General features: G+C 71.2%; 49 protein-coding genes and 1 pseudogene (1 of these 50 running past the window's edge). 14 read left to right on the top strand and 36 right to left on the bottom strand.

Annotation, left to right across the window (positions count from 1 at the left end):
* The 3 genes in view from ACWDUZ_RS17070 to ACWDUZ_RS17060 are tightly spaced (at most 7 nt apart) and all read right to left on the bottom strand, a layout consistent with a single transcriptional unit that may run on beyond the window.
* On the bottom strand, positions 1 to 546 hold the 5' portion of the coding sequence (locus ACWDUZ_RS17070) for a 3-oxoacyl-ACP reductase (RefSeq protein WP_451632612.1). 255 nt of this gene lie to the left of the window's left edge; only the first 546 of its 801 coding nucleotides appear in the window; the start codon lies at positions 544 to 546; its stop codon lies off the left edge, out of view.
* The gene (locus ACWDUZ_RS17065) at positions 543 to 1916 is read right to left on the bottom strand and encodes an aldehyde dehydrogenase family protein (RefSeq protein ID WP_451632611.1); all 1374 of its coding nucleotides are present in this window, start codon (positions 1914 to 1916) and stop codon (positions 543 to 545) included. The genes ACWDUZ_RS17070 and ACWDUZ_RS17065 overlap by 4 nt, the downstream gene beginning before the upstream one ends.
* A 7-nt stretch (positions 1917 to 1923) precedes the next feature.
* Positions 1924 to 3288 carry a glutamine synthetase family protein gene (locus ACWDUZ_RS17060; protein WP_451632610.1) on the bottom strand — a complete coding sequence of 455 codons (1365 nt, stop codon included), beginning with the start codon at positions 3286 to 3288 and terminating at the stop codon, positions 1924 to 1926.
* Between the two features lie 88 nt (positions 3289 to 3376).
* Between ACWDUZ_RS17060 and ACWDUZ_RS17055 the strand changes: the two genes are divergently transcribed.
* Positions 3377 to 4114, top strand: coding sequence for a FadR/GntR family transcriptional regulator (locus ACWDUZ_RS17055; RefSeq protein ID WP_451632609.1), 738 nt, complete (start codon positions 3377 to 3379; stop codon positions 4112 to 4114).
* A gap of 69 nt (positions 4115 to 4183) precedes the next feature.
* On the top strand, positions 4184 to 4879 hold the full coding sequence (locus ACWDUZ_RS17050) for a gamma-glutamyl-gamma-aminobutyrate hydrolase family protein (RefSeq protein ID WP_451632608.1): 696 nt from the start codon (positions 4184 to 4186) through the stop codon (positions 4877 to 4879).
* A 68-nt stretch (positions 4880 to 4947) separates the two neighbouring features.
* Here ACWDUZ_RS17050 and ACWDUZ_RS17045 read toward each other — a convergent pair whose 3' ends face one another.
* The 5 genes from ACWDUZ_RS17045 to ACWDUZ_RS17025 all read right to left on the bottom strand — a co-directional run bounded on the left by ACWDUZ_RS17045 (position 4948) and on the right by ACWDUZ_RS17025 (position 11470).
* A complete protein-coding gene (locus tag ACWDUZ_RS17045; protein ID WP_451632607.1) occupies positions 4948 to 5901 on the bottom strand; it encodes a LysR family transcriptional regulator in 954 nt (317 codons plus the stop codon).
* Positions 5902 to 6005: 104 nt separating this feature from the next.
* A complete protein-coding gene (locus ACWDUZ_RS17040; RefSeq protein ID WP_451632606.1) occupies positions 6006 to 6737 on the bottom strand; it encodes a helical backbone metal receptor in 732 nt (243 codons plus the stop codon).
* Between the two features lie 13 nt (positions 6738 to 6750).
* Positions 6751 to 7326, bottom strand: a complete 576-nt coding sequence (locus ACWDUZ_RS17035) for a helix-turn-helix domain-containing protein (RefSeq protein WP_451632605.1) — start codon at positions 7324 to 7326, stop codon at positions 6751 to 6753.
* Between the two features lie 441 nt (positions 7327 to 7767).
* Positions 7768 to 10386 carry an ABC transporter permease/substrate binding protein gene (locus tag ACWDUZ_RS17030; RefSeq protein WP_451632604.1) on the bottom strand — a complete coding sequence of 873 codons (2619 nt, stop codon included), beginning with the start codon at positions 10384 to 10386 and terminating at the stop codon, positions 7768 to 7770.
* Positions 10379 to 11470, bottom strand: coding sequence for a quaternary amine ABC transporter ATP-binding protein (locus ACWDUZ_RS17025; protein WP_451632603.1), 1092 nt, complete (start codon positions 11468 to 11470; stop codon positions 10379 to 10381). The genes ACWDUZ_RS17030 and ACWDUZ_RS17025 overlap by 8 nt, the downstream gene beginning before the upstream one ends.
* Before the next feature lie 165 nt (positions 11471 to 11635).
* Between ACWDUZ_RS17025 and ACWDUZ_RS17020 the strand changes: the two genes are divergently transcribed.
* The 3 genes from ACWDUZ_RS17020 (at position 11636) to ACWDUZ_RS17010 (ending at position 14550) form a co-directional block, all read left to right on the top strand.
* Complete coding sequence (locus ACWDUZ_RS17020) at positions 11636 to 12565, top strand: 5'-3' exonuclease (RefSeq protein WP_451632602.1); 930 nt, start codon at positions 11636 to 11638, stop codon at positions 12563 to 12565.
* Between the two features lie 106 nt (positions 12566 to 12671).
* Complete coding sequence (locus ACWDUZ_RS17015; RefSeq protein WP_451632601.1) at positions 12672 to 13517, top strand: siderophore-interacting protein; 846 nt, start codon at positions 12672 to 12674, stop codon at positions 13515 to 13517.
* Positions 13518 to 13569: 52 nt separating this feature from the next.
* Positions 13570 to 14550, top strand: coding sequence for an RluA family pseudouridine synthase (locus ACWDUZ_RS17010; protein WP_451632600.1), 981 nt, complete (start codon positions 13570 to 13572; stop codon positions 14548 to 14550).
* On the opposite strand, the gene ACWDUZ_RS17005 is transcribed toward ACWDUZ_RS17010, so the two are convergent.
* The 16 genes and pseudogenes from ACWDUZ_RS17005 to ACWDUZ_RS16930 form a co-directional block, all read right to left on the bottom strand.
* Positions 14544 to 16079, bottom strand: a complete 1536-nt coding sequence (locus ACWDUZ_RS17005; protein ID WP_451632599.1) for a cytochrome P450 — start codon at positions 16077 to 16079, stop codon at positions 14544 to 14546. The two genes, ACWDUZ_RS17010 and ACWDUZ_RS17005, sit on opposite strands and share 7 nt — an antisense overlap.
* A gap of 60 nt (positions 16080 to 16139) precedes the next feature.
* Positions 16140 to 16760 (bottom strand): GTP-binding protein, encoded by a 621-nt coding sequence (locus ACWDUZ_RS17000; protein WP_451632598.1) that lies wholly within the window; start codon positions 16758 to 16760, stop codon positions 16140 to 16142.
* On the bottom strand, positions 16741 to 17148 hold the full coding sequence (locus ACWDUZ_RS16995) for a DUF742 domain-containing protein (RefSeq protein WP_451632597.1): 408 nt from the start codon (positions 17146 to 17148) through the stop codon (positions 16741 to 16743). Before ACWDUZ_RS16995 ends, ACWDUZ_RS17000 begins: the two co-directional genes overlap by 20 nt.
* Positions 17145 to 17552, bottom strand: a complete 408-nt coding sequence (locus ACWDUZ_RS16990; RefSeq protein ID WP_030179561.1) for a roadblock/LC7 domain-containing protein — start codon at positions 17550 to 17552, stop codon at positions 17145 to 17147. The genes ACWDUZ_RS16995 and ACWDUZ_RS16990 overlap by 4 nt, the downstream gene beginning before the upstream one ends.
* Positions 17549 to 19162 carry a sensor histidine kinase gene (locus tag ACWDUZ_RS16985; RefSeq protein WP_451632596.1) on the bottom strand — a complete coding sequence of 538 codons (1614 nt, stop codon included), beginning with the start codon at positions 19160 to 19162 and terminating at the stop codon, positions 17549 to 17551. The genes ACWDUZ_RS16990 and ACWDUZ_RS16985 overlap by 4 nt, the downstream gene beginning before the upstream one ends.
* A 385-nt stretch (positions 19163 to 19547) precedes the next feature.
* Positions 19548 to 22400: a DEAD/DEAH box helicase gene (locus ACWDUZ_RS16980; protein ID WP_451632595.1), complete on the bottom strand. Its 2853-nt coding sequence runs from the start codon at positions 22398 to 22400 to the stop codon at positions 19548 to 19550.
* 79 nt (positions 22401 to 22479) lie between these two features.
* On the bottom strand, positions 22480 to 23430 hold the full coding sequence (gene tatC, locus ACWDUZ_RS16975) for a twin-arginine translocase subunit TatC (protein ID WP_451632594.1): 951 nt from the start codon (positions 23428 to 23430) through the stop codon (positions 22480 to 22482).
* A gap of 48 nt (positions 23431 to 23478) precedes the next feature.
* Complete coding sequence (gene tatA, locus ACWDUZ_RS16970; RefSeq protein WP_451632593.1) at positions 23479 to 23760, bottom strand: Sec-independent protein translocase subunit TatA; 282 nt, start codon at positions 23758 to 23760, stop codon at positions 23479 to 23481.
* 274 nt (positions 23761 to 24034) lie between these two features.
* Entirely contained in the window at positions 24035 to 24229 is a 195-nt protein-coding gene (locus ACWDUZ_RS16965; RefSeq protein ID WP_451632592.1) for a hypothetical protein, read from the bottom strand.
* A 10-nt stretch (positions 24230 to 24239) separates the two neighbouring features.
* The gene (locus ACWDUZ_RS16960; protein WP_451632591.1) at positions 24240 to 24533 is read right to left on the bottom strand and encodes a hypothetical protein; all 294 of its coding nucleotides are present in this window, start codon (positions 24531 to 24533) and stop codon (positions 24240 to 24242) included.
* 236 nt (positions 24534 to 24769) lie between these two features.
* Positions 24770 to 25780: pseudogene (locus ACWDUZ_RS16955) on the bottom strand (helix-turn-helix transcriptional regulator); the annotation flags it as partial.
* An 18-nt stretch (positions 25781 to 25798) separates the two neighbouring features.
* Positions 25799 to 26752 (bottom strand): helix-turn-helix transcriptional regulator, encoded by a 954-nt coding sequence (locus ACWDUZ_RS16950; RefSeq protein ID WP_451632590.1) that lies wholly within the window; start codon positions 26750 to 26752, stop codon positions 25799 to 25801.
* A 150-nt stretch (positions 26753 to 26902) separates the two neighbouring features.
* Positions 26903 to 27274, bottom strand: coding sequence for an FKBP-type peptidyl-prolyl cis-trans isomerase (locus tag ACWDUZ_RS16945; protein ID WP_451632589.1), 372 nt, complete (start codon positions 27272 to 27274; stop codon positions 26903 to 26905).
* A gap of 61 nt (positions 27275 to 27335) precedes the next feature.
* The gene (locus tag ACWDUZ_RS16940) at positions 27336 to 28343 is read right to left on the bottom strand and encodes an FKBP-type peptidyl-prolyl cis-trans isomerase (protein WP_451632588.1); all 1008 of its coding nucleotides are present in this window, start codon (positions 28341 to 28343) and stop codon (positions 27336 to 27338) included.
* Positions 28344 to 28486: 143 nt separating this feature from the next.
* Positions 28487 to 29848 (bottom strand): Pup--protein ligase, encoded by a 1362-nt coding sequence (gene pafA, locus ACWDUZ_RS16935; protein ID WP_451632587.1) that lies wholly within the window; start codon positions 29846 to 29848, stop codon positions 28487 to 28489.
* A gap of 9 nt (positions 29849 to 29857) precedes the next feature.
* Complete coding sequence (locus ACWDUZ_RS16930; protein ID WP_451632586.1) at positions 29858 to 31126, bottom strand: MFS transporter; 1269 nt, start codon at positions 31124 to 31126, stop codon at positions 29858 to 29860.
* 135 nt (positions 31127 to 31261) lie between these two features.
* Between ACWDUZ_RS16930 and ACWDUZ_RS16925 the strand changes: the two genes are divergently transcribed.
* Positions 31262 to 32278, top strand: a complete 1017-nt coding sequence (locus ACWDUZ_RS16925) for a LacI family DNA-binding transcriptional regulator (protein WP_451632585.1) — start codon at positions 31262 to 31264, stop codon at positions 32276 to 32278.
* A gap of 88 nt (positions 32279 to 32366) precedes the next feature.
* Here the strand turns inward: ACWDUZ_RS16925 and prcA are convergent, their stop codons facing one another.
* From prcA to arc, 6 genes are all read right to left on the bottom strand, one after another.
* Positions 32367 to 33128 (bottom strand): proteasome subunit alpha, encoded by a 762-nt coding sequence (prcA, locus tag ACWDUZ_RS16920; RefSeq protein ID WP_451632584.1) that lies wholly within the window; start codon positions 33126 to 33128, stop codon positions 32367 to 32369.
* Positions 33129 to 33188: 60 nt separating this feature from the next.
* Positions 33189 to 34034 (bottom strand): proteasome subunit beta, encoded by an 846-nt coding sequence (gene prcB / locus ACWDUZ_RS16915; RefSeq protein ID WP_451632583.1) that lies wholly within the window; start codon positions 34032 to 34034, stop codon positions 33189 to 33191.
* On the bottom strand, positions 33986 to 34162 hold the full coding sequence (locus ACWDUZ_RS16910; RefSeq protein WP_451632582.1) for an endonuclease domain-containing protein: 177 nt from the start codon (positions 34160 to 34162) through the stop codon (positions 33986 to 33988). The genes prcB and ACWDUZ_RS16910 overlap by 49 nt, the downstream gene beginning before the upstream one ends.
* A gap of 172 nt (positions 34163 to 34334) precedes the next feature.
* Positions 34335 to 34553 (bottom strand): ubiquitin-like protein Pup, encoded by a 219-nt coding sequence (locus tag ACWDUZ_RS16905; RefSeq protein WP_451632581.1) that lies wholly within the window; start codon positions 34551 to 34553, stop codon positions 34335 to 34337.
* Between the two features lie 181 nt (positions 34554 to 34734).
* On the bottom strand, positions 34735 to 36246 hold the full coding sequence (gene dop, locus ACWDUZ_RS16900; protein WP_372337759.1) for a depupylase/deamidase Dop: 1512 nt from the start codon (positions 36244 to 36246) through the stop codon (positions 34735 to 34737).
* A 235-nt stretch (positions 36247 to 36481) separates the two neighbouring features.
* Complete coding sequence (arc, locus tag ACWDUZ_RS16895; protein ID WP_451632580.1) at positions 36482 to 38248, bottom strand: proteasome ATPase; 1767 nt, start codon at positions 38246 to 38248, stop codon at positions 36482 to 36484.
* A 248-nt stretch (positions 38249 to 38496) separates the two neighbouring features.
* On the opposite strand from arc, the gene ACWDUZ_RS16890 reads away from it, so the two are divergent.
* Positions 38497 to 38796, top strand: coding sequence for a ferredoxin (locus tag ACWDUZ_RS16890; protein ID WP_451632579.1), 300 nt, complete (start codon positions 38497 to 38499; stop codon positions 38794 to 38796).
* 57 nt (positions 38797 to 38853) lie between these two features.
* On the opposite strand, the gene ACWDUZ_RS16885 is transcribed toward ACWDUZ_RS16890, so the two are convergent.
* The 3 genes from ACWDUZ_RS16885 to ACWDUZ_RS16875 all read right to left on the bottom strand — a co-directional run bounded on the left by ACWDUZ_RS16885 (position 38854) and on the right by ACWDUZ_RS16875 (position 42212).
* Entirely contained in the window at positions 38854 to 39435 is a 582-nt protein-coding gene (locus ACWDUZ_RS16885; protein WP_451632578.1) for a hypothetical protein, read from the bottom strand.
* A 231-nt stretch (positions 39436 to 39666) separates the two neighbouring features.
* On the bottom strand, positions 39667 to 40569 hold the full coding sequence (locus ACWDUZ_RS16880; protein WP_030179604.1) for a tRNA (adenine-N1)-methyltransferase: 903 nt from the start codon (positions 40567 to 40569) through the stop codon (positions 39667 to 39669).
* Between the two features lie 53 nt (positions 40570 to 40622).
* Complete coding sequence (locus ACWDUZ_RS16875) at positions 40623 to 42212, bottom strand: site-2 protease family protein (RefSeq protein ID WP_451632577.1); 1590 nt, start codon at positions 42210 to 42212, stop codon at positions 40623 to 40625.
* A gap of 516 nt (positions 42213 to 42728) precedes the next feature.
* On the opposite strand from ACWDUZ_RS16875, the gene ACWDUZ_RS16870 reads away from it, so the two are divergent.
* Together ACWDUZ_RS16870 and ACWDUZ_RS16865 are read left to right on the top strand one after the other, a co-directional pair.
* Positions 42729 to 43637, top strand: a complete 909-nt coding sequence (locus ACWDUZ_RS16870; RefSeq protein WP_451632693.1) for a RecB family exonuclease — start codon at positions 42729 to 42731, stop codon at positions 43635 to 43637.
* 22 nt (positions 43638 to 43659) lie between these two features.
* Positions 43660 to 44331, top strand: a complete 672-nt coding sequence (locus ACWDUZ_RS16865) for a response regulator (protein ID WP_451632576.1) — start codon at positions 43660 to 43662, stop codon at positions 44329 to 44331.
* Between the two features lie 155 nt (positions 44332 to 44486).
* Here ACWDUZ_RS16865 and ACWDUZ_RS16860 read toward each other — a convergent pair whose 3' ends face one another.
* From ACWDUZ_RS16860 to metH, 3 genes are all read right to left on the bottom strand, one after another.
* The gene (locus tag ACWDUZ_RS16860; protein ID WP_451632575.1) at positions 44487 to 46085 is read right to left on the bottom strand and encodes an ABC transporter substrate-binding protein; all 1599 of its coding nucleotides are present in this window, start codon (positions 46083 to 46085) and stop codon (positions 44487 to 44489) included.
* 331 nt (positions 46086 to 46416) lie between these two features.
* The gene (locus ACWDUZ_RS16855) at positions 46417 to 47166 is read right to left on the bottom strand and encodes an HAD family hydrolase (protein ID WP_451632574.1); all 750 of its coding nucleotides are present in this window, start codon (positions 47164 to 47166) and stop codon (positions 46417 to 46419) included.
* 142 nt (positions 47167 to 47308) lie between these two features.
* Positions 47309 to 50827 carry a methionine synthase gene (gene metH, locus ACWDUZ_RS16850; protein WP_451632573.1) on the bottom strand — a complete coding sequence of 1173 codons (3519 nt, stop codon included), beginning with the start codon at positions 50825 to 50827 and terminating at the stop codon, positions 47309 to 47311.
* Between the two features lie 307 nt (positions 50828 to 51134).
* Here metH and ACWDUZ_RS16845 point away from each other — a divergent pair, with 307 nt between their 5' ends.
* The 5 genes from ACWDUZ_RS16845 to ACWDUZ_RS16825 all read left to right on the top strand — a co-directional run bounded on the left by ACWDUZ_RS16845 (position 51135) and on the right by ACWDUZ_RS16825 (position 57589).
* Entirely contained in the window at positions 51135 to 51899 is a 765-nt protein-coding gene (locus ACWDUZ_RS16845) for an IclR family transcriptional regulator (protein ID WP_451632572.1), read from the top strand.
* A gap of 330 nt (positions 51900 to 52229) precedes the next feature.
* Positions 52230 to 53024: an MIP/aquaporin family protein gene (locus tag ACWDUZ_RS16840; protein WP_451632571.1), complete on the top strand. Its 795-nt coding sequence runs from the start codon at positions 52230 to 52232 to the stop codon at positions 53022 to 53024.
* Between the two features lie 139 nt (positions 53025 to 53163).
* Positions 53164 to 54702 (top strand): glycerol kinase GlpK, encoded by a 1539-nt coding sequence (glpK, locus tag ACWDUZ_RS16835; RefSeq protein ID WP_451632570.1) that lies wholly within the window; start codon positions 53164 to 53166, stop codon positions 54700 to 54702.
* Between the two features lie 9 nt (positions 54703 to 54711).
* On the top strand, positions 54712 to 56328 hold the full coding sequence (locus tag ACWDUZ_RS16830) for an FAD-dependent oxidoreductase (RefSeq protein ID WP_451632569.1): 1617 nt from the start codon (positions 54712 to 54714) through the stop codon (positions 56326 to 56328).
* Between the two features lie 238 nt (positions 56329 to 56566).
* Positions 56567 to 57589: a PAC2 family protein gene (locus ACWDUZ_RS16825; protein ID WP_451632568.1), complete on the top strand. Its 1023-nt coding sequence runs from the start codon at positions 56567 to 56569 to the stop codon at positions 57587 to 57589.
* Positions 57590 to 57671 lie beyond the last annotated feature (82 nt).

The following is a 57671-nucleotide window of genomic DNA, read 5'->3' as shown; positions in this document are numbered from 1 at the left end:
CTGGACGCCCAGTTCCCGGGACATGGCCAGCACGCCGCCCTTGGAGGCCGTGTAGGAGATCTGCGAGGTGGCCGCCCCCATCCGGGCCACGAACGAGGCGGTGTTGATGATGGACCCCCGGCGCTGGGCCCGCATGTAGGGCAGGGCCGCCTTGCAGCACAGGTACACGGAGGTGAGGTTGACCTCCTGCACCCGCTTCCAGGCGTCCAGTCCGGTCTCCAGGATCGAGTCGTCGTCGGGCGGCGAGATGCCGGCGTTGTTGAAGGCGACGTCGACGCTGCCGTAGGTGTCGTGCGCCGCCCGGAACAGCGCCTCGACCTGGTCGGGGTCGGTGACGTCGACCTTGACGAAGAGCCCTCCGGTCTCCTCGGCGGCGGCCTTGCCACGGGCCTCGTCGACGTCACCGCACACGACGTGCGCGCCCTCGGAGGCGAGCCGACGCGCGGAGGCGAGGCCGATGCCGCTGCCGGCTCCGGTGACCACGGCGGTGCGGCCGGCCAGGCGGCGGCAGACGACGGCCTCGGTGTCGGGGATGGTTGCGCTCACTGTGCGGGGCCCTCCGTGCTGATGAAGACGTTCTTGGTCTCGGTGAAGGCGGCCAGCGCGTCCGGGCCGAGTTCGCGGCCCACGCCGGACTGCTTGAAGCCGCCGAACGGGGTCCAGTAGCGGACGCTGGAGTGCGAGTTGACGGACAGGTTGCCGGCCCGCACCGCCCGGGAGACGCGCAGGGCGCGGCCGACGTCCCGGGTCCAGATGGAGCCGGAGAGGCCGTACGGGGTGTCGTCGGCCAGGCGGATCGCGTCCTGTTCGTCGGTGAAGGACAGCAGGACGGCGACCGGGCCGAAGATCTCCTCGCGGGCCGCGGCGGAGTCGGGCCGCTCCCCGGTGAGCACGGTCGGCGGGAACCAGAAGCCCGGCCCGTCGGGCGCGCCGCCACGCAGGGCGGGGGCGCTCTCGGGCACGTAGGACCGTACCCGGTCGAGCTGCTGACGGGAGATCAGCGGCCCCATCTGGGTCCGTTCGTCGGCCGGGTCCCCCACCACCACGGAGGCCAGCGCCTTCGCGAGCAGTTCCCGGACCTCGTCGTACGCCTCCTCCTGGACCAGGATGCGGGTGCGGGCGCAGCAGTCCTGGCCGGAGTTGTCGAGGAAGGAGAACGGGTCGACGGCGGCCTTCAGGTCGGCGTCGGCGAAAACGATGTTGGGGCTCTTGCCGCCGAGTTCGAGGGTCACCGGCTTGGTGTGCCGGGCGCAGCGCTCCATGACCTCCCGGCCGGTGCGGGTCGATCCGGTGAACACGATCTTGGCCACGTCGGGGTGGTCGACGAGGGCGCGTCCGGCGGTGTGACCGTGCCCGGGCAGGACCTGGAAGAGGTGCTCGGGCAGGCCCGCCTCCAGGGCGAGTTCGGCCAGCCGGAGCGCGGTGAGCGGAGTGGCCTCGGCGGGCTTGAGGACGACCGCGTTGCCGGCGGCGAGGGCCGGGAAGGAGCCCCAGCCGGCGATGGGCATCGGGAAGTTCCAGGGTGCGATGACGCCGACGACCCCGAGGGGTTCGAGGAAGGTGACGTCCCAGCCGCCGGGGACCGGGATCTGCCGGCCGAGGAGGCGTTCGGCGCCGCCGGCCGCGTACAGCAGCAGATCGCGAGCGTTGCCGGCCTCCCAGCGGGCGTTTCCGAGCAGGTGCCCGGCCTCGCGCACCTCCAGGCGGGCCAACTCCTCGACGTGGGCGTCGACGGTGTCGGCGAAGCGGCGCAACAGCCGGGCCCGGTCGGCGGGGGCGGTGGTCGACCAGGCGCGCTGGGCGGCCACGGCCCGTTCGACGACTCGGTGGACGTCGCCCGCGTCGGCGGCGGGGACGGTGGCGACCACCTCCTCGGTGGCCGGGTTCAGCACCTGGAGTTCGTGCGGGTCGGACACGAAGGCCTCACATGCGTTCGAAGGAGCGGCGCAGCTCCCAGTCGGTGACGGCGGCGTCGAAGGCGTCCAGTTCGACGCGGGCCATGTTGCGGTAGTGCGCGACCACCTCGTCGCCGAAGGCGGCCTTGGCGAGGGGGCTGTTCTCCCACAGTTCGGCGGCCTCGCGCAGGGTGGTGGGGACGTGCTCGTAGTCGGCGGCGTAGGCGTTGCCCGGGCACGGGTCGGGCAGGGGCAGCTTCTGCTCCAGGCCGTGCAGGCCCGCCGCCACCAGTGCGGCGACCGCCAGGTGCGGGTTGACGTCGCCGCCGGGCAGGCGGTTCTCGAAGCGCAGGGAGCGGCCGTGGCCGACGACGCGAAGGGCGCAGGTGCGGTTGTCGTGCCCCCAGGCGACGGCGGTCGGCGCGAACGAGCCGGGCTGGAACCGCTTGTAGGAGTTGATGTTCGGGGCGTAGAGGAGGGAGAAGTCGCGCAGCGCGGCGAGCTGTCCGGCGAGGAAGTGCCGCATGAGTTCGGACATGCCGTCCTCGCCCTTGCCCGCCATGGTGTTGGCGCCGTCGGCGTCGGCGAGGGAGAGGTGGATGTGGCAGGAGTTGCCCTCGCGCTCGTTGTACTTGGCCATGAAGGTGATCGAGACGCCCTCCTGGGCGGCGATCTCCTTGGCGCCGGTCTTGTAGACCGCGTGCTGGTCGCAGGTGACGAGGGCCTCGTCGTAGCGGAAGGCGATCTCGTGCTGGCCGGGGTTGCACTCGCCCTTGGCGGACTCGACGGTGAGGCCGGCGCCGGCCATGTCGTTGCGCAGGCGGCGCAGCAGCGGCTCGATCCGGCCGGTGCCGAGGATCGAGTAGTCGACGTTGTACCGGTTGGCCGGGGTGAGCCCGCGGTAGCCGGCGTCCCAGGCCTGTTCGTAGGTGTCCTGGAAGACGATGAACTCCAGCTCGGTGCCGACCTGGGCGGTCAGGCCGTGTTCGGCGAGGCGGTCCAGCTGGCGGCGCAGGATCTGGCGGGGCGCGGCGGCGACCGGTGAGCCGTCGTTCCAGGCGAGGTCGGCGACGACCAGGGCGGTGCCCGGGTGCCAGGGGACGCGGCGCAGCGTGGACAGGTCCGGGCGCATGGCGAAGTCGCCGTAGCCGCGGTCCCAGGAGGACATGGCGTAGCCGTCGACGGTGTTCATGTCGGTGTCGACGGCGAGGAGGTAGTTGCAGCCCTCGGTGCCGTGGTGGAGGACCTCGTCGAGGAAGAACCTGGCGGCGAACCGCTTGCCCTGGAGCCGCCCCTGCATGTCGGGGAAGGCCAAAACCACCGTGTCGATCTCTCCGCCTCCGACCAGGGCGTGCAGTTCCTCTACGGCGAGCGGGGGTGTGCGGTCTGCCACGGGCGAGCCTCCTCGGGGCTTCATCGACCGGCGCCGGGAGCCATAAGGTATTGCCGGGAACCATTGCCTGGGAAGGGGGCGCGACCGGATGGCGCGGGACACGGGCGTGGATGGGCCGGGCGACCGGCTCACGGCGGTGCTGCGGCCGGTGCGGGCGGGCAACGGTTTCGAGGAGGCCCTGGAGCAGGTGCTCCAGGTGGTGCGGCTCGGCCTGGTGCCGGCCGGCGGACGGCTGCCCGCGGAGCGGGAGCTGGCGGAGCGGCTGGGGATCAGCCGGGTGACGCTGCGCGAGGTGCTGAAGGTGCTCCAGGAGCAGGGGCTTGTCCAGGCGCGGCGCGGGCGCTACGGCGGCACGTTCGTGCTGCCCCGCGCGGACGCGGGCGGGGGCGACGAGCTGCGGCGCCGGGTCGCCGGTGTGGACATCGAGGACGTGCTGCGCTTCCGCGAGGTGCTGGAGGTCGGCGCGGCGGGGCTGTGCGCGGCGCAGGGGCCGGCCGGGGAGCGGGCACAGCGGCTGCGCGGGGCGCTGGAGCGCACGTACGACGCGCCCCTGGCGGAGTACCGGCGGCTGGACACACTGCTGCACCTGACGCTCGCCGACCTGTGCGGCTCGCCGAGCCTCGCCGCGCAGTACGCGGCGGTCCGGGCCACGGTGAACGACCTGCTGGACTGCATACCCCTGCTCGTGCGCAACCTGGAGCACTCCCAGCGCCAGCACATCGCGCTGGTGGAGGCGGTGCTGGAGGGGGACGCGGACGGGGCCCGGGAGATCACGCGCGAGCACTGCGCGGGCACGGCAGCGCTGCTGCGGGGCTTTCTGACGTGACGCAGGAGTCCGCAAAGGTATGGAGGCGCACCTTTGTGGAGCACATCCTCACGGGTCTGGGAGGACCGTATGACCGCAGGACGACCGCTGATCGGCATCAGCACCTACCTGGAGGCCGGTACGCGCTGGGGCGTGTGGGAGCTGGACGCGGCGCTGTTGCCGGCCGGCTATCCACGGCTGGTGCAGCGGGCGGGCGGCCTCGCCGCGATGCTGCCGCCGGACCTGCCGGAGCGGGCGGCGTCGGCCGTGGCCCGGCTGGACGGACTGGTGATCGCGGGCGGTCCGGACGTCGAGCCGGTGCGCTACGGCGCCGAGCCGGACCCCCGTACGGGGCCGCCCGCCCGCGCCCGGGACGCCTGGGAGCTCGCCCTGATCGAGGCCGCCCTGAGCGCGCGGGTTCCGCTGCTCGGCATCTGCCGGGGCATGCAACTGCTGAACGTCGCCCTCGGCGGCACCCTGGTCCAGCACCTGGACGGGCACGCCGAGGTCGTCGGCGTCTTCGGCGACCACCCCGTCACACCGGTCCCCGGCACCCGCTACGCCGCGGCGGTCCCGGAGGAGACGTCCGTTCCGACCTACCACCACCAGGCCGTCGACCGTCTGGGCAAGGGTCTGATCGCCTCGGCCCACGCCCCGGACCGCACCGTCGAGGCCCTCGAACCGCCGTCCGGCGGCCACTGGGTGCTCGGAGTCCAGTGGCACCCGGAGATGGGCGAGGACCTCCGCGTCATGCACCACCTGATCACCGCGGCCACCGCTTCCTGAGACGCCCGCCGGCCGCGAGGGGCCCATGCCGCCTCAGAAGGCGCGCGGGTGCCGCGCGCCCGCTCCGCTCAGCCGGTTCCCGACCGGGTCAGGGCGAGGAGGTCGCGGGCCGGGCCCGCCGGCCGGTGGCCGGTGGTCCAGACGGCGCGCAGGTCGCGGCGGAGGGCCATGCCGTCCACCGGGACGGTCACCAGGCGGCGCAGGGAGAGTTCCTCGCCGACCGCCAGTTCGCTCAGAACCGCCGGTCCCGCCCCGCTCACCGCCGAGGCCTTCACCGCCGTGGTGGAGGACAGCTCGATCAGCGGGCGCGCCAGGCCGCCCAGCGCGGCGTCCAGGACCTGCCGTGTCCCGGAGCCCGTCTCCCGCAGGATCAGCGGGGTCGAGGCGAGTTCCGCCGCATCCAGCGGGCGCCGGCGGCGGGCCCACGGGTGCGCCGGTGCGGTCACCACGATCAGCCGGTCGTGCGCGATGACCACGGAGTCCAGTCCGGCGGGCACGGTCAGCCCCTCCACGAACCCGAGGTCCGCCTCACCCGCCAGCAGCCGCTCGGCGACCATCGCCGAGTTCCCGGCGAGCAGCGAGACGGCCGTGTCCGGGCGGTGCGCCCGCAGCGCGATCAGCCAGCCGGGCAGCAGATACTCCGCGATCGTCATGCTCGCCGCCACCCTCAGCCGCGAGTCCCGCCGGTCCCGCAGGGCCTGGGCGCCCGCGTCGAAGGCCTCCGCCGCCTCCACGACCCGCCGCGCCCAGTCCGTCACCAGTGCGCCCGCGTCCGTCAGCCGTGAGCCGCGCGGCGAGCGGTCCACCAGCGCCAGCCCCAGCTGCCGCTCCATGGAGCGGATCCGGCTGCTCGCCGCCGGCTGGGTGATGCCCAGCTCCCGGGCCGCCCCGCCCAGGCTGCCCAGCCGGGCCACGGCCAGCAGCAGCTCCAGCGCGCCCAGATCCGGAACCCGGTGGGCCAGCGACACGGCCACGGACGGCCGACCGGCTCCGGTCCCCGAGTTCACACCCGCGTTCCCCATAAACCCAGCTTATGTCCCGCGGCGACGAAGCCCTGGGTGGGGCCCGACCTGCGCAGACCCCGACGCCCTGCCCGGCACACCGACCGTGGACCGGACCGCACCGGTCAGCGGCTCGCCGCCCGCAGCGCCCGCGCCAGCACCCGCGGAGCCTCGGCCAGCGACGGCCCGTACCACGTCAGGAGCCGCCCGCTGACCAGCGCGCACGGCAGCCCGGGGAAGGCCTCCGGACCGTCGCCCGCGGTGAAGCGGTACGGCTCGTCGGGCAGGACGACGACGTCCGGCGCCGCCGCCCGCAGCTCCTCCACCGGGATGCGCGGGTAGCGCTCGGCGTGATGGGCGTACAGATGGTCGACGCCGAGGCGGGCGAGGACGTCACCGGCGAAGGTGTCCCGGCCCAGCACCATCCACGGGCGGCGCCAGACCGGCACGATCGCGGTCGTGCGGCGCCCGGCGCCCTCGTGCACCGGCGGCGCGGACCACACGGCCTCCGCCTCGTCCAGCCATCGCGGCCGGGCCGCCGCCCCGCACGCCGCCAGGACCCGTGCCAGTTCCCGGAAGCCCTGTGGCACGTCCCGCACTTCGGTCACCAGCACCTCCAGGCCGGCCGCGCGCAGGACGTCGAGGTCCGGTGCCCGGTTCTCCTCCTCGTTGGCGATCACCAGGTCGGGGGCGAGGGAGACGATCCGGTCGACGTCGGGGTTCTTGGTGCCGCCGACACGGACCACGTCCAGGTCCGCCGGCCGGACGCACCACCGGGTGGCACCGACCAGGACGCCGGGCAGCGTCGCGGCGACCGCCTCGGTCAGCGAGGGCACCAGAGAGACGACCCTCGTCACCGTGTCTCTCTCCTCACCGTGTCCGGTCCTGCACCGCCTCGATGTGCTCCGCGACCGCGACCACGATCACCCGGGTGTCGGGCACGGCCGCCCGCCAGCGGTGGCGGACCCCGCCGGTCAGATACATGGTGTCGCCGCGCGCCAGCCGGTAGGCGCGGCCCTCCGCCTCTATCTCCACCGCGCCGTCGGCGACGTACATCAGCTCGTCGTTGCGGTGCTGGAACTCGCGGCCCGCGTCGTGGTCGCCGATGAACTCCGAGGCGTGCAGCTGATGGTGGCCGCGCACCAGGGACCGCACCCGGGGTTCGGGCTCCAGCTCGGGGATCTCGGTGAGTTCGGCCCGTACGACGTCGACGCTGCACGCCGGGTCCGCCGCCGCCAGCAGTTCCACGGCGGTGGTGCGCAGGGCGTCGGCGACCTTCTCCAGGGAGCTCCTGCTGGGACGGGCCCTGTCGTTCTCGACCTGACTCAGGAAGGGCACCGACAGGCCGCTGCGCTCGGCCACGACGGCGAGGGTGAGGTCCAGCGCGCGACGCCGCCGCCGCACGGCCGCGCCCACTCGAAGGGACTGCTCTTTGTGGTCGCCCATCGCTCCGGCTCCCTCCTTCGCTCGTCGTTCCCGATCGTCGCCGCGTCAGCGGTCGGCGGGCCCGGTACGGGCCCCCGTCCGGACGCGGTACTCCTGATGACTTGTCTGCACCCTACGCATGTTCGGCAAACCGTTTCACGCCGCCGTCACATCCCCGCGAGACGGCAGGGCCGCGGACCCCATGGTTCGCGCCAGCGGTCCGGCCCCGCCCGGTGGCCGCCGTGCGGCCCCCGCGGCGGATCGGCGCCGGTGAGGTCTTCCGCGAGCCCACGGGCCCTTGATCCCAGGGTAGAGGGGTGGCTCTCCGTGGTTGTCCGGATTCCTACCGTGCGCACCTGACGCGCACGTCAGCGGGGCGGGCCCCTCCCACGGCGTCAGGACCGTGGAAGGGGCCCGCCCCTCAGGTGTACGACTCTCAGGCGCACGGCGCGACAGCGACGGCTACCCGGAGGTCATCCGCTGCTCGACGTCCGGGTGCTGCTTCAGCCAGGCGTCGACCGCCTGGTCCTCGTGTCCCTGACCGCGCTTGTTGATCTCGCTCTCCAGGCTGCCGAGCTCGCCCTCGCTCATCCTGAAGTTCTTGATCCACTCGGTGAGCCGCGGGTACTGCTCGGGGAACTTCTTGCTGGACACCGTGCGGATGGTGTTGCCCACGCCGAACAGCTTCTTGTCGTCCTTCAGCTTGGTGAGGTCGTAGCGGCTGTACGCCCAGTGCGGCGACCACAGCACGACGGCCACGGGCTGCTTCTTGGCGTACGCGCGCTTGAGCTCGGCCAGCATCGCGGGCGTGGAACCGTCGACGACCTTGTACTCCTTGTCCAGGCCGTAGCCGGGCAGGACCTTGCTCTTGAGCAGGTTCATCTCACCGGTGCCGGCCTCGATGCCGATGATCTTCCCGTCGAACAGGTCCGACTTGCCCTTGAGGTCCTCCAGGGACTTCACGTCCTTGACGTAGGACGGGACGGCGATCTCCAGGGAGGTCGGCTGGTACCAGGTGCCGAGGTCCGTCAGCTTGTCCTTGCTCTGGTCCCAGTAGTTCTTCTGGGCGTACGGCAGCCAGGCGTCGAAGTTGAGGTCGATGTCGCCGCCGGCCAGTCCGGTGTAGACGGGGCCGACGTCCATCTGCTTCAGGTTCAGCTTGTAGCCGCGGGCCTCCAGGACGTGCTTCCACAGGCGGGTGACGGCGATGTCCTCGTCCCAGGGGAACCAGGCCACGTTCAACGTGCGCTTGGCCTCGGCCGGCTTGGCGCCGGAGCCGCCGGGCAGCGGGGCCAGCTTGTCGACGACGCCCGGGTTGGCCTTGAGCCACGTACGCACGGCGTCCTGCTGGCGACCCTTGCCCGCCTTGTTGATCTCGGCCTCCAGGCTGGTGAGCTGCTTCTCGTCCAGCTTGAAGTTCTTCAGCCAGGCGCCGACGACCGGGTTGTCGGCCGTGAAGCCCTTGCGGGCCAGCGTGTGCACGCCGTCCCCCTCGCCCCAGGCGCCCTTGGGGTCCTTCAGCTTCTTCAGGGAGTAGTCGTTGTACGCCCAGTGCGGCGACCAGAGCGTGACGACGATCGGTTCCTTCTTGCTGTAGGCGCGCTTGAGCTCGGCCAGCATCGCGGGCGTGGAGCTGTCGACGACCTTGTACTCCTTGTCCAGGCCGTAGTCCTTGAGGACCTTGCTCTTCAGCAGGGCCATCTCGCCCGCGCTGGACTCGATGCCGGTGATCTTCCCGCCGAAGAGGGAGGCCTTGCCCTTGAGGTCGTCGAGCGAGTCGACGTTCTTCATGTACGACGGCACGGACAGCTCCAGTGACGTCGGGCCGTACCAGGACCCGAGGTCGTCGAGCTGCTTGCCGTACTTCTTCCAGTACTGGGCGTGGGTCGTGGGCAGCCAGGAGTCGGTCTCGAAGTCGACGCCGCCCTGGGCGAGCGAGGTGTACAGCGGGCCCGCGTCGAACTGCCGCGCTTCCACCGTGTAGCCCCGCTGTTCGAGGATCTCCTTCCACAGGAAGGTGGAGGCGACGCCCTCGTCCCAGGGGATGTAGCCGATGGTGAGCTTCTTGCCCTTGCCGACGTTCTTGCCGTCGACGGCGACCGTGGAGCCGGAGCCGCTGCCGCCGAAGAGGCCCATGCCGCCCGCGACCAGGGCGAGGACGACGACCCCGACCACGGCGATCTGCGGGCGCGGCCGGTAGGACCAGATCTTCAGGCCCTGCACGGCCCGCGCCTTGGCGGCGGCGCGCCGGCCGAGCGGGGAGACCTGGGTGCCCAGGGCGCTGGTCATGCGGTCGAGGTAGATCGCGAGGATCACGATGGCGACGCCGGACTCGGAACCCAGGCCGACGTTGAGCTGGCCGATGGCCTCGTTGACGTCGCCGCCGAGGCCGCCGGTGCCGACCATGCCGGCGATCGCGGCCATGGACAGACCGAGCATGATCACCTGGTTGACGCCGGCCATGACGGTGGGCAGTGCCAGCGGCAACTGGACCCTCAGCAGGGTGCTGCGGGGCGTGGTGCCGAACGCCTCGGCGGCCTCCACCAGCTCCGCGTCGACCTGCCGGATGCCCAGCTCCGTCATGCGCACACCGGGGGCGAGCGCGAAGATCAGGGTGGCGACGATGCCGGCGGAGCTGCCGGTGCCGAAGAACAGGATCGCCGGGATGAGGTAGACCATCGCCGGCAGCGTCTGCATGAGGTCGAGGAACGGCCTGACCACGGCGCTGACCCGGTCGGAACGCGCCGCCCAGATGCCGACCGGCACCGAGATCACCAGCGCGATGATCGTGGCGACCAGGACGAGCGCCAGTGTGATCATCGCGTCGTCCCACAGTTCGAGGGAGTCGATGAAGGCGAATCCCGCGAAGGCGAGGACGCCGGCCAGCGTGCCGCGCAGCCAGAACGCGAGCACGGCGAAGATGCCGGCGAGCAGCAGCGGTTCGGGGGCCTGCAGCACGGCGTTGATGCCGTCGTAGGCGCCGGTGAAGACGACCTTGAAGAAGTCGAAGAGCCAGGACACGTGGTCCAGCAGCCAGTCGACCGCGGAGTTGACCCAGTCGCCGAGCGGAATCCTAGGCACGGGCCACCTCCTTCTCGCCGCCCTTGCCCCGCGGGGCGTCGCAGGCCGCGGGGGTGGCGCCCTCGTCGTCGCCGAGGAAGCCGATCAGACGCTGCCGCGGAACCACCCCGACGAGGGTGCGGTGCTCGTCCAGCACGGCCACGGGGTGGGACACCCGGGCGCTGATCGCGCACAGCTCGCCGAACGGGGTGTGCGTCTGCGCCGTCTCGCAGCCGCAGTCCGCCTCGTCGCCGCGCACGTCGCGGTCCATGACCGATTCCGCGGTGAGCACCCGGGACCGGTCGACGTCCCGGGTGAAGGAGGCGACGTAGTCGTCGGCGGGACGGAGCAGGATGTCCTCGGCGGTGCCGTTCTGCACGATCCGGCCGTCCCGCATGACGGCGATACGGTCGCCCAGACGCATGGCCTCGTTGAGGTCGTGGGTGATGAAGACGATCGTCTTCTTCAGGGTCTGCTGCAGCTGGAGGAGCTGGTCCTGCATGTCGCGGCGGATCAGCGGGTCCAGGGCGCTGAAGGACTCGTCCATCAGCAGCAGGTCGGCGTCGGTGGCCAGCGCGCGGGCCAGGCCCACGCGCTGTTGCATGCCGCCGGAGAGCTCGTCGGGCCAGGAGGTCTCCCAGCCGGCCAGGCCGCACAGAGCGAGCGCCTCGTCGGCGCGGCGTGCGCGCTCGGCGCGGGGCACGCCCTGCACTTCCAGGCCGTAGGCGGCGTTCTCACGGACGCTGCGGTGCGGGAAGAGCGCGAAGTGCTGGAAGACCATGCTGATCTTCTTGGAGCGCACCTCGCGCAGGTCGCGGTCGCTGAGCGCGGTCAGGTCCTGGCCGTCGAAGCGCACGTGTCCGGCGGTCGGCTCCAGGAGCCCGTTCAGCATCCGCAGGAGCGTGGACTTGCCGGAGCCGGACAGTCCCATCACGACGAAGATCTGACCGGGGTCCACCGTGAAGGAGGCGTCGATGACGGCCGCGGTGGTGCCGTCGGCGCGTAGCTCCTCGCGGTCGGCGCCTTGCCGGAGCCTCTCCACCGCCTCGTCCGGTCGTCTGCCGAACACCTTGTACAGATGTTCCGTCTCAAGCCTGGATGACACGCGTACCTCTCGTGGTGGGGGACAGGACAGATGCGAAGGATCAGTAACAGTTGAATAACGCAACTACCTTTGCTCGGCCGCGCGCCTGCCCAGGTCACCACGGGGCAAACACAAAAGTGGCCCGCCTCACACCGAGCGCTGTGACCGTCAGTGCCGTACGGCATGATGCGAGACGTGACCGGACGACTGATGCTCCTCGACACCGCCTCCCTCTACTTCCGCGCATATTTCGGCGTCCCGGAGTCGATCAAGGCCCCGGACGGCACGCCGGTGAACGCCGTGCGCGGACTGCTCGACTTCATCGACCGCCTCGTCAAGGACCACCACCCCGACCACCTGGTGGCCTGCATGGACGCGGACTGGCGGCCCCGGTGGCGGGTGGAGCTGATCCCCTCCTACAAGGCGCACCGCGTCGCCGAGGAGCACGCCGGCGGGCCGGACGAGGAGGAGGTGCCCGACACCCTCTCCCCGCAGGTCCCGGTCATCGAAGCGGTCCTGGACGCGATCGGCATCGCACGGGTCGGCGTCGAGGGGTACGAGGCGGACGACGTGATCGGCACCTACACCGCCCGGGCGAGCGGCCCGGTCGACATCGTCACCGGCGACCGGGACCTGTACCAGTTGGTGGACGACGCGCGCGGGGTGCGGGTGCTGTACCCGGTCAAGGGCGTGGGCACGCTGCAGACCACCGACGAGGCGGTGCTGCGGGAAAAGTATGGGGTCGACGGCAGCGGGTACGCGGACCTGGCGCTGCTGCGCGGCGACCCGAGCGACGGACTGCCGGGCGTGCCCGGCATCGGGGAGAAGACGGCGGCCCGGCTGCTCGCCGAGTTCGGCGACCTGGCCGGGATCCTGGCGGCCGTCGACGACCCTGAGTCCCGGCTCACACCGTCCCAGCGCAAGCGGCTCGACGAGGCGCGGCCGTATCTCGCGGTGGCGCCGACGGTCGTGCGGGTCGCCGCCGACGTCCCGCTGCCGGACGTCGGCACCGAGCTGCCGCGCGCCCCGCGCGATGCGGCGGCGCTGGAGGAACTGGCCGGCCGCTGGGGCCTGGGAGGCTCCCTCCAGCGGCTGCTCGGCACGCTGACAGCGTGACGGCGAAAGCGTCGCCGCGGGCTCATGAAGCGGACGAAGAAAGGATGTTCACCGACGGAAGGTGATAACTTAGGTAAGCCTAAGCACGGGGAACAGGGAGGCAGCAATGGCAGAACGTCCGGCGCGCAGGCCGCGCAGGATGCACACCGCGCAGGTCGTCCGCACCGAACGGCTGACTCCGCACATGCAGCGCGTGGTGCTCGGCGGGGAGGGTCTGGCCGGCTTCTCGGCCGACACCTGCACCGACCACTACGTGAAGCTGCTGTTCCCCGCCGACGGCGTCACCTACCCCGAGCCGTTCGACATGGAGCGGATCCGCGCGGAGTTCCCGCGCGAGCAGTGGCCGGTGACCCGGACGTACACCGTGCGCGCCTGGGACGCCGCGCACCTCGAGCTGACCCTGGACTTCGTGGTCCACGGCGACGAGGGCCTGGCCGGCCCCTGGTCGCTGTTGGTCCGGCCCGGCGAGACGGTGCGTTTCATGGGCCCCGGCGGCGCCTACGCCCCGGACGCGGGCGCCGACTGGCATCTGCTCGCCGGTGACGAGAGCGCTCTGCCGGCGATCGCCCGCTCCCTGGAGGCGCTGCCCTCGGGCGCGCGGGCACACGCCTTCGTCGAGGTCGCCGGTCCCGAGGAGGAGCAGAAGATCGGCTCCGATGTCGACGTGGTCTGGTTGCACCGCGGAAACCGGCCGGTCGGCGAGGCGCTCGTGGCGGCGGTCAGGGCGCTGGAGTTCCCCGAGGGCCGGGTGCACGCGTTCGTGCACGGCGAGGCCGGTTTCGTCAAGGAACTGCGCCGGCTGCTGCGGGTGGAGCACGGGATCCCGCGTGAGGACCTGTCGATCTCCGGCTACTGGCGCCTCGGCCACAACGAGGACGGCTGGCAGGCCTCCAAGCGGGAGTGGAACGCCCGGATCGAGGCGGAGCAGGAGAGCGCGGCGCCGGCCGCGTGAGGCACACCACCTCGCGACCGCACCCACCCCGCCACCTCGTAGGCTTCGGTCGATGAGACGCAGGACCCGCACCCCACCCGCTCCCCTGCCCCAACGGCGCGGGGTGGACCCGGTGCGGGTGCGGCTGCCCGCCCAGGGGGCGTGGGCCACCGTGCGGGAGCATCTGGTGGAGCGGCTGTCGGCGGCCGGGCCCGGCGTGATCGAGGCGATGTTCGAGGCCGGGCGGATCGTCGGGGCGGACGGACGGGCGGTCGCCTACGACGCGCCGTACGAGCCCGGGATGTTCGTGTGGTTCCACCGGGATCTGCCCGCCGAGGTGCCGGTGCCGTTCCCGCTGGAGGTGGTCCACCGGGACGAGCACCTGGTCGTCGTGGACAAGCCGCACTTCCTGGCCACCACCCCGCGCGGCATGCACGTCGCCGAGACCGCGCTGGCGCGGCTGCGGCGCGAGCTGGGCATCGCGACGCTCGGCGCCGCCCACCGTCTGGACCGGCTCACCGCCGGTCTGGTGCTGTTCACGGTGCGCCCCGAGGAGCGCGGCGCGTACCAGACGCTGTTCCGTGACCGCCGGGTGCGCAAGGAGTACGAGGCCGTCGCGCCGTACGACCCGCGGCTCGCCCTGCCCCGGACGGTCCGCAGCCGGATCGTGAAGGAGCGTGGGGTGCCTGCCGCCCGGGAGGTCCCGGGCGAGCCGAACGCCGTGACGCGGGTGGAGCTGGCCGAGCATCGTGCGGACGGCCTCGCCCGGTACCGGCTGGTGCCCGGCACCGGGCAGACGCATCAGCTCCGGGTGCACATGAGCGCGCTGGGCGTGCCGATCCTCGGCGATCCGCTCTATCCGGTGGTGACCGGCCCCGTCCCGCCCGGCGACTTCCGGCGCCCGCTGCAACTGCTCGCGCGGGAGCTGGAGTTCACCGATCCGGTGACGGGGGCGGCCCGCCGTTTCCGCAGCGCCCGCACGCTCGACGCCTGGTCCGGCGCCACCGGGTGGGCGAGCCACCCGCCGGCGGACCGGACCGGGAGCGGTCAGTAGCCGCGCCACCAGCGCAGGAACCGCTGCCAGGCGCCCAGGGGGCGGCCGTGCCCGCCGGCCTCGCCGCTGCCCGCGGGCGCGGGTGGTACGGCTTCGGGCGGTGCGGGCCAGGGTGGCCGCGCGGGTGACGCCGCACCCGGGGACACGGGCGCCGGGGCGGGCGGCTCCGATTCCGCCCGTACGGTGCCGATCTCCCAGGCGGCACGCGGCTGCGGCACCGGCATCGGGGTGTGGCTCGGCTGCGACATCACGTCCTGCTGGGGCTGCGGGGTGAACCGCACCGGCAGTGCCACCAGGTGCTGCGAGGCGATCGACTCGGTCCAGCGCAGCTCCTCCTCGGCGCAGTCCAGCTGCACGTCCGTCAGCCGCATCAGCAACTTGTCGACGCCGACGTCGGCGATGGCGCGGCCGATGTCCTGACCGGGGCACTCGTGCGGGCCGCCGCTGAACGCGAGGTGGGAGCGGTTGCCCATCATGTCGGCCGTCGGGTCGGGGCGTACCCGTGGGTCGACGTTGGCGGGTGCGATGCCCAGCAGCAGTCCGTCGCCGGCCCGGATGCGCTGGCCGCCGAGTTCCGTCTCCTGCTTGGCGAAGTAGCCGAGGATGGTGCTGAACGGCGGCTCGTCCCACAGGGACTGCTCCACCGCCTGCGGCACCGTCATCTGCCCGCCGTTGAGCTGGGCGCGGAAGCCCGGGTCGGTGAGGACCCGGCGCAGGGTGTTGGCCAGGAGGTTGGCGGTGGCCTCGTACGCCGCGATGAGCACGAGCCGCAGGTGCTGGGCCACCTCGTCGTCGCTCAGTCCGGCCGGGTGCTGGACGAGGTGGCCGGTGAAGTCCTCGTCGGGCCGGGCGCGGCGGCGGGCGACGAGCCGGCGCAGGCAGTCCATGATGTACTCGTTGCTGGCGATCGCGGTCTCGGTGCCCTTGAGCATGTCGCGGGCGGCCTGCACGATCCGGTCGTTGTACTCCTCGGGCATGCCGAGGACGTCGCACATCACCACCATCGGCAGATGCTCGGCGAACTGGTCGACGAGGTCGGCCCGGCCGGCCTCGCAGAACCTGTTCACCAGGAGCTGGGTGCCGCGGCCGATGGTGCGGCGCAGGCTGCGGTGGTCGATGGTCTTGATGACCGCGGAGACGGCGCCACGCAGCCGCTTGTGCTCGTCGCCCTCGACATAGGAGCAGATCGGCTGCCAGGCGATGTGGGGCATGAGCGGGTGGTCGGGTTTGACCATGCCGTCCTTGAGCGGCGTCCAGATGCGGCTGTCCCGGGTGAAGTGCGAGGGGGTGCGCACCATGTGCAGGTTCTCGGCGTGGCCGAGGACCACCCACATGGGCACGTCGTCGTGGAGCAGCACGGGCGCCACCGGACCGTACTTCTCGCGGAGTTGCTCGTACAGCGCCCGGAGGTCGGGTGCCTCGTGCAGCCGGTGCAGCCCCCCGGGCCCGATGCCGTGCGCGGGGCAGCCGGGGGGCGGGGCGGGCATGCGGTCGTCCGGACCGGTCAGGAACTGGGATTCAGACGTCACAGCGGTCGCTTTCGGGACGAGAGAAGGTGAAGAAGGAGGGGGAGGTGGGGCCGGGCCGGTTCAGCGGAGCGAGCCGGTCATGGTGAGGGAGTGCAGGTAGCGCATCAGGGTCAGCAGCACGTCCCGGCTCGAGGCGCGGCGGCGCACGTCGCACTCGACCATCGGGATCTCCTCCGACAGGTCCAGCGCCGAACGCAGCTCGGAGAGCGGGTAACGGGGGGCGTCCGGGAAGGAGTTGACGGCCACGACGAACGGCACTCCGCGCTCCTCCAGCCGCCCCATGACGTCGAAGCTGACCTCCAGGCGCCGGGTGTCGACCAGGACGACCGCACCGAGCGCGCCCTCGAACAGGCCGTTCCACAGGAACCAGAAGCGCTGCTGGCCGGGGGTCCCGAAGAGATAGAGCACCAGCCGCTCGGTGATGCTGATGCGGCCGAAGTCCATCGCCACGGTGGTGGCCGTCTTGGACTCGGAGCCGTAGTTGTCGTCGATGCCGATGCCGGCCTGGGTCATGGTCTCCTCGGTGGTCAGCGGCCTGATCTCGCTGACCGAGCCGACCATCGTCGTCTTGCCGACACCGAAGCCCCCGACGATGACGATCTTCGCCGCGGCCTGGGCCGTGTGCGGCAGATGGTCCTCGGTGCGTGGGCCGGGGAGGGTGTCAGAGCCGTTGTAGTCCATGCATCACCGCTTCGAGGAGGGAACGGTCGGGGAGCGCCTGGCGGACGATCGGGGCGCGCGCCTGTACCAGTTCGGCCGTCAGCAGTTCCGTGATCAGGACCGTCATCGCGCTGAACGGCAGGTTGAGGTAGGCCGACAGTTCGGCCACGGACAGCGGGGCGCCGCACAGCCGCAGCACCGCCGCCTGCTCCGGGGTCGCGGACGGCGGTGGATCGGCGCGCGCCACGACCAGGGTGACCAGGTCGAGCGCGGCGCGCGCGCCGTCCTCGTCGGCGCCGGCGACCACGTACAGCCGCTCGGGGTTCTTCTGCCGGCCTCCTGTGGCGGGTTTGGCGGGCGGCGGCGGTTCGGGTGCGGGGTAGCGCCTCTGGCGTCGCGGAGGAGTCATACGGTCTGCCCGTTGCGCCGGGGCGGACTGGTCAGATGGGAGCCGATGCGGACCACGAGGTCGCGCATGTGGGCGCTCATCGTGCCGGGTTCGGTCCGGACGTCGGCGAGCACCGCGAGGTAGGCGTTGGCACCGGCGGACATCAGGTAGAAGTAGCCGCGGTCGATCTCGATGATGACCAGCTTCATCCGGCCGTCGCTGCCCGGGATCTCCACGGCCACGGCGCTCGCCAGGCTCTGCAGGCCGGCGCAGGCCGCGGCGACGCGGTCGGCGGAATCGGGCTCGCCGCCGTAGCGGGCGATCCGCAGGCCGTCGGCGGAGAGCACCACGATCATCTCGATGCCGGGCACGGAGTCGTGGAGCTGCTTGAGCATCCAGTCGAAGTTGGCGCGCTGCTGGATCACTTGAGGTCCCCCTCGTCGTCGGCCTCGGCGCGGGCCGGCTGCTCGATCAGGTGCAGGAATGCGGTCGGGTCCTGGGTGAACGCGGTGGGGTCGGGGTGCGGGTTGTCCTGCTTCAGGCCGTCCCAGAAGGCCTCCACCCACATGCCCGGCGGCGGTTCCTCCACGGCCGGCTCGGGCTCCGGTTCGGGGGACGTCCACACGGACCGGCCCTCCTCCTCGGCGCGCTGGGCCGCGTACTGTTCGGCGATGCGCTGGCTGAGCGGCGTCTTGACCTTGCTCCGGCGCTGCGGGAGCCCGTTCGCCGTCCACTCGGTGACCTCGGGGACGTCGTCGTCCATCGGCACGGTGGCGGGGATGCGCGGGCTGGTGGGGCGGCGCTTCTTGGGGGCTCGCTTGGGGCCCTCCAGCGCGTCCTCGCCGGGGTGCGGAATGGAGGTGGCGCCGATGCCGTGGGCCAGGCCGGGGGCGGGCTCGGTGGTCATCATGTTGCTGGGCACGATCAGTACGGCACGCACCCCGCCGTAGGCGGACGGCCGCAGGGAGACCTGCATCTTGTACGCCGTGCACAGCCGGCCGACGACCGCCAGCCCCAGACGGGGTTCCGCGCCGATCTCCTGGAGGTCGATCCCGGCCTTGGCCGCCTCCAGCATCTCCTCGATCCGGGCCCGGGACTCCTCGTTGAGGTTGACGCCCGCGTCCTCGATCTCGATGGCGACGCCGGACTGCACCTCGATGGCCGTGACGTGCACCTTGGTGTGCGGGGGCGAGTAGCGGGTGGCGTTGTCCAGGAGTTCGGCGGCGGCGTGGATGACCGGCTCGACGTCGGTGCCCTTGATGTTGACCTTGGCGATGGAGTGCAGCTCGATGCGCCGGTACTCCAGGATCCGGGACATGGCGCCGCGCAGCACGCTGTAGAGCGTGACGGGGTTGGGCCACTGGCGGCCCGGCCGGCCGCCGCCGAGGACGGAGACGGAGTCGGCGAGGCGGCCGATCAGCGCGGTGCCGTGGTCGATGCGCAGCAGGTCGTCGAAGACCTCCGGGGTACGGCCGTGGTCCTCCTCCATCTCCCTGAGCTCCATGGCCTGCTGGTGCACGATGGCCTGGACGCGTCGGGCGATGCTGACGAAGGAGCGCTGCGTGGAGTCACGCATGTTCTCCTCCTGGTCCACGATCTTGAGGATCATGCGGACCACCGCGCGCTGCGACTCGGGCAGGTGCCGCCACTCCGGGTCGCCGTCGATGATGTCGCGCATCACCTCGCGCACGGTGTGGTTGCCGCGCAGATAGGCCACCGAGTTGGGGATGATCTCCGTGCCGAGGTAGGTGATCTGGGCGTCGTGGGAGGCGATCCGCCGCTCGAGATACTCGGAGCGCCGGGCGAACTCCTCCCGCTGGTCCCGGATGACGCGGCCGCGGCGCACCGCTTCGGCGCCGGTGAGGAGTACCAGCAGGATGGCGACGGCGCCGCAGCAGCCGACGGCGAGGCGGGCCGAGTCCGTCACCAGTGCGACGGCGGCCGAGGAGGCCGCCGCCATCAGTACGGCGGGCAGCAACAGCACCCGCACGTAGGGAAGTTCGCGGCTGCCGGGGGGCGATTGGACACTCACCATGTAAGCCCTCTGAGACGAATCGGCTGGGGTTCGGGGCAGCTTCCAGTGGGGTATGTCATGGAACTGTCGGTATCTTCGGGATGTTTGGGAACAAGCGCACGAATACACATCAACTCGGTGCGCTGCGGGCGAGCTTAGTCCGACCGGATCATCGCCATGTCATATTCGGCAAGCGCCTGAAACCGCGAATGGGACAGGAGTACCCTCGGGTCGTTTGCACGTGGTGCATTCGTTCGAACACGAGCCGTGATGACGTACGGGCGTGCGGAAATCGCTCACCGTGGCGGGTGAGGGAACAGCAGGGGGCGTGACCCGTGCGGCTCGGCCGCACACGATCACGCCCCACGACTCTCCGGAGCCGGGCGCAGCCCGAGGACCTGGAGACCTACCCGACCGACGAGTAGGCGACGACACCCCGCAGCAGTCCGTCGACCGCCTTGCGGGCGTTCTTCGCCACCGTGGACCCCTCGACGGGAGCCGCCGCCGAGATCTGTCCCAGGACGTCGATCACCTGCTTGCACCAGCGGACGAAGTCGCCGGCCGACATGTCCGCCTCACGCAGCACCTCGTCCAGTCCCTTGCCCGAGGCCCACATGTACGCGGCCCAGGCGAAGCCGAGGTCGGGCTCGCGCTGGCCGACGCCCTCGGCCTGGTTGATCCGGAACTCCTCCTCCAGGGCGTCCAGCCGGCCCCAGATACGCACCATCTCGCCGAGCGCGGCCTTCGCCCTGCCCGAGGGCAGCTTGGGCGCCAGGGCGTCGTCGCCGACCCGCGCCTCGTAGACCAACGCCGAGACGCAGGCGGCGAGTTCGGCCGGGCCGAGGCCCTCCCACACGCGCTCGCGCAGGCATTCGCTGGCGAGCAGGTCCAGTTCGCCGTACAGCCGGGCCAGACGCTTGCCGTGCTCGGTCACTTCGTTGCCGCGCAGGTAGTCCAGCTCGGTCAGCAGCGACACGATGCGGTCGAAGGTCCGGGCGATGGTGTTCGTACGGCCCTCGATGCGGTGCTCCAGCTGCTTGGTGTCCCGCATCAGCCGGTGGTAGCGCTCGGCCCAACGGGCGTGGTCCTCGCGGTCGTTGCACCCGTGGCATGGGTGGGCGCGCAGGGCGGCGCGCAGCCGGGCGATCTCCCGGTCGTCGGCCGCCTGGGAGCGCCGCCCCCGGTGCCGCTCCGGCCGGATGTGCCCCGCCTTGGTGCGCAGCGCGGAGGCCAGGTCACGGCGGGACTGCGGGGAGCGCGGGTTGAAGGACTTCGGGATGCGCATCCGGTCCAGCGGCTCGACGGGCACGGGGAAGTCGATGGCCGCCAGCCGCTTGACCTGCCGCTCGGCGGTCAGCACCAGCGGGCGCGGCCCGTCGTGGTGCTCGAGGCCCCGGTGGCCGTTGGACCGGCCGGCGGGCAGGCCCGGATCGAGGACGAGCGCCAGCCCCGCGTACTTGCCCGTGGGCACGTGGATGATGTCGCCGGGTTTGAGCCGCTCCAGGGCGACGGCGGCCTCCGCACGACGCAGCGCGACGCCCTGGCGGGCCAGCTCGTTCTCACGGTCCTTCAGCTCCCGGCGCAGCCGCGCGTACTCGGTGAAGTCCCCGAGGTGGCACGTCATGGCTTCCTTGTAGCCTGCCAGGCCCTCCTCGTTGCGCTGCACCTGCCGGGAGATCCCGACCACCGACTTGTCGGCCTGGAACTGCGCGAACGAGGTCTCCAGCAGCTCGCGGGAGCGGTGCCGGCCGAACTGCTCGACCAGGTTGACCGCCATGTTGTACGACGGCCTGAAGCTGGAGCGCAGCGGGTAGGTGCGCGTGCCGGCCAGGCCCGCCACCTGCTCGGGGTTCATCCCGCGCTGCCACAGCACGACCGCGTGGCCCTCGACGTCGATGCCCCGTCGGCCGGCCCGGCCGGTCAGCTGGGTGTACTCGCCGGGGGTGATGTCGGCGTGCTGCTCGCCGTTCCACTTGACGAGCTTCTCCAGCACCACCGAGCGGGCCGGCATGTTGATGCCCAGAGCGAGGGTCTCGGTGGCGAAGACCGCCTTGACCAGGCCGCGCACGAACAGCTCCTCGACGACCTCCTTGAAGGTCGGCAGCATGCCCGCGTGGTGGGCGGCGATGCCGCGCTCCAGCCCCTCCAGCCACTCGTAGTACCCGAGGACGTGCAGGTCCTCCGGCGCGATGTGGGCGGTGCGCTCCTCGACCAGGGCGCGGACCTCCTCGCGCGCCTCCTCGTCGTTGAGCCTGAGGCCCGCGTACAGGCACTGCTGGACGGCGGCCTCGCAGGCGGCACGGCTGAAGATGAAGGTGATCGCGGGCAACAGGCCCTCGGAGTCCAGCCGTTCGATGACCTCCGGGCGGCTGGGCGTCCAGATCCGGGAGCGCTGCCGGCGCTCGCGCTCACGGTCCGCCTCGCGCATGTTCCGGCCGCGCCGGCGGTCGGGGTAGGTGGGGCGGCTGGCCTCCAGTCGCGCCATGCGCGTGAGGTCGGGGTTGACGGCCTTGCGGTGGCCCTCGCCCTCCTCGAACAGGTCGTACATCCGGCGTCCGGCCAGCACGTGCTGGAACAGCGGCACCGGTCGGTGCTCGGAGACGATCACCTCGGTGTCGCCGCGGACGGTGTCCAGCCAGTCACCGAACTCCTCGGCGTTGGACACGGTCGCCGACAGCGACACCAGCGTCACCGAGGCGGGCAGGTGGATGATCACTTCCTCCCAGACGGCGCCGCGGAAGCGGTCGGAGAGGTAGTGCACCTCGTCCATGACCACATGGCCGAGGCCGCGCAGGGTCTGGGAGCCGGCGTAGAGCATGTTCCGCAGCACCTCGGTGGTCATCACGACCACGGGGGCGTCCGCGTTGATGCTGTTGTCGCCGGTGAGCAGGCCGACCTTGCCGCTGCCGTAACGACGGCACAGGTCGGAGTACTTCTGGTTCGACAGGGCCTTGATGGGTGTCGTGTAGAAACACTTCCTGCCCTGCTGGAGGGCGAGGTGGACGGCGAACTCGCCGACGATCGTCTTGCCCGAGCCGGTGGGCGCGGCGACCAGCACGCCCTTGCCCGCCTCCAGGGCCCGGCAGGCCTCGATCTGGAAGGGGTCGAGGCCGAAGTCGTACATCTCGCGGAAGCCCGCGAGCGCGGTGGCCTGCTCGGCAGCTCGCCTGCGCGCTGCCGCGTACCGCTCGGCCGGTGAGAGGTCCTGAGTCATCGTGCTTTCGAGCGTACCGGGCCGCGCTGACAACAGGACGATCATTATCCGGATCACCCCGGGAACACGGGGGGCCGGCCGCTCGCGGTGCGGAGCGGCCGGCTCGGTGCCGTCGGTGGCGGACTCAGGTCACGTCGTCGTAGCCGTTGACCCGGTCCGGGCCGGACTGCTCGGGCAGGCCGCGGGCGGCGCTGACCGGTTCGACGTCCCCGACGTCCTCGGGGGTCAGGTCGAGCTCGGAGGCCTCGTCGTCGGACGGGCCGGACTCCTCACGGCGCCGCCTGCGGCGGTCGTTGAGCAGCGAGAAGGCGACCGCGCCGAAGTACAGCACCCAGATCGGACCGGCGAGGGCCAGCATCGAGAGCGGGTCGGTGCTGGGGGTGGCCACGGCCGCGAAGACCGTGATGCCGAGGATCATGGCCCGCCACCAGCCGAGCATGCGCCTGCCGGTGAGCACCCCGGTGAGGTTCAGCATGATCAGCAGCAGCGGCAGCTCGAAGGAGAGGCCGAAGACGATCACCATGCGCGTGACGAGCTGGAGCAGGTCGTCGAGCGGCAGGAAGTTCCTGATGGACCCGTTCGGCGTGAAGTCCAGCAGCACCTTCGCCGTGGTGGGCAGCACCCGGTAGGCGAAGAAGGCGCCGCCGAAGAACAGCGGGGCGCCGGTGAGGACGAAGGCGTAGGCGTACTTCTTCTCGTGCCGGTGCAGGCCGGGCGCGACGAACGCCCACAGCTGGTAGAGCCAGAACGGCGACGCGGCCACGACGCCGGCCATCAGGGAGACCTGGAGGGCCAGCGTGAACGGTGCGAGGAGGCCGTTGATCGTGATCTCGGCGCACTGCTGTTTGCCGCTGGACCTCGCCAGCTCCTCGAAGGTCTGCGGGCAACCGATCGAGTCGAGGATGGGCCTCGTCAGGAAGTTGATGATGTCGTTGTAGAAGAAGGCGGCGACGATCGTGACGACGACGACGGCCAGCATCGCCTTCGCGAGCCGGTTGCGGAGCTCGCGGAGGTGGTCCGCGAGAGGCATGCGCCCCTCGGGGTCCTTCTCCTTCTTGCGGGCAGGCTTGAGCAAACCCACGTCCTCATCTCGTGCGGCAGGCCGGAAGGGTCCGGCCGTGCGTCAGCGCTGGGTGGTGTCCGTCGGCTCGTTGACCGGGCGCGAGCTGGACACGTCACCGGGGGCGGCCTGGATCGTGCGCTGCGCGGGAGGCTGCTCGTCGCCGGGCGCCGGCGCGGAGGAGCCGGTGCGGCCCTCGTCCTTCATCGCCTTGGCCTCGCTCTTGAGGATGCGGGCGGACTTGCCGAGCGAGCGCGCCATGTCCGGAAGCTTCTTCGCGCCGAACAACAGGATGATGACGACGAGGATGAGAATGATCTCGGGGGCTCCGAGCCTTCCGAACATAAGTCTTTACCTTCTCACCGAGGCGGCTGGTGGGATGCTGTCCGACCGGTCGGACACGTGACCGAGCGATCGTTCTGCCAGCGATCGTAACGCTCGGGGGTGAACGTGAGGCAATCCCCGTGCGTACTCCCGTCCGCGGCCCGGGCCTCGTTCTCCGGTCCGCCTTCAGCAGCGTACCTGGCGGAAGTGGCAGCGTGACAGGGCGAAGGACGTCCGCGCCGCACGCCCACGGAACTCTTACCGGGCCTCGTCCACCGGCCGTCGTCCGCGCGGCTCACAGCGACTCCGCCGACCGGGCGGCGCTCAGGCTCGCCCGCTCCAGCTCCTCCGCGGCCCGGTTGATACGGCTCGCGGACTCCGAGACCTGCTGCCCGAGCCGCCGCGCCTCGACGAAGACCCGCACGGCGAGCACCGCGAGGACGGCGAGGCCCAGGAAACCCACGGCTACCGCGAACATCGGCCAGAACATGCCCACGAGACTAGACCGTCGAGTGCAGGCGCAGCGTCCTGACGCCGCCGCCGGTGAGCAGCTCCACAATGCGCTCGCCGGCCGGTTTGCGGACCGCCGCACCGCAGTCGGGGCAGGTGAAGGAGTAGAAGGTGGTGCGCCTGCTGGCGCCGATCGCCAGGCGCAGCGCGCTCGCGGCGAGTTCGAATCGGCCCCGGCAGTCGGGGCAGCCCGCCCGGAACACGACGGGGGCCACACTTCTCATGCCGGCGAACGCCGCCGCCACCGACACGCCGCGCACCCCGGACACCGCCGACTCGCTCACAGTCCCTGCTCCTGCCTGTCGTCACGCCCGCGCGGCCCGGCGGCTGCCGCGGGCACGCCCCGCACGGCCGGCGCGGCACGCCCCGATGGGTCCACGGCCCGCGAGGCACCGGGAATGCCCGGGGACCCGGCAGCGGCCGCGGCACCCGCGGACCCGGTGGCGCTCGCGGACCCGGTGGCGTCCTCACCGCCCCCGCCGGCCGGGGCGTCGACGGCGTGGTCCGGGTCCGGCTCGTTCGACGCGCCGCCCGCGCCGGGCAGGTCCGCCGCCTCGTCGTAGGCGGCCAGCGCGTCGGAGGCCGCCCGGCGGGCGCTGGCGGCCAGGTCGCCGGGTGCGACGATCCGGCCGTCCCGGCCCAGGCGCAGCGCCAGGCGTCTGAGCGAGGCCGGGTCGGGGGTGCGCAGAGTGATACGGAGCCCGCCGTCGGGAAGTTCATCGGCGCTGTCGTGCGGGTAGTACTCGGCGACCCAGCGGCCGCCCGGGCCGACCTCGACGACGACCTCGGGGTCCTCGGCGGCGGGCTGCACCAGCGCCTCGGACAGGTCGCGCAGCTCCACCTCGGGAGGCGCGGACGGCTCGTCGAGGATCCTGATCTCGGCGACCCGGTCGAGCCGGAAGGTGCGGCGCGCCTCGGAGCGGCGGCACCAGGCCTCCACGTACGTGTGCCCGACGCTGACCAGGCGGATGGGGTCGATCTCGCGCTCGGTGACCTCGTCGCGCGCGGGCGAGTAGTAGCGGATCCACAGCCGGCGGCGCTCGGAGATCGCCCGGTCCACGTCGGCGAAGACCCCGCCCTCGGACTCGAAGGTCACCGACAGCCGCGCGCTGGCGCCCGCCGCCTCGCCGGCCGCCGCCTCCACCTTGGCCGTCGCCCGCAGCAGCGCCTGCCGGTCGCTCTCGCGCAGTCCGGGCAGGGTGGCCACCGCGCGGGCGGCGACCAGCAGGGCGGTCGCCTCGTCGGCGGCCAGCCGCAGCGGTTCGGCCGCCTCCGCGCCGAGCGCGGCCGGGTTGTGCCACCAGATGCGCTCGCCGTCGGTGTCGATGTCGAGCAGGTCGCCGCCGCGGAAGCTGGTGCCGCACATGGGCAGCACGTCGAGGTCCGAGACCAGCTCGTCCTCGGTGATGCCGAAGGCGCGCGCCACGTCCTCGATCCGGGCGCCGGGGCGCTCCCGGAGATACGTCACCAGGGAGAGCATCCGCCGGGTCTGGTCGATGGCGTTCACGGGCCTGACCGGTTTGCCTGCCACAGTGTTGCTCGCTCCCCCTCAGCCCTTGGCCACGGCACGCAGCCGGTCCACCACGTCCGCCCGCAGCTCCGCGGGTTCGACGACCACCACGTCCGGTCCGAACTCCACCAGCCAGGCGTCCAGCCCGTGCCCGTACGGGATGTCCAACTCGTCCCACCCGTCGCCGAGTTCCCGTATCGCCGAGGCCTTCGCCCGAAGGGGGTACCCGGCGCCCGAGCGCAGCCGGATACGGGCGGAACGGTCGGTGATCTCGCCCGCCCAGCTCGCGACGGTCTCACGGACGGTGACGACGTCGGGGACAGGTGCGGTGAAGCCGGTGCCGCGGGAGCGGACCTTTCCGGTGATCCGGGAGAGCCGGAAGACGCGCTCGGCGCCGCGGTCGCGGTCGAATCCGGCCAGGTACCAGTGGCCGCGCCAGCACTCCAGCGCCCACGGCTCCACGTGCCGGGTCTGAGGACGAGCGGCACTGGCCTTGCGGTAGTCGAAGACGACCGGGCGGCGGTCGCGGCAGGCCAGCATCAGCGGTTCGAAGGCGGCCTCGTGGACCGGAATGCGCGGCTCCAGGGCGCCGTGCGCCTCGTACGGGTCGACGTCCTCGGGCAGCCCGGCGGCGCGCAGCTTCTGGAGGGCGCCGCTGGCCGCCCCGGCGAGACGGGCCTGCTGCCAGACCTTGGCGGCCAGCCCCAGCGCGGCGGCCTCCTCGGCGTCCAGGGTGATGGGCGGCAGCCGGTTGCTGTCCCGGCGGGCCAGGTAGCCGGTCTCGCCGTCCAGGCCCTCGACGGTCTCGATGACCAGCCCCAGCTCCCGCAGGTCGTCCTTGTCCCGCTCGAACATGCGGTTGAAGGAGTCGTCGGACCCCGCTTCGAGATAGGCCTCGATGGACTCGTGCAGCTCACGCTTGCTGAGCGGCCGTCGCGCCCCGAGCAGGCACAGCGCCAGGTTCATCAGCCGCTCGGCCTTGGCAATGGCCATCGGTGCCCTTCGCCTTCCTGATGGTGCTTACGACCGATGACCGTACCGCTCCGCGACGCGGTGGCAAAAGCCGAGGGCCCACGCCCGAACAGGCATGGGCCCCAGGTGATCGCAACCCGCTGGATCCCGGTGGGATCCGAAGCGGGACGGTCAGACCCCGAGCAGGTCCACGACGAAGATCAGCGTCTCGCCGGGCTTGATCGCCGGGGAAGGGCTCTGGTTGCCGTAGGCGAGGTGGGCCGGGATGGTCAGCTGGCGGCGGCCGCCGACCTTCATGCCCTGCACGCCCTGGTCCCAGCCCTGGATGACTCGGCCGGCGCCCAGCGGGAAGCGGAAGGGGGTACCCCGGTTCCAGCTGGCGTCGAACTCCTCACCGGTGCTGAAGGCGACACCCACGTAGTGGACGGTGACGGTCTGACCCGCCTTCGCCACCTCGCCGTCGCCCTCCCAGATGTCCTTGATCTCCAGCTCCGCCGGGGGCTCGCCGCCCGGGAAGTCGATCTCGGGCTTGTCGATGCTCACGTCTCTAGCTCCTGCTTTGTCTGCGATAAGGCAACAGGCACAGTCTTACATCCCCCGCGCCTCACATCGCGGCGAGGATGTCCACGGTGAACACCATCGTGGAGTCCTTCTGGATGCCACTGTTCGGCGGCGGGTTGTCGCCGTAGCCCAGCGCCGGGGGAATCACGATCAGGATCCGGCTGCCCACCTTCTTGCCGGTCATGCCCTGCGCCCACCCCTTGACGACCTGCTGGAGGGAGAACGAGGCCAGGGTCTTCTTCTGGTAGGTCGAGTCGAACTCCTTGCCGCCGTCCCAGACCACGCCCTTGTACTGGACGAGCACCGTCTGGTCCGCCTTGACCACCGGCCCGTCGCCCTCGATGACGTACTCGGACACGAGGTTCTTCGGCGCGGCGGCCTTCGGCACGGTGATGGACGGCGCCTTGCCGTCGGTGTTGGTGCCCACCTTCGGCAGGTCCGCGTTCTTCTGCGGCACCACCTTGCCCTTGGCGGAGCTCGTCGCGTTGAAGGTGTTCTGCACATCGACGACGAACACCAGCGTGTCCGTGCCCTTGATGCCCGCCTGCGCGTTGCCCTGCGGCCCGTAGCCCCAGGTCGGGGGCACCGAGAACAGGAGCCGGCTGCCGACCTTCCTCCCGCTCAGCGCATAGCGCCAGCCGTCGATGATCGACCCCTGGGAGAGCTGGATGATCAGCGGCGCCTTGCGGTCGTAGGAGTTGTCGAAGACCTTGCCCGTGTCCCAGATCTGCCCCAGGTAGTGCGCCTGGACGTAGTCGTTCTCCGCGACCGTGCGGCCGCCGCCCGCGATCACGGTCTTCAGGGCGAGGTCCTTCGACGGCTCACCGGTGCCCTTGGCCACGGTCGGCTTCTGCCCGAACTTCGTACCCGCGGTGATCGCCGGCAGCGGCCCGGAGACGATCTTCGGCGGCGGCGCGGCCGACGTGGCCGGGGCGGTCGGCGACGGAGAGGCGGTCTCAGTGGCCTTGCCCGAGCCGGCGTTGTCGTTGCCGCAGGCGGCCAGGGTGACCAGCCCCGCGGGGACGGAAAGAAGGAGAGAGCGTCGGCGCACGGTGGGGGCCTCGTAATCGATCGGTCTGTTGATGGCGTGCGCGCAACTCTACGACGCCGCAAGGGCGCCGTACGTGAAACGTACGGCGCCCGTGTGGCGTACCGGTAATGCGTGCGGGCCGTGCCTGCCGGTCCGTACGCGGCTCACATTCCGGCGATCAGCTTCTCCACCCGGTCGTCCACCGAACGGAACGGGTCCTTGCACAACACCGTCCGCTGCGCCTGGTCGTTGAGCTTGAGGTGGACCCAGTCGACGGTGAAGTCCCGCCGCTGCTCCTGCGCCCGCCGGATGAAGTCGCCGCGCAGCCGCGCCCGAGTGGTCTGGGGCGGAACCGACTTGCCCTCGAAGATCTTCAAGTCGTTGCAGATCCGGGTCGCTTGGCCCTTCTTCTCCAGCAGGTAGTACAGGCCACGACGGCGGTGGATGTCGTGGTAGGCGAGGTCTATCTGGGCGACCCGCGGATGCGACATGGTCATGTTGTGCTTGGCGCGGTACCGCTCGATGAGCTTGTACTTCATCACCCAGTCGATCTCGGTGCCGATACGGTCGAGATCCTCCGCCTCGATCGCGTCCAGCGTCCGGCCCCACAGCTCCAGCACCTGCTCCACCGTGCCGGTGCGGATGCCGCGCCGCTCGCAGAAGTCCAGCGCCTTCTCGTAGTACTCCCGCTGCACCTCCAGCGCCGAGGCCTCCCGGCCGCTGGCCAGGCGGACCTTGCGGCGGCCCGTGATGTCGTGGCTGACCTCGCGGATCGCCCGGATCGGGTTCTCCAGGGTGAGGTCGCGCATCACCGTGCCCGCCTCGATCATGCGCAGCACCAGGTCGGTGGCGCCGACCTTGAGCAGCATGGTCGTCTCGGACATGTTCGAGTCGCCCACGATGACGTGCAGCCGCCGGTAGCGCTCCGCGTCCGCGTGCGGCTCGTCGCGGGTGTTGATGATCGGCCGGGAACGCGTCGTCGCCGAGGAGACGCCCTCCCAGATGTGCTCCGCCCGCTGGCTCACGCAGTACACGGCCCCGCGCGGCGTCTGGAGCACCTTGCCCGCACCGCAGAGCAGCTGCCTCGTGACCAGGAACGGAATGAGGATGTCCGCGAGCCGCGAGAACTCCCCGTGCCGCGCCACCAGGTAGTTCTCATGGCAGCCGTAGGAGTTGCCCGCCGAGTCGGTGTTGTTTTTGAAGAGGTAGACGTCGCCTGCGATTCCCTCCTCGTGCAGGCGTCGTTCCGCGTCTACCAGGAGTCCTTCCAGAATGCGCTCGCCGGCCTTGTCGTGGGTGACCAGTTCGATCACATTGTCACATTCGGGTGTCGCGTATTCCGGATGTGAGCCCACGTCGAGATAAAGCCGGGCGCCGTTCCGCAGAAAGACATTGCTGCTGCGGCCCCATGACACGACACGGCGGAAGAGGTACCGCGCCACCTCGTCAGGCGACAGACGGCGCTGTCCCCTGAACGTGCACGTGACGCCGTACTCGTTCTCCAGCCCGAAAATGCGGCGGTCCATGAGTGAACATTACGCCCGATCCCCCGGACTGAAACGGGGTTCGACAGCACGATTTGGATCATTTTCCGATGAAGCCGCAACGACCGCCCTCCCGGCGGGAGCTGCGAGGACCCGCCCGGTGGCCAGAAGAACCAGCAACGACACGGCCCCTGCCGCGCCCGGCACCGCGAATCCCCACAGCGCGCCGCCCGCCTGGACCACCGGCCCCGCCACCCCCGTCCCCACGGACGCCCCCACTGTGAAAGTCGTCACAAGCCAGGAGAACGCCTCGGTGACCGTCCCGCTCGGCGCGTGCCGGTCCACGATGATGAACGCGCAGGCGATGCACGGCGCCAGGAACACCCCGGACAGCGCCGTCAGCGCCACCATGGCCACCGCGCCCGGCATCAGCATCAGTGGCAGATAACACACCGCCAGAAGCGCCACCAGCACGCGCAGTCGCCGCTCGGGCACACCGCTCCACGGCCGCGCCCCGTAGACCGTGCCGCCCACCAGCGCGCCCAGGCCCAGCGCCGCCATCAGCCAGCCGTACACCGCGTCCCCGCCGTGCCCGTCCGCGTACGGCACCGCCGCCACCGTGATGGACCCCAGCGCGATCCCGACGAACAGGAAGGCCCCCAGCAGCGCCAGCAGCCCCGGCGAGCGCAGCGCCCCGAGCCAGTGCGCCGCACGCGGTGCCGAACGCCACTGCCTGGACGGCGGCGAGACCACCACCGACAGCGCGCCCAGCACCCCCACCACGTTCAGCACCACCAGCGCCGCCCGCGCCGACCACAGCGACACGCACAGCGTCACCAGCAACGGCCCCGCGGTGAACATGACTTCCTGGGCCACCGCGTCCATCGCGTACGCCGTGTGCACCTGGCCCTCCTTGCGCAGGACGCTCGGCCACAGCGCGCGCAGACCGCCCTCCAGCGGCGGGGTGAACAGCCCGGCCGCCGCCACGGCCGTCCAGGCCGGCACCGGCGGCTCGGTGCCGATCAGCGCGAAGACGGTCGCCGCCAGGGCCGAGGCGACCGCGGCCGGCAGTTGCACCCGGGGCTGTCCGTGCAGGTCCACCAGGCGGCCCAGCACCGGCTGGCCGACCGCGTTGGCCACGCCGTACACCGCCGCCAGCGCCCCCGCCAGGCTGTACGTGCCGCCCTCCGCGCGCACGAACAGCACGATCGCGATCGCCGCGGTCGCGTTCGGCAGCCGCCCCACCAGCGTGCCCACCAGCAGCCGGGCGGCGTGCCGCGACCCGAGGATCTCCAGGTACCCCGCGAATCCCGCGGCCATCGCACGCCCTCCAGGTCAAGTTTTACGTATAACGTGGCTCGCCATACGTACCATGTGCGCAGTTCACCGGTCCAGACGGCCGGACGGACCGGACGAAGACCATCGAGCGACCGGACGCAGAGGAGCAGCCCCGCGGTGGCACCAGCAAGCACGCGCCCCACCAGCCGTGACGTCGCCCAGGCCGCCGGAGTCTCCCAGGCCGCCGTCTCGCTCGTCCTCGGCGACAAATGGCGCGGCCGGGTCTCGCAGGCCACCGCCGAACGGGTACGGCAGGCCGCCCGCGACCTCGGCTACCGGCCCAACCTCGCCGCCCGCAACCTGCGCCTCGGCCACACCCGCACCGTCCTTCTCGTCGTCCCCGCGCTGACCACCGAGTTCTTCGCCGGCGTCTACACCGGTGCCGCCCGCGTCGCCGCCGAACACGGGTTCGGCGTCGTCCTCTACCCCTCCCCCGAAGGCATCGGTCCCGCCCGCAACCCGTTCGCCTCCGCCCGCGCCGCCCTGGACGGCGTCATCGCCTCCTCCATGGCCGCCGACGCCCTCACCGACATCCGCGGCGACCAGCTCCCCCTGGTCATGCTGGACAGCGACCCCGAGGGCAGCCTCGGCGCCGCCACGGTCAACCTCGACATCGCCGACGGCGTACGCCAGGTCGCCGACCACCTGCTCGCCCTCGGCCACCGCCGCTTCCTGCACCTCGCGGCGGACGTGCCCTCCTGGACCTTCGAGGTACGGGCACGGGAGCTCGCGGCGCGCGTCGGCGCCGTACCGGGCACCTTCGTGAGCACCGCCCGCGCCCCCATCTCCATCGAGGACGCCCGAGCCGCCACCGAGGCCGCCCTGGGCGGCCCCGGGCCCCGGCCCACCGCCCTGGTCTGCGACGACGACAAGCTGGCCGCAGGCGCCTACAAGGCCCTGCGCCGCCTTGGCCTGCGCATACCCGACGACGTCTCGGTCACCGGCCTGGACGACCTCGCCCTCGCCACCGCCATGGAGCCCGAGCTGACCACCGTCCGGCTGGACGCGGAACTGTTCGGCGAACGCGGCATGCACGCCCTGCTGGCCGTCCTGGACGGCCGCGCACCGGCCGGCGGGGACATCCCCGTCGAACTGGTGGTACGGGGCTCCACGGCCCCGCCCAGCACCTCCTGAGGCGCGAGTCCGGAGACGCCGGTGCCCCGGAGCCGACGTCCGTGACATCGGCTCCGGGGCACCGGTGGGCGAAGACCACCCGGAAGGACTACTCCTTCTCGAGGCCCGGGGAATCGGCCGCGTCGTCGCCGTCCTGCGAGGTGTCCGCCTCGCCGCCCGCCAGCAGCCGCGCCAGCTGCCGCCCCACGATCCGCTTGAACTTGCGCTTCTGCGGGCGCGTACGGTCCAGCACCGCCACCTCCAGGCGCTCCGCGGGGATCTCCCGCTCACTGCCGTTGGTGTCGCGGGACAGCGCCTGCACCGCCAGCTTCAGCGCCTCCGCCAGCGTCATCCCGTCCCGGTGGCGCTGGTCGAGGTAGCTGCTGATCTGCTCGGCGTTGCCGCCGACCGCGACCGAGCCGTGCTCGTCCACGATCGACCCGTCGTGCGGCAGCCGGTAGATCTGGTCACCCTCCGGGGTCTCCCCCACCTCGGCGACCACCAGCTCCACCTCGTACGGCTTCTCCGCCGCACTCGAGAAGATCGTGCCCAGCGTCTGGGCGTAGACGTTGGCCAGACCGCGGGCCGTGACGTCGTCCCGGTCGTAGGTGTAACCCCGCAGATCGGCGTAGCGGACGCCACCGATGCGCAGATTCTCGTACTCGTTGTACTTGCCGGCCGCGGCGAACCCGATCCGGTCGTAGATCTCGCTGAACTTGTGCAGCGCGCGGGACGGATTCTCACCGACGAACACGATCCCGTCGGCGTACTGCAGCACGACCAGGCTGCGACCGCGGGCGATGCCCTTGCGGGCGTACTCCGCCCGGTCGGCCATCGCCTGCTGAGGTGACACATAGAACGGCGTCGACACCGGTTATCCGTCCCTTTCTGTAGAAGTCACTCGATCACCCTGAACAAGAACGGCCACCGGCTACAGCAGCGCCGCCCGCGGGCCGTCGGGCTGCTCCAGACGCCGCTGGAGCACCGAACGGGCGATCTCGGAGGACTCGTCCTCGCTGAGCCGGCGGAAACCGTCCTCGGTGATCACGGTGACGATCGGATAGATCCGGCGGGCGACATCGGGACCACCGGTCGCCGAGTCGTCGTCTGCCGCGTCGTACAGGGCCTGCACCACCAGCGTCGTGGCGTCGGCCTCGGACAGGTCCTCACGGAAGAGCTTCTTCATCGAACCGCGCGCGAAGATCGAACCGGACCCGGTCGCCGCGAACCCGTGCTCCTCGCTGCGGCCGCCCGTGACGTCGTAGGAGAAGATCCGGCCCTTCTCGCGGTCCAGGTCGTAGCCCGCGAAGAGCGGGACGACGGCCAGGCCCTGCATGGCCATGCCCAGATTGGAGCGGATCATGGTCGACAGCCGGTTCGCCTTGCCCTCCAGCGACAGCTGCACCCCCTCGACCTTCTCGAAGTGCTCCAGCTCCAGCTGGAACAGCTTCACCATCTCCACGGCGATACCGGCGGTGCCGGCGATGCCGACGGCCGAGTACTCGTCCGCCGGGAACACCTTCTCGATGTCCCGCTGCGCGATCACGTTCCCCATGGTCGCCCGGCGGTCACCGGCCAGCACGACGCCCCCCGGGAACGTCACGGCGACGATGGTCGTGCCGTGCGGAGCCTCGATCGCGCCCTGGGTGGGCGGCAGCTGCCGCTTGCCCGGCAGCAGCTCCGGCTGGTGCTCGGAGAGAAAGTCCATGAACGAGGAGGACCCAGGCGTCAGGAAGGCAGCCGGTAGACGCCCGGTGCTACGAGTGTTGGCTTCCACGCGTTTCCTTCCAGGTAGTCGGCAGCTCGGTACGCGGCTCCGGGATCGTGCCGCAACAGGCCGAGGCCGGAATTGCAGTTGAAGCACAGTACGCCACGGACCCTACCCGCCTTGTGGCGGTGATCCACATGAACGGCGGAAGCCTGCGGACGGCGCGCACGGAGTCCTCGCCGCCGCCACGCACGGTGGCACCGCCCGCAAGCGAAGGCTGCGTGCGGTGTGGCCTCACCGCACCGCACGCAGCGCTTCACACTTTCTCCGCCTGCCGGCCGATGCCCCCTGCGACCTTCGATTCGAAGGTTACTCGCCGCCCTTTTGCACGAAGGACCTCACGAAATCCTCGGCATTGGACTCGAGTACATCATCGATTTCGTCGAGGACGTCGTCCACGTCGTCGCTCAGCTTCTCGTGGCGTTCCTTGATGTCCTCGGCGGCCTGTGCGTCCTGGACCTGCTCCTCGACCTCCTCGGTCGAGTGCGTGGCCTTCTGCTGCCCGCCACCGGTGTCCTTCGTTGCCATAACCCTCACCCCGCTCAGTTCGCCCGACATGGTCGGCATTACGGCCGATCGGTGATGATCAGACCCTACAAGCCGGGTCCGACATCGGCCCCGTGGTTTCTCCAAGGTACGGGGGCCGTCTCGATGATTCCCGGCCGGAGGGATTTCCACCCCGTCCGGCCGGTCCGGTCCGGGTACCCGCTCAGCCGCCGGACAGGACCCTGACCAGGTCCTCCGCGGTGCGGCAGCGGTCCAGGAGCTCCTTGACGTGATTACGCGTTCCGCGAAGCGGTTCCAGGGTCGGGACGCGCTGGAGCGAGTCCCGGCCGGGCAGGTCGAAGATGACCGAGTCCCAGGAGGCCGCGGCGACGTCGTCCGCGTACTGCTCCAGGCAGCGGCCGCGGAAGTAGGCGCGGGTGTCCTCCGGTGGCTTCCTGCGGGCCCGGTCGACCTCGGACTCGTCCAGCAGGCGCTTCATGCGTCCGCGGGCCACCAGACGGTTGTACAGGCCCTTCTCGGGACGCACGTCCGCGTACTGGAGGTCCACCAGGTGCAGGCGGGCGGCGTCCCAGTCCAGGCCGTCGCGGCGCCGGTAGCCCTCCATGAGCTCCCGCTTGGCGACCCAGTCCAGCTCGCCGGCCAGGCTCATGGGGTCGTTCTCCAGCCGGTTGAGGGTGTCCTCCCAGCGGGCCAGGACGTCCTTGGTCTGGTCGTCGGCGTCGGCGCCGAAGCGCTCCTCGACGTACTTGCGCGACAGCTCGTAGTACTCCATCTGGAGCTGGACCGCGGTGAGTGTGCGGCCGCTGCGGAGCGTGATCAGGCGCTTGAGGGACGGGTCGTGCGAGACCTGGTGGAGGGTGCGAACGGGCTGGTCGACGGCCAGGTCGACGGCGATGAAGCCGTCCTCGATCATGGACAGGACCAGGGCGGTCATGCCCAGCTTGAGGTAGGTCGAGATCTCGGAGAGGTTCGCGTCGCCGATGATCACGTGCAGCCGGCGGTACTTCTCCGCGTCGGCGTGCGGCTCGTCGCGGGTGTTGATGATGGGGCGCTTCAGGGTCGTCTCCAGGCCGACCTCGACCTCGAAGTAGTCGGCGCGCTGGCTGAGCTGGAAGCCGTGCTCGTGGCCGTCCTGGCCGATGCCGACGCGGCCGGCGCCGGTGATGACCTGGCGGGAGACGAAGAAGGGCGTGAGGTGGCGCACGATGTCGGAGAAGGCGGTCTCCCGCTTCATCAGGTAGTTCTCGTGCGTGCCGTAGGAGGCGCCCTTGTTGTCGGTGTTGTTCTTGTAGAGGTGGATCGGCTGGGCTCCGGGCAGCTGGGCGGCGCGTTCGGCGGCCTCGGCCATGATCCGTTCGCCGGCCTTGTCCCACAGGACGGCGTCGCGCGGGTTGGTGACCTCGGGGGCGCTGTACTCGGGGTGGGCGTGGTCGACGTAGAGCCGTGCGCCGTTGGTGAGGATGACGTTGGCCAGGCCGATGTCCTCGTCGGTGAGCTGGCTGGCGTCGGCGGCCTCGCGGGCGAGGTCGAAGCCGCGGGCGTCCCGCAGCGGGTTCTCCTCCTCGAAGTCCCAGCGGGCCCGGCGGGCCCGGTGCATCGCCGCCGCGTAGGCGTTGACGATCTGGGACGAGGTGAGCATGGCATTGGCGTTGGGGTGACCGGGGACGGAGATCCCGTACTCCGTCTCGATGCCCATTACTCGCCGTACGGTCATGCGGCCCTCCTTGCCCGGCGGCGCCCTCGGTCGTGGGCGGCGCTCAAGTACCGCTCGTGCCCGGGTGCCTGTGCGGTGCCCGTCCCCGCACTGCGCGACCCGGCGGTACGAAAGAGCCTAGAACGCCTTTGCGCTGGTGGGGAGATCATTTGCGTCATTGCCTGCTCCGTGCGTGGCCCCGAAAAACAGGTCGGCTGCGGGTACCCGCCGAGGGCACCCGCAGCCGCCCTGTTTTTTACAGGTACTGTCCGGTGTTCGCCACCGTGTCGATGGAGCGTCCGGTGTCCGCGCCCTGCTTTCCGGTGATGAGGGTGCGGATGTAGACGATCCGCTCGCCCTTCTTTCCGGAGATCCGGGCCCAGTCGTCCGGGTTGGTGGTGTTGGGCAGGTCCTCGTTCTCCTTGAACTCGTCCACGCAGGCCTGGAGCAGGTGGGAGACGCGGAGACCCTTCTGGTTCTTCTCGAGGAAGTCCTTGATCGCCATCTTCTTGGCGCGGCCGACGATGTTCTCGATCATGGCGCCGGAGTTGAAGTCCTTGAAGTAGAGGACTTCCTTGTCGCCGTTGGCGTAGGTGACCTCCAGGAAGCGGTTCTCCTCGGATTCGGCGTACATCTGCTCGACCGCGGTCTGGATCATGGCCTGGACCGTGGCGTCCTTGTCGCTGCCGTGTTCCGAGAGGTCGTCCGCGTGCAGCGGAAGGCGCTCGGTGAGGTACTTCCCGAAGATGTCCTGGGCCGCCTCGGCGTCCGGACGCTCGATCTTGATCTTCACGTCGAGCCGGCCGGGGCGCAGGATGGCCGGGTCGATCATGTCCTCGCGGTTGGAGGCGCCGATCACGACCACGTTCTGCAGGCCTTCCACTCCGTCGATCTCGGCGAGCAGCTGGGGGACGATGGTGTTCTCCACGTCCGAGCTGACGCCGGAGCCACGGGTGCGGAAGAGGGACTCCATCTCGTCGAAGAAGACGATGACGGGGGTGCCCTCGCTGGCCTTCTCGCGGGCTCGCTGGAAGACGAGGCGGATCTGCCGCTCGGTCTCGCCGACGTACTTGTTCAGGAGCTCGGGGCCCTTGATGTTGAGGAAGAAGCTCTTGCCGGCGGCCTGGCCGGTGACCTCGGCGACCTTCTTGGCCAGCGAGTTGGCGACGGCCTTGGCGATGAGCGTCTTGCCGCATCCGGGGGGACCGTAGAGCAGCACGCCCTTGGGCGGACGCAGTTCGTGCTCCTTGAACAGGTCCGGGTAGAGATACGGCAGCTCGACGGCGTCGCGGATCATCTCGATCTGGTTGCCGAGGCCGCCGATCTGGTCGTATCCGATGTCGGGCACCTCTTCGAGGACGAGTTCCTCGACCTCGCTCTTGGGCACGACCTCGTAGACGTAGCCGGACCTGGGCTCGAGCAGGAGGGCGTCGCCGGCGCGGATGGTGACGTCCAGCAGCGGCTCGGCCAGCCGCACCACCCGTTCCTCGTCGGTGTGCCCGATGACCAGGGCGCGCTCGCCGTCCTCGAGGATCTCCTTGAGGGTGACGATGTCGCCGACGCGCTCGAATTCCATGGCCTCGACCACGTTGAGCGCTTCGTTGAGCATCACTTCCTGGCCGCGCCGGAGCTCGTCGAGCTCGACGCTGGGGCTGACGTTCACCCGCAGCTTGCGGCCGCCGGTGAAGATGTCGGCGGTGCCGTCCTCGTTGGCCTGCAGGAAGACACCGAAGCCGGCGGGCGGCTGGGCGAGCCGGTCGACCTCTTCCTTGAGGGCCACGATCTGGTCGCGGGCCTCACGGAGGGTGTTCGCGAGGCGTTCGTTCTGCGCGGACACGCCGGCCAGGTTGGTCTGCAGCTCGACGATCCGCTCTTCGAGAATCCTCGTGTGTCGCGGAGAGTCGGCGAGCTTGCGTCGCAGGACGGCGATCTCCTGCTCAAGGTAGGCGATCTGCCCGGCCGGGTCTTCGGACCCTCGTCCCGGGCGGATGCCGCGGTTCATGTCGTCGTCGTGGGCTGCCACGGTCCTCACCTCCTCCAAGGGGAGCTGGACGCTTCCAGACCCTACCTGGGTGGGTGTCGATTGAAACCCCTAGATCACAAAGACGGTCGGGGTGTGTCCGATCTTCACCCTTGCGCTCTCCCTCACGCCAGGGGAATACCCACCGAACATGATTGGAAAGCGAACAGAGATAGGGTCGAGATGTTCAACACCCGTCAGAGCTGGCCTGATTCCCGCCGGCTCGACGAAATACGGCAGGAGAGACGAACGTGCAGCAGCGGACCGCGGACGGCGGCGAGGCACTGGAGGTCTGGATCGACCAGGACCTGTGCACCGGTGACGGCATCTGCGCACAGTATGCGCCGGAGGTTTTCGAGCTGGACATCGACGGCCTGGCCTATGTGAAGGGCGCGGACGACGAGCTCCTGCAGGAGGAGGGGGCGGCAACGCCCGTGCCGCTGCCGCTTCTCACGGACGTCGTCGACTCGGCCCGGGAATGCCCGGGCGAGTGCATCCATGTGCGGCGGATTTCGGACGGCGCCGAGATGTACGGACCTGACGCCGGGTGACCGCGCGTACGCCTGCCGTCACTGCTGTCCGATTTCTCACACGCCGGCAGGCGCGGGTCAGACGCCGCGCGCCCGGGGAGCCGCGGAGCGGACGAACGCGCCGTTCTGCCACCGCCACTTCACGCTGTCCTTCACGTCGGGGCAGCAATTGGGCACGTCGGGCGAGGAGTAGCCGAGGAGGGTGGCGGTCACGTCGCCGGCCCGTACGGTGAAGTCGGTGACGGTGTACCGGTCCTTGGGGTCGACCAGGGTGGCCACCACGCGCGGGGCCTTGGCCCCTGCGGCCTGGGTGAGGACGTAGACGGCGTCGGGCGGGGTGCCAGCGGAGGCGTCGCAGTGCACGACGGCCACGGTCTCCGGCCGGCCGTCGTGGTCGAGGTCCCCGGAGGCCTGCTTCACCACGACGGCCTTCACGGGTCCGCACTGGAGCGGGAAGGTCACGCCGGTGGTGGCGGGTGCGGCGACCGCGGGGGCGCTCTTGGCCCGGGTGCCGCCGTCGGCGTTCTGGGCGGCGGTCGCGGAGCCGGGCTGGAGGGCCGGGGAAAGGGCTATGACACCGGCGACGGCCGTGGCCGTGGCCATCCAGTGGATGGGTCGGGTGTGCGTGTGTGCCAGTTCCGGAACGGCGGGGTGCTGCACTAGGAGTGTCTCCTGTGAGGGCTGTGCCGGTGGGGGTGGCCAGCATCGTGCCACACGTCACACTGCGGGGGAACGGTGGGGTCGGTACTTGTGACCGGCCCGGGCCGGCGCCGCGCGGTGGCGGCAGGTTCCCGGTGCGGCTTTCAACGCGAGGGCGCCGTGGCGGAGTTCCCGGTCGGGCAGGGGGAACTCCGCCACGGCGCCCGTTGGTTGGCCGCGGCAAAGGTCGTCTCAGCGGCCGGTGCCTCCGTCGGCGTTGGGGCCCTCGTAGTCCTCGCCGTAGGCGCCCTTGGCGGGGCGGCGGCGGCGCATGGGCGGCTCGACGCCGTCCGCGAGCCGGCGGGCGGTGAGCAGGAAGCCGGTGTGCCCGATCATCCGGTGGTCGGGGCGGACGGCGAGGCCCTCGATGTGCCAGTTGCGGATCATCGTCTCCCAGGCGGTCGGCTCGTTGAAGCAGCCGATCTCGCGGATGGACTCCACGGTCCGCGCGAGCTGGGTGGTGGTGGCGACGTAGCAGCACAGGATGCCGCCGGGGACCAGCGCCTTGGAGACGGCCTCCAGGCACTCCCAGGGGGCGAGCATGTCGAGGATGACGCGGTCGACGTCGGTGTCGGACAGGTTGTCCTGGAGGTCGCCGACGGTGAGCTGCCAGGCGGGGTGCGGGCCGCCGAAGTAGCGCTCCACGTTGGCCTGGGCGATCTCGGCGAAGTCGGCGCGGCGCTCGTAGCTGTGCAGCATGCCCTGGTCACCGATGGCGCGCAGCAGGAAGCTGCTGAGCGAGCCCGAGCCGACGCCGGCCTCCACGACGCGGGCGCCGGGGAAGATGTCGGCGAAGGCAAGGATCTGCCCCGCGTCCTTGGGGTAGACGACGGCTGCCCCACGGGGCATGGACAGGACGTAGTCGGGGAGCAGGGGACGCAGCGCGAGGTAGGCGACGTTGCCGGTGGTGCGGACAACGCTGCCCTCGGGTGCGCCGATCAGTTCGTCGTGCGGGAAGGAACCCTTGTGGGTGTGGAAGTTCTTCCCGGCCTCGAGCGTGAACGTGTAGTGGCGGCCCTTGGGGTCGGTCAGCTGTACCTGGTCCCCGACCTTGAAGGGCCCGCGGCGGCGGGCGGCACCGGTCGGTTCGGACATGTGACCAGCCTACCGGTCCCCGGGGGGCCCGCCGACCACGCGATCAGCACGGTCTAGGCGGACGCGGAGGGTCTCGCCATGGCCTTCACGAAGGCCCGCTCGACGTCGGCGGCGGACAGCACGCCGTAGATCTCCCCGGTCTCCTCCACCACGAGGTACTCGGTGGCCGGGGTGGCGCGCAGCACGTCCAGGAGTTCCTCCCCGGCCAGCTCGGCCGAGACGCGCATGCCCTCGGTGAGGTCCTGGGCGAGCTCGCTGGCGTAGACCCAGGGGCGGCGGTGCTCGGGCACGCCGACGATGGCGGACTCACGGACCAGGGAGAGCGGCTCGCCGTGGCCGTCGACGACGACGAGGGCGCGGGCGCCGGCGGTGTTGGCGCGGCGCAGGGCCTCGGCGAGGGAGGTGTTGGTCTCGACGGGGACCGCGCGGCGGGTGAGGGCGCGGGCGCGCAGTTCGGGGAGGTGTTCGCGCAGGCGGGCCATGCGCAGGCTGTTGCCGGCGCCGGTCCAGATGATCGCGGCGATGATGGCGGCGAGCAGGGCGTCGGTGACGGTGTCCATGCCGACGCTGTCCTCGGCGCTGGAGCCCAGGGCGCCGGACTGGGTGAGCAGAGGCAGTCCGATGAGGACGGCGACGGCGAGGAGCCGGCCGATCCAGGCGGCGGCGACGGTGCCGCTCATCGGCCGGCCGGTGATCTTCCAGACGACGGCGCGGAGCATGCGGCCGCCGTCGAGGGGCAGGCCGGGCAGCAGGTTGAACGCGGCGACGATGAGGTTGGAGACCATCAGGGCGGCCAGCAGCACGCCGAGGACCGTGCCGCGTTCGACCGGCTGGAGGGCGAGGTAGAAGACGCCGGCGAGGACCAGGGAGAGCAGCGGGCCGACGAAGGCGAGGACGAACTCGCGGCCGGGGGTCTCGGCCTCCTTCTCGATCTCCGAGACGCCGCCGAAGAACTGCAGGTGGATGCGGCGGACGGGGAGCTTGAAGCGGATCGCGGCGAGGGTGTGGGCGAGCTCGTGGACGAGGACGGAGCCGTAGAAGGCGACCGCGAAGAACAGGGAGACGAGGTAGCGGGCGGCGCCGAGTTCGGGCAGCACGCGGTCGAGCTGGCCACCGAAGACCCAGGTGATCAGCGCGGCGACGAGGAACCAGCTGGGCCCCACGTACACGGGTACGCCGAACGGCCGCCCCATGAGCAGCCCGCCTCCGGGCTCCCGGGGCCGCCGGGGCGGCGGGGCCTGGCCGGCACCGCCGTGGGCGCGGGCGCGGTCGGGGTGGGTGCCGTGCCCGGCGGGGCCGTGCGCGGCTGCGGGGTCCGGACCGGCCCCGGGGCCGGCGGCGCTGTCACGGACGGGCTCGTCGGTGTGGTCCTGGACGGGCTCGTGGGCGCTGCCCGGGACGGTCTCGTCGGCGGCGTCGGCCGGGCCGGACGAGTGATCGCCCCGGTCGCCGGGGGCCGAGACGTTCTCACCGGGAGGTCCGTTCTCGTCCGGGGCACGCCGGTCTCCCGCTCCGGGGCCGGGTTCGTGACCGGGTGACTCCGGGCGGGCGGTGCCGTCGTGCGGGGCCGAGGGGCCCGTGCGGGGTTCGGTCGGCTCGTCGTTGCCGGACCGCGGCTGCCCGCTCCCGCCGCTCACGTCCACGGTGTCCCCTCGTTCGAAGTCTTCCGTGCCTGCCGGCCGGAACGTCTCGGGTCGATGGTATGCGTCCGCGGCGAACGGTTTCGCCCGGCACCCCTGTCTTCTGCCCACTGTCGTGGCCGTAGTCACCCCGGTCCGGGGCCCGCGCGGTGGGGTCACTGTCAGTGGCGGGCCGTAAGGTCTGTGGGCATGGAGACGAGCACGGCGGACGGCACGGAACCCCACGGCGCCGGGACCGCACCGGCGGACGAAGGCACCCCGGCGCCGCGACCCGCCCCGGACCGGGCGCCGGCCGTGGACGCCCCGCCGTCCGGAGCGGCATCGACCGCCGACGGACGGGCCACGGGGTCCGCGCCGTCGGCGCGGACCGGGACGACGGAGGCGGAAGCGGACGCCGTCACCGGGGCAGACACCGTCACCGCGGGCGGCGCCGTCGCCGCGCCCTCGGCGGGCTCGGACGCCGGTACGGTCGCGCACGCCGCCGGTACGGTCGCGCACGCCGAGGGTGCGGACACCGCCGTGGTCTCGTGTGCCGCCGGCCCGGACGGCGCCGTCTCCGCGCGGGCGGAGCGGGTGGCGGCGGTGCCGGTCTCGTTGTCGCCGTCCCGGGCGGGGGACTTCATGCAGTGTCCGTTGCTGTACCGGTTCCGGGTGATCGACCGGCTGCCGGAGAAGCCGAGCGAGGCGGCCACGCGGGGCACACTGGTGCACGCGGTCCTCGAGCGGATGTTCGACGCGCCGGCCGCGGAGCGGACCGCGCCCCGGGCCAAGTCGCTGATCCCCGGCCAGTGGGACCGGCTGCGGGCCTCCCGCCCGGAACTGGTGGAGCTGTTCGCCGGCGACGTGGACGGCGAGCGGCTGGCCCGCTGGCTGGCGGAGGCGGAGCAGTTGGTGGAGCGCTGGTTCACGCTGGAGGACCCGACCCGGCTGGAGCCGGCCGAGCGCGAGTTGTTCGTCGAGACGGAGCTGGACTCGGGGCTCAGGCTGCGCGGGATCATCGACCGGGTGGACGTGGCTCCCACCGGCGAGGTACGGATCGTCGACTACAAGACGGGCAAGGCGCCGCGGGCGGAGTACGCCGAGGGCGCGCTGTTCCAGATGAAGTTCTACGCCCTGGTCGTCTGGCGGCTGAAGAAGATCGTTCCGCGGCGGTTGCAGCTGGTGTACCTGGGCAGCGGTGATGTGCTGACCTACGACCCGGTCCCGGCCGACCTGCAGCGGGTGGAGCGCAAGCTGCTGGCGCTGTGGGAGGCGATCCGGCAGGCCACCGAGACCGGTGACTGGCGCCCGCGCCGCACCAAGCTGTGCGGCTGGTGCGACCATCAGGCCCACTGCCCGGAGTTCGGGGGCACTCCCCCGCCCTACCCGCTGCCACTGCCCCAGGGACGGACCGCCGAGCGGGCGCAGGGCAGAATGGGGCCGGAGTAGGGCCCCAGCGAAGGAGACTCACGTGGCCATCCGCGTCCTACTGGTCGACGACCAGCCGCTGCTGCGCACCGGGTTCCGGATGATCCTGGAGGCGGAGCAGGACATCGCGGTCGTGGGCGAGGCCGGAGACGGCCTCCAGGCCCTGGACCAGGTGCGGGCCCTGCAGCCCGATGTGGTGCTCATGGACATCCGCATGCCGCGGATGGACGGGGTCGAGGCGACCCGGCAGATCACCGGGCCCGGGCGGGACGGCCCGGCCAAGGTGCTGGTGCTGACCACCTTCGACCTCGACGAGTACGTGGTGGAGGCGCTGCGCGCGGGCGCGAGCGGCTTCCTGCTGAAGGACGCCCCGGCGGGCGAGCTGGTGCAGGCGATCCGCGTGGTCGCAGCCGGCGAGGCGATGCTGGCGCCGAGCATCACACGCCGGCTGCTGGACAAGTACGCCACGCATCTGCCGTCCGGGGACGAGCCGGTGCCGGACACCCTGCACACTCTCACCGATCGCGAGGTCGAGGTGCTGAAGCTGGTGGCGCGGGGGCTGTCGAACGCGGAGATCGCCGCGGACCTGTTCGTCAGCGAGACGACGGTCAAGACACATGTCGGGCACGTGCTGACCAAGCTGGGGCTGCGCGACCGCGTGCAGGCGGCGGTGTACGCGTACGAGAGCGGTCTGGTGCGGCCCGGGGCACAGTAGGGCGCCGGCTGGAACACTCCCCCGCGGGCGGCACCGCCCGCGGGAAGTGCCGCCCGTGTCCGGCTCGTCCTGCGATCACCCCGCCACGATGCGAGGCGCCCCTCCCCGGAGTTCCGGGAAGGGGCGCCTCGTCGTACCGCCGGGGGCGGCGGGGCTCAGTCGCGCACGCCGCGGCCGAGCATCCACAGCTGGAGCGTGGAGGAGGAGTTGAGCGCGTACGCGGCGCCCGTGATGTCGTCGCGGGCGGCGACGTACTGCTTGCCCTGCCACAGCGGGATCACCGGAACGTCGGTGGCGACGATGTTCTGGATGCTCGTCAGGCTCGAGGAGCTGCGGTCGGCCTCACGCCGGGACTGCGGGATCAGGGTGTTGCGGATCTCGCTGTTGGCGTACGGCGAGCCGAGGAAGTTGTCCTTGTCGAGGAAGGGCGCGAGGAAGTTGTCGGCGTCCGGGAAGTCCGGGAACCAGCCCATGCCGTAGACCTCGTACCGGCCCTTCTGCTCGGCCGGGCGGAACTGCTTCCACGGCGTTCCCTCGATGCTGACATCGAACAGGCCGCTGGCGTTGAGCTGCTGCTGAAGGATCTGGAATTCCTTCTTGGTGGCGGAGCCGTAGTGGTCCGTCGTGTAGTGCAGCGTCAGCTTCACCGGGGTGGTGATGTCCGCCTTGTTCAGCAGGAACTCGGCCTTGGAGACGCTCGGGTCGCCGTACTTGTTGAAGAACGAGTTGGAGTGGCCGGTGATGGTGGCCGGGACGAGCGAGAACAGCGGTTCGGCCTGCGTGCCGTAGACCTTGGCGACCAGTTCGTTGCGGTTGATGACCCGGGCCATCGCCTGGCGCACAGCCTTGCTCTTCACCGACGGGGCGTCGGTGTTGAAGGCCAGGTAGCGGATCTCCAGGCCGGGCATCTCGACGAGGTCGACGTCGCTCTCACCGGCGTTGGCCAGCTTCTGGATCTGCTCCGGCGACATGGTGCGGGTCATGACGTCGATGTCGCCCTTTTCCAGGGCGGCGCCCATGGCGTCCGCGTCGGCGAAGGAGCGGATCTCCACCTTGTCGTTGTTGAGCTCCAACGTCCCCTGGTAGTGGGGGTTCTTGGTGAAGACGGCGTCGATCATCTCGCCGTCCTTGACGTCGGCCTTCATGGTGTACGGGCCGGAGCCGTCCACGGCGAAGCCCTCGCGCAGCTTGTCCTTCTCGTAGTCCTTGGGGTTGACGATGCCCGCGACCGGCGTCGTCAGTTTGTACGGGAAGGTGGCGTCCGCGGTGTTGAGGTGGAAGATGACCTCACGGTCGCCCTGCGTCTCGACGGTGTCGATGGTGGACAGCAGGCCGTACACACCACTGTCGCCCTTGATGGCGCGGGCGCGGTCGATGGAGTACTTCACATCGGCCGCGGTGACCGGGCTGCCGTCGGCGAACTTCAGGCCCTCGCGCAGGGTGCAGGCGAAGCGCTCGTTGCCGGTGTCGGTGAATCCGCACTTCTCGGCGGCCTCGGGGACGGGGGTGCCGTCGCCCTTGGGCATGATCATCAGGGTCTGCACCGTCTGGCGCAGGACGTTCCAGAGGCCGGCGTCATAGGCCCACGCCGGGTCGAGAGGCGCGGGGGCTTCCTCGGAGGCGGTGAACCGGTCCGTGGTGCCGACGACGATGGCGTCGCCGCTCTGGCTGCCACTGTCGGACCCACCGCAGGCGGCGAGTACCGGGGCGAGCAGGCCGGCCACGGCCGGCAGCACCAAAGTCTTGCGGTTCATGCTCGAGTTTCTCCAGGGCAGTCATGTCCGTGTACCCGGCACGCATGGGTGGTGCGGCCGTTCACGGGGGTGGGGGCGATGTTCTCGCGACGAGATTAGTCCGCGCCCGCAGGACGGTTCGCAGCCACCGGAGTTGAGCCGCCATCACGCAGCGGAATCGGGTGTGGACGCACCGAAAACGTGCCACTGGAATGATTCGTGCAGCCTCTCATCAATCGGGACACAAAGGCGCCCGGGCGGCGACGCGCACGAGGACGGCGGCACACGCCGATGTCCCTGTCGAGCCCACATCGAGTGGCGAACGTCACATATCTGACGTGAGGCGCGGGTATCAGAATTCGGCCACCGGTCCGACGGGACCCGTTCCGGACGCGAGTTCCTGACCCGGGAAGGTCATCAGCCCCTGCAGGAACGGCAGGTCGACCTCTTCGAGCGAGGTCACCACCGTGCGCCGGGGTGCCGGGGGGATGGGGGCCACGGAGGGCACGGCGACCACCCGACAGCCGGCGGCCTCGGCCGCGGCGACCCCGGTGGCGGTGTCCTCGACGACCGCGCACCTGGCCGGATCCGCTCCCAGGCGGGTCGCGGCCAGCAGATAGGGGTCCGGGTACGGCTTGGTGCGCAACACCTCGTCGCCGGCCACCGAGAAGGAGAAGTGCTCGGGGCCGAGCGAGGTCATGACACGGTCGATGATGCGCCGGTGGGAGGCGGAGACCAGGGCGGTGGGGATCTCGTGCGCCGACAGCTCGGTCAGCAGCCGCGCCGCGCCCGGCATCAGCGGCAGGGCGCGGTCGATGCGGTCCTCGAAGCCCTGGTTGAGCAGCACCGTGAGCTCGGCAAGGGTGACGGCGGCGCCGGTGGCCTCGATGAGGAAGCCCGCGCTGCGGGTCATGGGGCCGCCGACGACGACCTGTCTCCACGCGTCATCGAGCCTGTGGCCGAGGGCCGCGAACACCTCGACCTCGACGTCCCACCAGAAACCCTCCGTGTCCACCAGGGTTCCGTCCATGTCGAGGAGCACGGCCTGCAAAGCGGAGCCTTCGGCCGTGCGGGTGCCTGGCGCGGGGACCGTACTGGTCATCCGGCGTACCTCCTTGAGGGACGATCAGGCCGGTTCCCGCGCGGGGAACCGGCCTGCAGTGGATCGACCAGTCTACGACGCGGCAAGGACAGACGCCTCGTCGAGACCTTCGCCCGGCCGGGACATCGCCTGTTCGGCGGCCTCAGCGTGCGTTGAAGTACTTCGCCTCCGGGTGGTGGATCACGATGGCGTCCGTGGACTGCTCGGGGTGCAGCTGGAACTCCTCGGAGAGGTGCACGCCGATCCGCTCGGGCTCCAGGAGCGCGGCGATCTTGGCGCGGTCCTCCAGGTCGGGGCAGGCGCCGTAGCCGAGGGAGAAACGGGCACCCCGGTACTTCAGGTCGAACATGTCTTCGATGTCGCTCGGGTCCTCCCCGGCGAAGCCCAGCTCGGCGCGGACGCGGGCGTGCCAGTACTCGGCGAGCGCCTCGGCCAGCTGCACGGACAGTCCGTGCAGCTCCAGGTACTCACGGTAGGAGTCGGACGCGAACAGCCGGGCCGTCTCCTCCCCGATCTTCGAGCCGACGGTGACGACCTGGAAGCCGACGACGTCCCGCTCCCCGGACTCCTCCGGGCGGAAGAAGTCCGCCAGGCACAGCCGGCGGCCGCGGCGCTGGCGGGGGAAGGTGAACCGGGTGCGCTCGTTGCCCTGCTCGTCCAGGACGATCAGGTCGTCGTCCTTGGACACGCACGGAAAGTAGCCGTGGACGACGGCCGCCTCCAGCAGGTTCTCCGTCTGGAGCTTCTCGAGCAGCCCGCGCAGCCGGGGCCGGCCCTCGGTCTCCACCAGTTCCTCGTACGTCGGCCCGTCGCCGGTACGGGCCTGGCGCAGCCCCCACTGGCCCTTGAACAGGGCGCCCTCGTCCAGCCAGGACGCGTAGTCCCGCAGCGGGATGCCCTTGACCACCCGGGTGCCCCAGAACGGGGGCTCCGGGACCGGGTTGTCGGTGGCGACGTCCGAGCGGACGTGACCCTCCTGCGGGCGCTGCTCCTCCTCCACCACCGCCGCGGTGGCGCGGACCCGCCGCTGCCGCAGTTCGGGCAGCTTGGCGCCGGGCACGCCGCGCTTGACGCCGATCAGGGCGTCCATCAGGCGCAGGCCCTCGAAGGCGTCGCGGGCGTAGCGGACCTCGCCCTGGTACAGCTCGTGCAGGTCCTGCTCCACGTACGCCCGGGTCAGCGCGGCGCCGCCGAGGATGACCGGGTAGCGGGTGGCGAGACCCCGGGTGTTGAGCTCCTCCAGGTTCTCCTTCATGATCACCGTGGACTTGACCAGCAGCCCGGACATGCCGATCACGTCCGCCTTGTGCTCGTCGGCGGCCTCCAGAATCGCCGAGACCGGCTGCTTGATGCCCAGGTTGACCACGTTGTAGCCGTTGTTGGACAGGATGATGTCGACCAGGTTCTTGCCGATGTCGTGCACGTCCCCGCGCACGGTGGCCAGCACGATCGTGCCCTTGCCGGCCTCGTCGGTCTTGTCCATGTGCGGTTCGAGGTGGGCGACGGCGGCCTTCATCACCTCGGCGGACTGGAGCACGAACGGCAGCTGCATCTGCCCGGAGCCGAACAGCTCGCCGACGACCTTCATGCCGTCCAGCAGGGTGTCGTTGACGATGTCCAGCGCCTTGCGGCTCTGCAGCGCCTCGTCCAGGTCGGCCTCCAGGCCGTTGCGTTCGCCGTCGATGATCCGCCGCTTCAGCCGCTCCTCCAGCGGCAGCGCGGCCAGTTCCTCGGCCTTGCCCGCCTTCAGCGACTTGGCGGTGGCGCCCTCGAACAGCTGCATGAGCTTCTGCAGCGGGTCGTAGCCCTCACGGCGCCGGTCGTAGATCAGGTCCAGGGCGGTGGTGACCTGCTCCTCGTCGAAGCGGGCGATCGGCAGGATCTTGCTGGCGTGCACGATCGCGGAGTCCAGGCCGGCCTTGACGCACTCGTCCAGGAAGACCGAGTTCAGCAGGATCCGGGCGGCCGGGTTCAGGCCGAAGGAGATGTTCGACAGGCCGAGGGTCGTCTGCACCTCGGGGTGCCGCCTCTTCAGCTCGCGGATGCCCTCGATGGTGGCCAGGCCGTCCTTGCGGGACTCCTCCTGACCGGTGCAGATGGTGAAGGTCAGGCAGTCCACGAGGATGTCCTCCTCGCGGATGCCCCAGTTGCCGGTCAGGTCGTCGATCAGCCGCTCGGCGATCTCGACCTTCTTCTCGGCGGTACGGGCCTGGCCCTCCTCGTCGATGGTCAGCGCGATGAGCGCCGCACCGTGCTCCCGGGCGAGCCGGGTGACCCGCGCGAAGCGCGACTGCGGGCCGTCACCGTCCTCGTAGTTGACCGAGTTGATGACCGCGCGGCCGCCCAGCTTCTCCAGCCCCGCCTCGATCACGTCGACCTCGGTGGAGTCCAGCACGATCGGCAGCGTGGAGGCGGTGGCGAACCGTCCGGCCAGCTCGGCCATGTCGGCGACGCCGTCCCGGCCGACGTAGTCCACGCACAGGTCGAGCATGTGCGCGCCCTCGCGGATCTGCTCCCGGGCCAGCTCGACGCAGTCGTCCCAGCGGCCCTCCAGCATGGCCTCGCGGAACTTCTTCGAGCCGTTGGCGTTGGTCCGCTCCCCGATCGCCAGATACGACGTGTCCTGGCGGAAGGGGACGGTCTGGTAGAGGGAGGCGGCGCCCGGCTCCGGTCGCGGGCTGCGCTCCACCGGGGTCAGCTCCCGCACCCGCTCCACCAGCTGCCGCAGATGCTCCGGTGTCGTACCGCAGCAGCCGCCCACCAGGGACAGACCGTAGTCGCGGACGAAGTTCTCCTGCGCGTCCGCCAGGCCCTCCGGGTCCAGCGGGAAGTGCGCGCCGTCCTTGGTCAGCACCGGCAGACCCGCGTTCGGCATGCACAGCAGCGGGATGCGGGAGTGCCGGGTGAGGTAGCGCAGGTGTTCGCTCATCTCCGCCGGGCCGGTGGAGCAGTTCAGGCCGATCATGTCGATGCCGAGCGACTCCAGCGCGGTCAGCGCCGCGCCGATCTCCGAGCCCAGCAGCATCGTGCCGGTCGTCTCGAACGCCATCGACACCAGCAGCGGCACCTCGGTCCCGGTGGCTTCCATGGCCCGCCGGGCGCCCAGCACCGATGCCTTCGTCTGCAGCAGGTCCTGCGTGGTCTCCACGATCAGCGCGTCCGCGCCGCCCGCCAGCAGTCCCTCCGCGTTGGCCTGGTAGCCGTCGCGGATGGTGGTGTAGCCGACGTGGCCGAGGGTGGGCAGTTTGGTGCCGGGGCCGATCGAGCCGAGCACCCAGCGGGTGCGGCCGTCGCGGGCGGCGTACTCGTCGGCGACCTCGCGGGCGATGCGGGCGCCCGCCTCGGACAGCTCGTGGACCCGGTGGGAGATCTCGTACTCCGCCGCCGCCGTGTGGTTGGCGCCGAAGGTGTTGGTCTCCACGCAGTCGACGTCTGCCGCGAAGTAGGCGTCGTGGACCGAACGGACGATGTCGGGCCTGGTCAGGTTCAGAATCTCGTTGCAGCCCTCCAGGTCCTGGAAGTCCTCGAGTGTGGGCTCCTGGGCCTGGAGCATGGTGCCCATCGCTCCGTCGGCCACCACCACTCGGGTGGCGAGGGCCTCTCGGAGGGCGGACACACGGGTCCGGCTGTCGGCGGAAGGGGTCGGCGGCAACGAGGCCATGAAGGGGCTCCCTTAGGTGCGACGGCTGTCGGCTTTGCGCCTTTCCCGGTGGTTGGCGAGGACTCACACCGGAGCCTCCCGGGGCAGGCGCACGCGGCAAGCCTAGCCGGGTCCGGCACCCGATGGTCGGGGCGTCCACCACGCGGACGAGGATGACCGCCGGGCCACCCGTGGGCGGCCCGACTCGTAACAGGTGTCGGCCGACCGTTGGCGGACAGTCGACAAGGACCGGTAGTGTTCGACATTGCCGAACGGCGGGGACCGATGTCGACCGCCGACGGTCGAGGGAGACGGAGGCAGGACGGCGATGGCACGGAACATCCAGTCGCTCGAACGGGCGGCCGCGATGCTGCGCTTGCTCGCGGGCGGCGAACGACGGCTCGGCCTGTCGGACATCGCCTCTTCTCTGGGCCTCGCCAAGGGCACCGCCCACGGCATACTGCGCACCCTCCAGCAGGAGGGGTTCGTGGAGCAGGACGACGCCTCCGGCCGCTACCAGCTCGGCGCGGAACTGCTGCGCCTGGGCACCACCTACCTCGACGTCCACGAGTTGCGGGCACGTGCCCTGGTGTGGACGGACGACCTGGCGCGCTCCAGCGGCGAGAGCGTCTATCTGGGGGTGCTGCACCAGCACGGCGTGCTGATCGTGCACCACGTCTTCCGCCCGGACGACAGCCGGCAGGTGCTGGAGATCGGGGCGATGCAGCCCCTGCACTCCACCGCCCTGGGCAAGGTCCTGTCGGCGTCCGACCCGGTCGCGCACAGCGAGGCGGCGGAGGCCGACCGCAAGGCGTTCACGGACCGGACGGTGTGCGACATGGAGGACTTCGAGCGCATCCTCGACCTCACGCGCGCGCGGGGGTACGCCGCCGACGTGGAGGAGACCTGGGAGGGCGTCGCGTCCATCGCCGCGCCCATCCACGACCGGCGCAGGATGCCGGTCGGGGCCGTGGGGATCACCGGTGCCGTGGAGCGGGTGTGCCCGGACGGCGAGCTGCGTCCCGAACTGATCGCGGCCGTGCGTGACTGTGCCCGCGCGGTCTCGCGGGACCTGGGCGCCGGGCGGTTCTGAGCGGCGCGCGAAGACCACCACAGGCCGGTACGCCGTACGGCGTGCCGGCCTCTCGCGTGCCCGCGGTGCGCCGCGGGGTGCGCGCACGGTGAACGGTCCGCGAACCCCCGACCAGTAACGATCGTGCTTTCGATTACAGAACTCTTGACGCCCGTGTCAGGGCACGTGAGACTCGCGTCCATCGGTCGGCATTGTCGAACACCTTGCGGCAATACGCGCTAGAGTGTGACAACGCCATGGGCCGGCATCGCTCTCACCCCCGAGGGCGCCAGACCCCCGGAGGGACCCGGGGTTCGGCTTACCCCTGGACGAAGGACAAAGGAGTCGCGGGTGTCCAGCTCCGACATCTTCATCGGCGAGACCATCGGTACCGCCATACTCATCCTGCTCGGCGGCGGCGTATGTGCCGCCGTCACCCTGAAGGCCTCCAAGGCCCGTAACGCCGGCTGGCTCGCCATCGCCTTCGGGTGGGGTTTCGCCGTGATGACGGCCGTGTACATCTCGGGCCCGCTGTCCGGGGCCCACCTGAACCCGGCCGTGACGGTGGCCCTCGCCATCAAGGACGGCGCGTGGTCGGACGTGCCGACCTACTTCGCCGGTCAGCTGCTCGGCGCCATGATCGGCGCGGCCCTGGTGTGGGTCGCCTACTACGGCCAGTTCCACGCCCACCTGACCGACAAGGAGATCGTCGGCGGCCCGGGTGCGCAGGCCACCGCCGCCAAGGCGGTCGAGGCCCAGGAGAAGGGCGCCGGCCCCGTGCTCGGCATCTTCTCGACCGGCCCGGAGGTCAGGAACGCGATGCAGAACCTCGCCACCGAGATCGTCGGCACCCTCGTGCTGATCCTGGCGGTCCTCACCCAGGGCCTCAACGCCGACGGCAACGGCCTCGGCGTCCTCGGCGGCCTGATCACCGCGCTCGTGGTCGTCTCGATCGGTCTGTCGCTCGGCGGCCCCACGGGTTACGCCATCAACCCGGCCCGCGACCTCGGCCCCCGCATCGTGCACGCGCTGCTGCCCCTGCCCAACAAGGGGGGCTCCGACTGGAGCTACGCCTGGATCCCGGTGGTCGGCCCGCTGATCGGCGGGGCGATCGGCGCCGGCATCTACAACGTCGCGTTCGCCTGACGACCGCCGCGCTCGCGGTCCCCGGACGGCGAGCGCCACGGCCGACCCCATGCGTCCGCACCCCGCCGCACCCCCGCACCACTGATCACCGACCACGGACCTGGACCTTCCGGACCTTCTGCACCTTCAGGAGCTCACAGTGACCGACGCCCACACCGCCGGGCCGTTCATCGCCGCCATCGACCAGGGCACCACTTCCTCGCGCTGCATCGTCTTCGACCGGGACGGCCGGATCGTCTCCGTCGACCAGAAGGAGCACGAGCAGATCTTCCCCAAGCCGGGCTGGGTCGAACACGACGCCGCCGAGATCTGGACCAACGTCCAGGAGGTCGTCGCCGGCGCCGTCGAGAAGGCCGGCATCACCCGCGACGACATCAAGGCCATCGGCATCACCAACCAGCGCGAGACCACCGTGCTGTGGGACAGGAACACCGGCGAGCCCGTCCACAACGCCATCGTCTGGCAGGACACCCGCACCGACGCCCTGTGCCGGGAGCTCGGCCGCAACGTCGGCCAGGACCGCTTCCGCCGCGAGACCGGCCTTCCCCTCGCCTCCTACTTCGCCGGTCCCAAGGCCCGCTGGCTGCTCGACAACGTCGAGGGCCTCAAGGAGCGCGCCGAGGCGGGCGACATCCTCTTCGGCACCATGGACAGCTGGGTCATCTGGAACCTGACCGGCGGCGTCGACGGCGGCAAGCACGTCACCGACGTCACCAACGCGTCCCGCACCCTGCTGATGAACCTGCACACCATGGAGTGGGATGCCAAGATCGCCGAGTCCATCGGTGTCCCACTGCAGATCCTGCCCGAGATCCGCTCCTCCGCCGAGGTCTACGGCGAGATCACCGGCGGCAAGCTGGGCGACCTGCTCGGCGGCATCCCGGTGGCCTCCGCGCTCGGCGACCAGCAGGCGGCCCTGTTCGGCCAGACCTGCTTCTCCGAGGGCGAGACCAAGTCGACGTACGGCACCGGCACCTTCATGGTGATGAACACCGGTGACAAGATCATCAACTCCTACGCGGGCCTACTGACCACCGTCGGCTACAAGATCGGCGACCAGAAGACGGTCTACGCCCTGGAGGGCTCGATCGCCGTCACCGGCTCCCTGGTGCAGTGGATGCGCGACCAGATGGGCCTGATCTCCACCGCCGCCGAGATCGAGACGCTCGCGCTCTCGGTCGAGGACAACGGCGGCGCCTACTTCGTACCGGCCTTCTCCGGCCTGTTCGCCCCGCACTGGCGCTCCGACGCCCGCGGAGTGATCGCCGGCCTGACCCGGTACGTCACCAAGGCGCACCTCGCGCGCGCTGTCCTGGAGGCCACCGCCTGGCAGACCCGGGAGATCGCCGACGCCATGACCAAGGACTCCGGCGTCGAGCTGTCCACCCTCAAGGTCGACGGCGGCATGACCGCGAACAACCTGCTGATGCAGACGCTCTCGGACGTCCTGGACGCCCCCGTGGTGCGCCCGATGGTCGCCGAGACCACCTGCCTCGGCGCCGCCTACGCCGCCGGTCTCGCCGTCGGCTTCTGGAACAGCACCGACGACCTGCGTCAGAACTGGCGCCGGGCCGCCGAGTGGACCCCCCGCATGGACGCGGAGACCCGCGACCGTGAGTACAAGAACTGGCTCAAGGCCGTCGAGCGGACCATGGGCTGGCTCGAGGACGAGGAGTAAGAAACCGCAATGACCAGTCAGTCCACCCTGCAGTCCGTGCCTGCCCTGGGGACGCACCCGGCCTCCGGCTCGCCCGCGAGCCGCGCCGAGACCCGGGAGCAGCTCTCCAAGGCGACGTACGACCTCCTCGTGATCGGCGGCGGCATCCTGGGCATCTCCACCGCCTGGCACGCCGCGCAGTCCGGGCTCAGGGTGGCTCTGGTCGACGCCGGTGACTTCGCCGGCGCCACCTCCTCCGCCTCCTCCAAGCTGCTCCACGGCGGTCTGCGCTATCTGCAGACCGGCGCGGTGAAGCTGGTGGCGGAGAACCACTTCGAGCGCCGTGCGGTCTCCCGCCAGGTGGCCCCCCACCTGGCGAACCCGCTCACCTTCTACCTCCCCGTGTACAAGGGCGGGCCGCACGGCGCGGCGAAGCTCGGGGCGGGCGTGTTCGCCTACTCCGCGCTCTCCGCGTTCGGCGACGGCGTGGGCCACCTGCTCTCCCCGGCCAAGGCCGCGCAGGACGTGCCCGAGCTGCGCACGGAGAACCTCAGGGCCGTCGCCGTCTACGGCGACGACCAGATGAACGACGCGCGCATGGCGCTGATGACGGTCCGGGCGGCCGTCGAGGCCGGCGCGGTCGTTCTCAACCACGCCGAGGTCACCGGCCTGCGCTTCACCCGGGGCCGGGTCACCGGCGCCGAGCTGAAGGACCGGCTGTCCGGCGACGAGTTCGGCGTCGACGCCCGGCTGGTGCTGAACGCGACCGGCCCGTGGGTCGACCACCTGCGCCGGATGGAGGACCCGCACGCGGCGCCGTCCATCCGCCTGTCCAAGGGCGCCCACCTGGTGCTCAGGCGCACCTCGCCGTGGAAGGCGGCGCTGGCCACCCCGATCGACAAGTACCGCATCACCTTCGCCCTCCCCTGGGAGGACATGCTGCTGCTCGGCACCACCGACGAGGAGTACGAGGGTGACCCGGCGGACGTCAGGGTCGAGGACAAGGACATCGCGCAGATACTCGACGAGGCCGCGTTCTCCGTCCGCGACCAGCAGCTCCGGCGGGAGCTGATCACCTACGCCTTCGCGGGCCTCAGGGTGCTGCCGGGCGGCCCCGGCGACACCGCCAAGGCCAAGCGCGAGACCGTGGTCACCGAGGGCAAGGGCGGCATGCTGTCCGTGGCGGGCGGCAAGTGGACGACCTTCCGCCACATCGGCCGTACGGTGATGAAGAAGCTGGAGTCGCTGCCGGGCCGTCCGCTGGGCGAGGACTTCGAGCCGATCTCGGCGCTGCCGAGGAAGCTGCCGCTGCCCGGCATCGCCAACCCGCGCGCGGTGGCGCACCGGCTGCTGGTGGACCGTCCGGCGCCCGGCCCGCGGATGGCCGCGGACACCGCCCGGCACCTGGCCACGCACTACGGCTCGCTGGCGTTCGACATCGCCCGGCTGGCCAACGAGGACCCGGAGCTGGGCGAGCGGGTCCACCCGGACGCCCCGGAGATCTGGGCGCAGGTCGTGTGGGCCCGGGACCACGAGTGGGCCGAGACGCCGGACGACGTGCTGCGCCGCCGTACGACGCTGACGATCCGCGGCCTGGCCACGGACGAGGTGCGGGCCAAGGTCCGGGAAGTGCTCGACCGGAAGTGACCCTGGTGGCCGTGGGGCGGGGCCGGGCCCTGGTGGCCCGAGGACCGCGCGCCGGCCCCCGCCGTGCCGGGGGCCGGCCCTGGCCGTCGCGGGTCCGGAGGTCCGGATCACGGGTGTTCGACCGTCTCGGACGGGGCAGTGATGCGTTCACTCCCCCGTGCAAGGGGGCTGCGGGCGCCCCCACGGCACGCCGTAAGGTTGGTGGGTCAGGCGAGGGCACGTCGGAAGGAGGCACTGGGTGATCGAGCTCGAGGGGGTTCCCGAGCTGATCGACCCGGTCATGGTGGCCGCGTTCGAGGGCTGGAACGATGCCGGCGACGCCGCCTCCACCGCGGTCGCGCATCTCGAGAGGGAGTGGAAGGGCGAGGTGTTCGCGGCGCTGGACGCCGAGGACTACTACGACTTCCAGGTGAACCGCCCCACGGTGTTCATGGACGGCGGCGTGCGAAAGATCACGTGGCCGACGACGCGGCTGTCGGTGGTCAGGATCGGCGGCGAGAAGCCGCGTGACCTGGTGCTGGTCCGCGGGATCGAACCGTCCATGCGCTGGCGATCGTTCTGCAACGAGCTGCTCGGTTTCGCGCACGAACTGGGCGTGGAGCTGGTGGTCATCCTGGGTGCGCTGCTCGGCGACACCCCGCACACACGTCCGGTCCCGATCAGCGGGACCACATCCGACGCGGACCTGGCCCGCCGGATGGACCTGGAGGAGACCAAGTACGAAGGGCCCACGGGCATCGTCGGCGTCCTCCAGGAGGCGTGCACGCACGCGGGTGTGCCGGCGGTCTCGCTGTGGGCGGCCGTCCCGCACTACGTGTCGCAGCCGCCCAACCCGAAGGCCACGCTGGCCCTGCTCAACCGCCTGGAGGACCTGCTGGACCTGCGGATCCCGCTGGGCGAGCTGCCCGAGGACGCGCGCGCCTGGCAGGTGGGCGTGGACCAGCTGGCCGCCGAGGACAGCGAGGTCGCCGAGTACGTCCAGACGCTGGAGGAGGCCCGGGACACCGCCGAGCTGCCGGAGGCGTCGGGTGAGGCGATCGCCCGCGAGTTCGAGCGGTACCTGCGGCGCCGGGACGGCGGTGGTCCGTCGTCCGGCGGGCACGCCACGGCGGACGGCGGCGAGGGCGGCCCCTACCTGCGGGACAGCCCCGGCGGACGGACCCGGCCGCCGAAACCTCCGAGGCCGGAGAGCGGGACGGGCCCGGAGACCGATCCCCGGACGGGTCCGGACGGCGACGACGAGGATTCCTCGGACGACTGAGCCGGACCCGACGGGCATCACCGGACCAGTACAGACATCAGGGGCGGGGGGCGGGGGGGGGGGGCGCCCCCGATGGGGTGGA

It is taken from the genome of Streptomyces sp. NPDC003393, from assembly GCF_053589015.1.
The sequence above is the reverse complement of the archived record's forward strand: the minus strand, read 5'-3'. Positions and strand labels throughout refer to the sequence as shown.

What these genes read in the sequence shown, in the direction of transcription:
- ACWDUZ_RS17055 (WP_451632609.1), top strand. Translation starts at nt 3,377, where the DNA reads ATGGCGCGGGACACGGGCGTGGATGGGCCGGGCGACCGGCTCACGGCG.
- ACWDUZ_RS17050 (WP_451632608.1), top strand. Translation starts at nt 4,184, where the DNA reads ATGACCGCAGGACGACCGCTGATCGGCATCAGCACCTACCTGGAGGCC.
- ACWDUZ_RS17045 (WP_451632607.1), bottom strand. Translation starts at nt 5,901, where the DNA reads ATGGGGAACGCGGGTGTGAACTCGGGGACCGGAGCCGGTCGGCCGTCC.
- ACWDUZ_RS17035 (WP_451632605.1), bottom strand. Translation starts at nt 7,326, where the DNA reads ATGGGCGACCACAAAGAGCAGTCCCTTCGAGTGGGCGCGGCCGTGCGG.
- ACWDUZ_RS17020 (WP_451632602.1), top strand. Translation starts at nt 11,636, where the DNA reads ATGCGAGACGTGACCGGACGACTGATGCTCCTCGACACCGCCTCCCTC.
- ACWDUZ_RS17015 (WP_451632601.1), top strand. Translation starts at nt 12,672, where the DNA reads ATGGCAGAACGTCCGGCGCGCAGGCCGCGCAGGATGCACACCGCGCAG.
- ACWDUZ_RS17010 (WP_451632600.1), top strand. Translation starts at nt 13,570, where the DNA reads ATGAGACGCAGGACCCGCACCCCACCCGCTCCCCTGCCCCAACGGCGC.
- ACWDUZ_RS17000 (WP_451632598.1), bottom strand. Translation starts at nt 16,760, where the DNA reads ATGGACTACAACGGCTCTGACACCCTCCCCGGCCCACGCACCGAGGAC.
- ACWDUZ_RS16995 (WP_451632597.1), bottom strand. Translation starts at nt 17,148, where the DNA reads ATGACTCCTCCGCGACGCCAGAGGCGCTACCCCGCACCCGAACCGCCG.
- ACWDUZ_RS16985 (WP_451632596.1), bottom strand. Translation starts at nt 19,162, where the DNA reads ATGGTGAGTGTCCAATCGCCCCCCGGCAGCCGCGAACTTCCCTACGTG.
- ACWDUZ_RS16980 (WP_451632595.1), bottom strand. Translation starts at nt 22,400, where the DNA reads ATGATCGTCCTGTTGTCAGCGCGGCCCGGTACGCTCGAAAGCACGATG.
- tatA (WP_451632593.1), bottom strand. Translation starts at nt 23,760, where the DNA reads ATGTTCGGAAGGCTCGGAGCCCCCGAGATCATTCTCATCCTCGTCGTC.
- ACWDUZ_RS16965 (WP_451632592.1), bottom strand. Translation starts at nt 24,229, where the DNA reads ATGTTCTGGCCGATGTTCGCGGTAGCCGTGGGTTTCCTGGGCCTCGCC.
- ACWDUZ_RS16950 (WP_451632590.1), bottom strand. Translation starts at nt 26,752, where the DNA reads ATGGCCATTGCCAAGGCCGAGCGGCTGATGAACCTGGCGCTGTGCCTG.
- pafA (WP_451632587.1), bottom strand. Translation starts at nt 29,848, where the DNA reads ATGGACCGCCGCATTTTCGGGCTGGAGAACGAGTACGGCGTCACGTGC.
- ACWDUZ_RS16930 (WP_451632586.1), bottom strand. Translation starts at nt 31,126, where the DNA reads ATGGCCGCGGGATTCGCGGGGTACCTGGAGATCCTCGGGTCGCGGCAC.
- ACWDUZ_RS16905 (WP_451632581.1), bottom strand. Translation starts at nt 34,553, where the DNA reads ATGGCAACGAAGGACACCGGTGGCGGGCAGCAGAAGGCCACGCACTCG.
- dop (WP_372337759.1), bottom strand. Translation starts at nt 36,246, where the DNA reads ATGACCGTACGGCGAGTAATGGGCATCGAGACGGAGTACGGGATCTCC.
- ACWDUZ_RS16880 (WP_030179604.1), bottom strand. Translation starts at nt 40,569, where the DNA reads ATGTCCGAACCGACCGGTGCCGCCCGCCGCCGCGGGCCCTTCAAGGTC.
- ACWDUZ_RS16860 (WP_451632575.1), bottom strand. Translation starts at nt 46,085, where the DNA reads ATGAACCGCAAGACTTTGGTGCTGCCGGCCGTGGCCGGCCTGCTCGCC.
- ACWDUZ_RS16855 (WP_451632574.1), bottom strand. Translation starts at nt 47,166, where the DNA reads ATGACCAGTACGGTCCCCGCGCCAGGCACCCGCACGGCCGAAGGCTCC.
- metH (WP_451632573.1), bottom strand. Translation starts at nt 50,827, where the DNA reads ATGGCCTCGTTGCCGCCGACCCCTTCCGCCGACAGCCGGACCCGTGTG.
- ACWDUZ_RS16845 (WP_451632572.1), top strand. Translation starts at nt 51,135, where the DNA reads ATGGCACGGAACATCCAGTCGCTCGAACGGGCGGCCGCGATGCTGCGC.
- ACWDUZ_RS16830 (WP_451632569.1), top strand. Translation starts at nt 54,712, where the DNA reads ATGACCAGTCAGTCCACCCTGCAGTCCGTGCCTGCCCTGGGGACGCAC.